The sequence below is a fragment of the Vibrio breoganii genome (genome assembly GCF_024346795.1).
GTDB lineage: Bacteria > Pseudomonadota > Gammaproteobacteria > Enterobacterales > Vibrionaceae > Vibrio > Vibrio breoganii.
The window spans coordinates 346,028-403,698 of the sequence record NZ_AP024864.1 but is presented as its reverse complement, the minus strand read 5'-3'; the positions used below and the strand labels follow the sequence as shown (position 1 = coordinate 403,698).

The following is a 57,671-nucleotide window of genomic DNA, read 5'->3' as shown; positions in this document are numbered from 1 at the left end:
GAGCTTATCTTAAAAAGGGCTTAATTGAATCAGGCTACACTGTAGATCTATCTACCGACGGTGTTGATGCTTTGTACTTAGCTACCACCAATGATTATGACCTGATAGTCTTAGACATTATGCTACCAAAGCTGAATGGGTGGCAGCTATTGCAAACGCTTCGTAGCAGTGACATTTCTACACCTGTCATCATTCTATCCGCTAAAGATCAGGTTGAAGATAGAGTGAAAGGGCTTGAGCTGGGAGCGAATGATTACCTTGTCAAACCTTTTGCCTTTGTCGAATTGCTTGCTAGAGTCAAAAATGCATTACGTCATAAAACTACCACAGTCAAAACTGAGTCTGTTCTATGTATTGCTGATTTGAGCCTCGACTTGCTTAAACGAAAGGCGACTCGCAACAATGACACGATCCCTCTGACAGCAAAAGAGTTTTCTTTGTTGGAATATCTATTTGCGAAAAGAGGTCAAGTCGTCACTCGCACTCAGATAGCGTCCGCTGTTTGGGATATGAACTTTGATAGTGATACGAATGTTATTGATGCGGCAGTGAAAAGATTGAGGTCGAAAATCGACAAGCCTTATCAAAACAAACTCATCCAGACCGTGCGAGGTATGGGGTACAAGCTTGATGACGGCGTAGAATGAAAAAATTACTAAATCAATCAATCGCACGCAAACTAGTGTTTATGTTTGTCACAGCCTCTTTTGTGGTTTTAGTCGTGTTTGCTTTAACGATCCAACACGCTATCAAGAACCACTTTCATGAACAGGACTATAGGCACCTAGAAACAAAACTCCGCCCTTTGATAGGCACTGTTGAGCGTGATTTGGGCTTGTTCCATTCTTGGGGTATTTCCGCTTGGGTCTTAAACAACAAACAGGTGGTGAAAACAAATAATGAAACTATTGACTTTCCATCTGAGCTGATAGGCAGCTCCTCATATGAATGGAGTGTAGGCAATAACCGTTTTCATGCTTTTAAGTTTGATTACCCAGAGATAGAAGGTGGTGCGGTTGTTCTTGCAATGGATGTGACTCACCATAAGGTGTTTTTCGACAAGCTAAATACTATTCTATTTTGGACATTAGTTTTGACACTGAGTTTGTCGGGTGCTTACGCATTAATTATTGTTAGAAATGGATTACAGCCATTGAAACAGTTAAAAGAGTATATCGCGCAAGTGAACACGAGCAACCTCAGTATGCGTATACCAAGTGACTCACTTCCAAAGGAGTTAAGCAGCTTAGTTATTTCTCAAAATGAAATGTTAGAGAGGCTGCAAGAAGGCTACCTCAGGTTGAGTGAGTTTTCATCCGATATTGCTCATGAGTTAAGAACACCGTTGAACAATATCATGACTCAGACTCAAGTGGCACTTGGTACAGAGCGCTCCATTGAAGAGTACCAAGATATTTTAGTATCGAATATCGAAGAACTAGAACGATTCAATAAGACCATTTCGGATACGCTGTACCTAGCTAAATCAGAGAACAAACTTCTGTATAAGACCGAATCAGAGCTTGAGTTGAAAGAGGTTATCACGCCCTTACTTGAGTACTATGAGGTGTTGGCGGAAGAGAAAAACGTTCGATTTACCCTAGATGGTTCGTCGACTCTGTTCGGTGACAAAGATATGCTTCAACGAGCATTTGGTAATGTGTTGTCTAATGCGTTGAGGCACTGCTTTCATAATACGGATATATCGGTAGTAATCTCCGAATCAGAAATGAGCAACAAAGTGACAATCAGCAATGTTGGTGAGCCTATTCCTTTGAGCTCTTTGCCCTATATATTTGATCGGTTCTATCGCTCCGATAAATCGCGTGTCCATAACGGAAGTGTTGGTGCTGGATTAGGGCTTCCTATAGCTAAGGCTATTATGAAAGCACACAATGGGGATATCTTAGTTAATGCGAAGGATGAGCGAAGTGAGTTCGTCTTTATTTTCAATAACCTTTAGTTCTAACAAGTTTTAAATATCACTATTGCCCATCAGTTCTTATACTGTATTATGAATGCAAAGTGAAAAGGTACCACATGACAAACTCTTTGAGACAAACAAGTATTTTGATTATCAGCATCTTAGCGATGTTGATGTCGAGCTACGTCTCAAGTATGCCAATGATGGATATGAGTCCAATATCGACCTCTTCAGTTCAACCTTCTAATCATGACTCGATGGAAATGTCTGAGACTACAGCAAGCCATCATGCGATGATAGGCTGCCCATCGATGGAGATGACAAAGAGCGATAGTTCTATTCATTGCGGTAGCTCATCTACCTCTGGTGGTGACTGCTGTGAAAGCGTGTGTACTAGCGTATTTTCCCCACTCTCATCTTCTCGCTTAATCAGTACATCTGAATCTGATTTAGCCCTGCGTCACCCAATCAAAATAGGCGTTACAGTAACTCGTATTCAGAGCTTACTGCGTCCACCCTCTGTTTAATTCAACAATCATAACTATTTAGCTCTCAATTCTTTCTGCTGGAAGGCAGAGGTTGAGGTATGTCCATATCGTTTTATCGTGGATAAACAACAATGAGTATTGAATTAAACGGCTTCAGGGCATTTAAACCCCTGAGTCTTGGGGTTGCAATTGCACTTTATGCAATGCCTGCCCTGTCACATGCGGGGTCGAACGCGACTCCACAAACTATCGCGGCTTCGACGCAGCAGTTGAACGCCCTAATTGAAGCGGCTCTAGCAAATGATACGAGTCGCTCTCAATATGCTGCGCAGTCACAGGCGATGCGTGAAACGAGCGTTGCAAGCTCGACTCTCATGGATCCAAAACTTAAGGTGGGCTTTGGCGGTTTACCTGTGGATTCATTTAAGTTTGACGAAGATCCTATGACGAACATTTCTGTTGGATTAATGCAACAGTTTGAACGAGGTGCAACGTTAGATCTTAACCAACGTAAAGCGAATCAACAGGCCGATGGTATGGCGTATCAGGTTCAAGTTCGTGAACGTGAAGTGGCGAATAGTATTACTCAACTATGGTTGGAGCTGGGCTACCTTCAATACGCAGAAACGTTGATTGAATCTAATCAACGTCTCATGGTAGAGATGGAGCAGTATATTCAAACCAATTACTCAATTGGTAAGAGCGAAGCGCAAGATCTGCTTAACACCCAACTTAAAGTCAATAAGCTCGACGAAAAGCTGCAATCGAATCAACAAATGCAAAATCGAGCCGTAGCTCAGTTATCAGAATGGCTAGGCTCAGAGTGGTTAAATCATCGTTCCATTGATTCGAATCAGGCAGGCTATCAATTAGACTGGCCGCGTTTGAATACGCTTTTAGAGCAGCAAACCAGCAACACTCAGTACTACTCACTGCTTAACCAACATCCTATGGCGCAAATGGCTGACGCCAACATTTCTGCTAATCGCACCCAAGTTGAGGTTGCTGAACAATCTTATACACCACAATTTGGTGTCGAAGTGATGTATGCCTACCGTCAATCTGACAACATGAAAGGTGAACCAGCTTCAGATTTGCTGAGTGCCTATCTTACTATGGATATCCCTTTGTTCACTGGTAACCGCCAAGATAAAAATGTAACGGCCGCTCAATACCAAGTGGGCGCAGCGCAATATCAAAAAGATACGCTGCTCGCTCAAATGAACGCCCAAGTAAACGCATTAATGACGGACAGAATGAATCTCATTGAACGCATTCAGCGCTACCAAGAGCACTTATTACCTCAGTCCAAAGCCCGCATTGAAGCGATAGAGCGCGGTTATCAGAACAATACTGCTCAGTTTGGTGATGTCATTACTGCATCAACCGATGAATTGGCTCTTCAAATGGAGCTTGCTCGCCTAATAACCGATATGAACCAGGTCAATAGCAAGTTATCCATGTTACTTGGTGGTTTCGAATATCAAGTTTCTGCGCCAAATACTCAGTACAAAGAACAATAATAAAGGAATCAAGATGAGTACATTTAAAGTTGCAAGCCTAGCGTTACTAATCGGCAGCGCATTGGGTTATGGAGCGAATATTTACCTTTCAGGCATGAACTATAACATGGTTGGAATGACAGTTTCTGAGTCTAAATCAAGTGATGAACCACTGTATTGGGTCGCACCGATGGACCCAAACTATCAGCGAGATAAACCGGGAAAGTCGCCTATGGGGATGGATCTTATTCCTGTGTATGCTGATGACCTCAATGGTAGTAACGACAAGCCTGGAACAGTAAAAATCGATCCTGCGGTTGAAAATAACCTCGGTGTAAAAACAGATACCGTAAAGCAAGAGGTCCTTGCACCACGCATCGAAACTGTCGGTTATGTCGCCTTTGATGAGAGTCAACTTTGGCAGACCAATGTTCGAGTATCGGGTTGGGTTGAAAAGCTTTATATCAATGCCGTTGGTGAAAAAGTGAATCAAGGTGACACGCTGTTCACTCTGTATTCCCCAGAGCTTGTAAAAGCACAAGAAGAACTGATCAGTGCCTATAAGACCCAACGTAAAGGAATGATACAAGGTGCTACCGATCGTTTGATCAGTTTGGGGGTTGACCGCAATCAAATTAAATCCATCGCCCGTCGAGGTAAAGCGTCACAAACCATTGAAATTAAAGCACCGGCAGACGGCGTTATTGCAAGCCTCAATATTCGTGAAGGTGGCTACCTTTCTCCAGCTCAAGCGGTGATCAGCGCAGGTCCTTTGAATCAAGTATGGGTAGATGCAGAAGTCTTTGAACGTCAATCCCATTGGATTAAACAAGGCAGTCAAGCATCTATGACATTGGATGCCTTACCAGGTGGAGAATGGAATGGTGAAGTGGATTATGTCTATCCCATTCTTGACCCTAGTACGCGTACATTGCGTGTCCGCCTTCGATTCGATAATCCACAAGGTGAACTTAAGCCGAATATGTTCGCTAACGTCGCGCTAAAACCGGTATCAAGTGATGAAGTGTTAACCATTCCACGTTCCTCAGTCATCCGCTCTGGCGGTATGACTCGCGTGGTTCTGGCTGAGGGGGAAGGAAAATATCGCTCTGCCAGAATTGAAGTTGGTCGTGAGTCCGCTGACAAGATTGAGGTCATAAAGGGAATGCAACGAGGAGATCGTGTTGTTACGTCCGCGCACTTCATGTTGGACTCTGAATCAAGTCAGTCTGCCGATCTATCCAGAATCAATGGTGTTGAGCCAACTGCCGAAACGGCGTGGGCAACAGGTGAAATTACCGATGTAATGGTTGGACATAGGATGCTAACGATTAATCATAAGCCTGTTCCAGAGTGGGATTGGCCCGGGATGACCATGAACTTTATGGTGTCAGAGCTCGTTGAAATGGAACCACTTTCAAAGGGGAAAATGATCGACTTTGAAATGAAAAAATCTGAATCGGGTCAATATGAAATCGTTGATTACAAAGTAAGTGAGCTGAGCATAAATACAGAAGTATGGATAGACGGTGATGTCTCTATGTTAATGGCGGACTTTGGTATGGTGACACTAAATCATGCCCCTGTGGCTGATTGGTCCTGGGATGCAGGTGAGCTCAACTTTTCAGTCGGTGGTGACTTTGAACTCTCAGGTTTTCAGGAGGGTGACAAAGTTCGGTTTCTAGTTGAGAAACAAGGATCCGATTATCTTCTCAAAGAGTTAGTTAAAAGTGAGGATAAGTAATGATAGGTGCCATTATTCGCTGGTCTATCAACAATCGCTTCTTAGTGTTGGTAGCCACTTTTGCCCTCGTATTTGGTGGGCTTTATAGCGTAAAAAACACTCCTGTAGATGCCTTACCTGATTTATCAGACGTACAAGTTATCATAAAAACAAGTTACCCGGGTCAGGCACCCCAAGTGGTGGAAGACCAAGTTACGTATCCTCTGACAACGGCGATGCTTGCGGTTCCTGGCGCTGAAACTGTTCGTGGATATTCGTTCTTTGGTGATTCCTATGTGTATATCATCTTCAATGACAAAACAGACATGTATTGGGCACGTTCGCGAGTGCTCGAATATTTAAGTCAAGTTGCGCCAAACCTTCCCCCAAGCGCTAAGCCAACACTGGGTCCAGATGCGACAGGTGTGGGCTGGATTTATAATTATGTATTGCAAGATAAAACTGGAAAGCATGACCTTTCTGAACTGCGTAGCTTACAAGATTGGTTCTTGAAATATGAGCTGCAAACTGTTGATGGGGTGTCTGAGGTTGCAACTGTTGGCGGTATGGTTAAACAGTACCAAGTACAAATTGATCCAGCTAAATTACGCGCATATGACCTTACCTTACAACAAGTCAATATGGCTATTCAAAATGGTAACCAAGAAAGTGGCGCGTCTGTAGTAGAAGTTGCTGAAGCTGAGCACATGGTTCGAACCACTGGTTACTTGTCTAGTATTGATGACATTAAAGCGCTTCCACTCAAGGTAAGCAAAAAAGGAACCCCCCTATTATTAGGTGACGTTGCTGATATTGACCTCGGACCACAGATGAGACGAGGAATCTCTGAATTAAATGGAGAGGGCGAAGCCGTAGGTGGCGTAATTGTCATGCGTTTTGGAGAAAACGCGAGCGAAGTGATCAATAATGTTAAGGAAAAGCTAAACGAGCTTCAGGGTAGCTTGCCTGATGGTGTTGAGATAGTGGCTACTTACGATCGTTCTACGTTAATCAATGCAGCGGTTGAGAACCTTTGGAAAAAGCTTGCAGAAGAGTTCATTGTTGTCGCTATTGTATGTGCGTTGTTCCTATTCCATATTCGGTCTTCGCTCGTTATCGCATTGAGTCTCCCTGTCGGTATTTTAGGGGCCTTTATTGTCATGCATTGGCAAGGCATCAACGCCAACATTATGTCGTTAGGTGGTATCGCGATCGCAATCGGTGCGATGGTAGACGGTGCGATTGTTATGATAGAAAACGTACATAAGCACATTGAACGGACTCCATTGACTGACAAAAACCGATGGCAAGTGATTGGTGATGCGGCGCAAGAGGTTGGTGCACCGCTGTTCTTCTCGCTACTGATCATCACGCTAAGTTTTGTTCCTGTATTCGCATTGGAAGGTCAAGAAGGCAAGATGTTCTCGCCACTCGCCTTTACTAAAACTTATGCAATGGCGGCAGCAGCAGGCCTTGCTATTACGTTAGTGCCGGTGCTCATGGGATATCTTGTTCGCGGTAAAATATTACCAGAGAACAAGAACCCTATTAATAAAGGTCTAATTGCCCTTTACAAGCCCTTACTGAATATTAGTCTCAAGCACCCGAAAAGCATGATTGTATTGGCTATTGCTCTTATGGGGTCTGCTTATTATCCAACAACGAAGCTCGGTAGTGAGTTCATTCCTCCTCTTGATGAGGGTGACTTGATGTATATGCCAACCACCTATCCAGGTATTTCTATTGGTAAAGCGCGAGAGTTGCTTCAGCAGACAAACAAGCTAATTAAGACGGTACCCGAAGTACAGACAACATGGGGTAAAGTCGGTCGTGCTGACACTGCGACAGACCCTGCTCCCTTAACTATGATTGAAACCGTTATTCAGCTTAAACCGCGTGATCAATGGCGTGAGGGCGTGACAACTGAGTCGCTACGAAAAGAGTTTGATGACTTGATTCAATTTCCTGGTTTAACTAACGCATGGGTGATGCCTATAAAAACACGCATCGACATGTTGGCAACGGGTATCAAAACACCAATTGGAATCAAGATCGCAGGGAGTGATTTGGGCGAAATTGAGAAGATAGGTGCTCAACTAGAACCTATTCTTAACAATATTGCCGGCACGGCTTCTGTATACGCAGAGCGTGTTGCCGGTGGTCGCTATGTCACTATTGACATCAATCGAACAGCGGCAGCTCGGTACGGTCTTAACATCAAAGAGGTACAACAGGTAGTTTCTACCGCTGTCGGTGGTATGAACGTTGGAGAAACCATTGAGGGTCTTGAGCGTTATCCAATTAATGTCCGTTATCCACAAGATTACCGTGACTCAGTCGTTAAGCTAAAGCAACTGCCATTAGTTACCCCTAGTGGCGCTAGAATTGCCTTAGCTGATGTGGCTGATGTGCGCTATGAAGATGGACCACCAATGATTAAAACAGAGAATGCTCGTCCAAATGGTTGGGTGTTTGTTGATATCGATGGTCGAGATTTAGGCTCTTACGTTGAGGAAGCAAAACAGGCGGTTGCAGAGCAACTTGATATGCCTGCAGGTTATTCAATTGCATGGTCAGGTCAATATGAATACATGGAGCGTGCGAAAGAGCGCTTGGGTGTCGTCGTGCCAATTACGATTGCCATCATCATGCTGTTGCTTTACTTCAGCTTCCGACGTGTTGGTGAGGTGATGATCATCATGCTGACTCTGCCGTTAGCCATGGTAGGTGGCTTGTGGCTCATGCATTACCTTGGTTACAACTTCTCAATTGCGGTAGGCGTTGGTTTTATTGCTCTAGCTGGAGTTGCTGTTGAGATCGGGGTCATCATGTTGGTGTACCTCAACCAAGCATGGCACTACACCAAATTGGATGCCAAAGAGCAGGGCAAATCACTGAATGAAGAGGATTTAAGTAACTCGATTCAAGAAGGCGCTGGCTTGCGCGTTCGCCCGGTAATGATGACGGTACTTACTGTGATTATCGGTTTGATCCCAATCATGTACGGTGAGGGGACAGGCTCTGAGGTAATGCAGCGTATCGCTGCTCCAATGATTGGTGGCATGGCATCGGCTCTGCTACTCACACTTCTTGTTCTTCCAGCGATTTTCAAGCTTTGGAAAACACGCGAACTGAAACACGACTAAACACACATTCGGGCTAAGAACGAACTTAGCCCGTAAACTTATTAATGAAATAGTAAGGAATATAACCATGAAAAAGACACTACTAGCCGTATTACTTTCAATGACAGCAGCGTCAGCTATGGCAGAGATGGATCATTCAAAGATGGACCACGGTTCTATGAACCATGAGAGCATGGACCACAGTAATATGAATCATGGCGATATGGACCATAACAAAATGGATCATTCAATGATGTCGATGGAAGGCATGTCTGATGTTGGCATGCCAGCAACAGGTGCAAAGCCAGATAAAGTCGTCCATGTTGTGTTGGCAGATGACATGACAATCAAGTTCAAAAAAGAAGTACAAATAGAACCGAATGATGTCGTTCAATTTGTGGTTATGAATGTTGGTAAGATTGATCATGAATTCACTATTGGCTCAGCGAAAGAGCAACTTGAACATCGAGAAATGATGAAGAAAATGCCTCATCATATGCATGATTCTGGGAATGCAGTTACAGTAAAACCGGGTAAAGCTAAGCAGTTGTTTTGGCACTTCCACGGGGATAGCAAGGTTGAATTTGCATGCAATATTCCAGGGCATGCAGAAGCAGGCATGATTAAAAAAGTGAGTTTATAGGCGCTATAAAGGAATCTGATGATGTTAAAGCGTTCATTCATGCTAGTGGGGATGTTTAGTGTGAGCTTATTCTCCTATGCGTCGGAAGGCTCAATTTCAGCCGGTGAGTCGACTTTTCGTACTGTAGGGGGATATGGATGTATTGCGTGTCATGGGCTTTATGGTCAAGGGGGAGGTAACGTTGGTGGGAACATCAGAGGTAACTCCTTAAATGACCTGAAATACAGCCTAGAGCATGAACAAACAATGAAGCTTTTAGGCGACGCACTAAGTGAACAAGATAAGATAAATCTAGCAGACTACATGGAGTATCTTGGAACGTTTCAATTAGTGGATTGGATGTATGAAGGTACCAAGGGGGCGCTACTCTCAGTTTCTATAGATAGCGGCAAGAAGAGTCAGTTGGTGGTACTAAATAAAACGTTTGAGTCGATGTCAATTGATCTCTCCCCTTTGGCTGGTAAACATTTAACACTGCGTGTAGAGCCGTATGAAACTCAGTACTTTGAGTGGCTTCCTGAAAAGGGAGTATATGAGCTGAGCTATGGCGATGAAGCCGTCAGTATTAACGTAAAATAGATTTTAGTTAGGTAACTTTATGAGTAAAAAATTGAGACTTATTGCACTTTCATCTTTGATTTTGAGTTTTAACGTCTTTGCTAAGCCTGTTATTGAGCTTTATAAATCGCCTACTTGTGGTTGCTGCAAGGAATGGGCTGCAATTATGGAGAAGAAAGGCTATGAAGTGAATGTTAACCATGCTCGTGATTGGAGTGATGTCAAACAAGAGTTTGGTATGCCTAATCAACTGATGTCCTGCCATACAGCTGTCATTGATGGCTATATGATTGAAGGGCATGTTCCTGAGTCTGATATCAAACGTTTGCTTGAGGAGAGACCTGAAAATATTTCAGGAATTGCCGCTCCTGGTATGCCGCAGCATTCGCCGGGAATGGCACGACCAGGGCAAGAGTACAAAGGCTTTAATGTGGTGTCTTTTGACAAGACAGGTCACATGAAGCTGTACAATAAGTACTAAAAGTCGATTAAGCATTTTGGGCTCTTGAGGTAAGAGAGGAGCTCTTTTATTTAATTAAAAGCAGCACTTACACTAACTGAAACGAGCCCCCATCATTCCGCTTTATCCAAAAGTTTGTTAAGCGAGACTCGGGTTGACCAACCACTAAATGACTAGAAAGGACTGTCTCTTGTAACGCTCAAAAAGTTTCAAACTTTACTGTCATAATTCTGTTGTACAGAAGGTTATTGATCAATTTAGTTTCAAACTTTATTGTCACTTTTTGTATCTAGAGCTACTTGGTATTAAACCTTACAGGATAGAAAAGTTTCAAACTTTAATGTCCTTCGACAAAAGGGGCCTTTGGCCCCTTTTTTATTTCCGTCGATATTGGTCTAGCAAAAAGGATGAAACACAAAAACGAATCTTGTGGTGCAAGTACACTAATCAACAAAATTATAGTCACATGATTGCATATGATAGTCTAACATTTAACCATCAGAATATTGACTGGATGAATTGATATGCAAATCGAAGAAACACAAAACTTCATCCAACCACTAAAAGATACCTTAGCCGACTTCTTCTTTTATCTTGCTATCATTTGGGGCGTAGTAATGATCCTAGGGTATGCTCTATTGATCCTAAAGCGCCACTTAGAAGTAATTAAAGAGCAAAAAATCATGCATAATAGGCATGATACCTCTCATCATAAATAACCATTAATATTGATCTAGACAACAATATTGATAAGCATTCCTTTTATTTTTATATTTAAATATTGTTATGATTTAGTTGATTGTTTGCTCTGTTAAAGTGATCACCACAATAAAACTATTACAATAAAAATCTAAAGACAAATTCTCGTAATTACATTTCGTTCATTATGTTTTTTCGTATCACGTTTATTATATTCACCGAATGAGTTTAAGATCACAACATCGTATTGACTCAGTGTATGAGTTTGCACTCTACTGGTAGACTCATGCGACTTTGTTTTGACTCTATGGCTTATTGTTTTTATGGATAGGAAATATCGAATAAACTTGCTATTCAATGCAAATAAGGTTTATGACCGACAAGTAATTGAAGGCATTGGCGAATACTTACAAGCAACTCAGTGTGACTGGGATATTTTTCTTGAGGAAGACTTTACGACTCACTTGGAGAATGTTCAAGCTTGGCAAGGCGATGGCATCATTGCAGATTTTGACAATCCGGAGATAGAGCGCTTACTTTCAAACTCAAACATTCCTGTGGTCGGCGTGGGTGGCTCTTACCAGTCTGAAAATGATTACCCCGACGTCCCCTATGTGGCTACAGATAACCAAGCCTTAGTGGAAATGGCATTCCAACACCTAAAAGGCAAAGGGCTACAAAATTTTGCTTTTTATGGCATCCCTGATGCGCCTTGTCGCCGCTGGGCCAGCGAAAGAGAAAAGGCATTCAAAAACATCGTCGCTCGCGAGGGCTATGCTAGCGCAGTGTTTCGTGGCAATGAGACCTCATCAGGCAGTTGGCAATATGATATGAACCGCCTTGCTGATTGGCTACAAAGGCTTCCAACCCCCACAGGGATTATTGCAGTAACAGACTCAAGAGCTCGACATCTGTTGCAGGTATGCAGCCATTTAAACATCATGGTCCCTGACAAAGTTGCTGTGATTGGCATCGACAATGAAGAGGTAACTCGATACCTCACAAGAGTATCCCTGAGCTCTGTGGCTCAAGGTAGTAAGGAAATGGGTTATCGCGCGGCTAAGATGCTCCACAACATCTTAGATACCCAAGCTAACTCTGAAAATGCAGCCTTAGTTCCTACAGCAAGACCTAGAGTCATGATTCCACCATCAATGGTGTATGAGCGTCAAAGCACTGACTACCAGGCCTTAAACGATCCTTATGTGATTCAGGCGATGCACTTTATTCGTCACAATGCCTGCAAAGGAATCAAGGTCGATCAGGTACTCAGCTATGTGGGTATCTCTCGTTCAAACATGGAAGTGCGATTTAAAGAGGCCAGAGGACACTCTATCCATCAAGAGATTCATAACTCAAAATTGAAGAGAGCTTGCAACCTACTCACCAGCACCTCACTCTCGATCAATGATATCGCAGAGGTCTGTGGCTACCCATCGTTACAATACATGTATACGGTATTTAAAAAGAACTTTGAAATGACACCTAAAGACTTTAGAGAAAAGTCAGCTTAGAGAAGTAAAAACTCTTTCATATTAAAAAGCCCCGTTATAAATACGGGGCTTTATTAATTAAAGCTCTGTTTGGGGGTGAGCTTATTATAAATAATCAATCAGTAATTATTATATCAATCAATTTAAATAGTAATACCTAGGCGATTGATTGAAATTACTGTTATTAGCAACTTAATTATGCAATCTGGTTTATGTGATAAACATCTAAAAACTGATAAGGCTTGCTCAATAATCCATCACAAATAATTCGAGAAACGTTTTTCAGTTCCTGAATGAGACTTGTCGCACAAATAACAAATACATGAATTTTAGTACTAAAAATCGTAATTGAAGGAATGAGATAAAAAGTAAATTATGACTATCGAAGCCTGTTACTCATTTTGGATATTACGATTATGACCGAATTCTTTAAAAACATTAATAAAATTAAATTTGAAGGCACCGAGTCTTCAAACCCTCTTGCTTTCCGCCACTACGACGCCGACAAAATGGTACTGGGCAAAAGCATGAAAGAGCACCTGCGCTTTGCTGCATGCTACTGGCACAACTTCTGCTGGGCTGGCTCTGACGTATTTGGCGCTGGCACTTACGACCGTCCGTGGCTAAAAAGCAACGACCCAATGGAAGTGGCTCGTATGAAAGCCGACCACGCCTTCGATTTCTTCTCAAAGCTAACCGTGCCTTACTACTGTTTCCACGACACCGATGTGGCTCCTGAAGGCAACTCTATCAAAGAGTACATCAACAACTTCCAAACTATGGTTGACGTACTAGAGCAGAAACAAGCCGAAACCGGCACCAAACTACTTTGGGGTACAGCCAACGCCTTCTCTAATCCTCGCTACATGTCAGGTGCAGGCACTAACCCTGACCCGAAAGTGTTTGCGTATGCGGCAACTCAAATTTTCAACGCTATGGGCGCAACTAAGCGTCTAGGTGGTGAGAACTACGTGCTTTGGGGTGGTCGTGAAGGCTACGAAACACTGCTTAACACTGACCTTCGCCAAGAGCGCGAGCAATTAGGCCGCCTAATGCAGATGGTGGTTGAGCACAAACATAAGATTGGCTTTAACGGCACTATCTTGATTGAGCCTAAGCCACAAGAGCCGACTAAGCACCAATACGACTACGATACAGCGACTGTATATGGCTTCTTGAAGCAATACGGCCTTGAAGATGAAATCAAGGTCAACATCGAAGCAAACCACGCTACTCTTGCAGGGCACAGCTTCCACCATGAAGTGGCAACTGCGACCTCTCTAGGCCTATTCGGCTCTATTGATGCAAACCGTGGTGATGCTCAGCTAGGTTGGGATACTGACCAGTTCCCTAACAGCGTTGAAGAAAACACATTAGTGATGTACGAAATCCTGAAAGCCGGCGGTTTTACTACTGGTGGTTTTAACTTTGATGCTCGTCTTCGTCGCCCATCTATCGACGCTGAAGACCTATTCCACGGCCATATTGGCGGCATGGATGTGATGGCGAAATCTCTAGAAAATGCAGCCGCAATGCTAGAAAACGACGTGCTAGGTAAGCTGACTTCTGAGCGCTACGCAGGCTGGAATGACGACCTAGGTAAGAAAATCCTAAGCGGTGAAATGAACCTTGAACAAGTGGCTAAGTTTGCTCAAGAGAAAAACATTGCACCTAAGATGGTATCGGGTCGTCAAGAGCACCTAGAAAACATCGTTAACAACTTTATTTTTAAATAACAAAGCGATACGTTAACCAATCAAGCCCGAGCACCATATACATTAAGGTTCTCGGGCTTTTTAATAAACAAATTCGCAGTGAACTACAAGAATAAGAAATGACAATGACACATGTAATCCAAAACCCAATACTTAAAGGCTTTAACCCCGATCCTTCCATAGTTCGAGTGGGCGATGATTATTACATTGCCACTTCAACGTTCGAGTGGTTTCCTGGCATTCAGATCCACCATTCTAAAGACCTAGTCAACTGGCGTCTCGCCGGGCATGTTCTTACTCGCACCTCACAACTGGACATGAAAGGCATGGATAACTCTGAAGGTGTCTACGCCCCTACTCTTACTTATGCTGACGGTAAGTTCTGGGTTTGTTTTTCCAACGTACACTCATGTCGAGGTGGCAACTGGATGGCAACCCCATGTTTTGTTGTGACCGCAGAGAACATCGAAGGTCCATGGAGTGAGCCAGTTTCCATAGGAAACTATGGCTTTGATCCTTCACTGTTTCATGACGACGACGGCAAGAAATACATGGTCAATATGGTGTGGGATGGTAGACAAAAAACCAATTTCTTTGGTGGCATTGTAGTTCAAGAATTTGACGTCGAAAGACAGTCTCTGGTTGGAAAGCCGTACAATGTGTTCAAAGGCACCCAACTTGGTTGTACCGAAGGACCACAGATCCTCAAGAAAGACGGTTACTACTACCTAATTACTGCAGAAGGTGGCACTGAGCGTAATCATGCTGTCACTGTATGTCGTTCTAAGAATATATTGGGGCCTTATGAGGTTCATCCTGAAAACCCAATCCTAACTACGCGCTTTCAAGAAAATGCGCCTCTTGAGCGTGCTGGGCACGGCTTCTTTGTTGAGACCCAAAATGGTGAGTGGTATCTAAGCCATCTATGTAGCAGACGCATTCCAAATCCAGAGGGCTATCAATTTATACCCGATTATGACAATGGCTACTCGATTCTTGGGCGTGAATCGGCGATTCAAAAAGCGCACTGGCAAGAGGGTTGGCCTTATGTCACTTCAGGTCGTATACCTGCCCTCGAAGTAGAGGCTCCAGATCTTCAGCCTCATCCTTGGCCAAGTAAACCAAGTCGTGACAACTTCGAATCCACAACCCTTGCAGTTGATTATCAAACACTAAGAGAGCCCGCTGACGAGTCTTGGTTATCTCTAACTGAGCGCCCAGGGTATTTGAGACTAAAGGGCCGCCACTATCTCTCGTCAAGGTACGATCAAAGCATGTTGGCTCGCCGCTTTCAGGCTTTCTATTGCACCGTAGAAACCAAGCTAGAGTTTGCACCTGAAACGCCTTATGAGATGGCCGGTTTGTGCGCCTACTACTCGCGCAATGGCCACTATTTCTTAAAGATGAGCGCCGATGATGAAGGAAACAGACTGCTACAAATAGTTGGAAATATAAACGATGTCTACGGGGAGTATTCTGAGGAGGTGTTTATTGGTGATACCGACGCTGTCTTTATGCGTCTCGAGCTCGATTGCCAGTGGTATCGCTTTAGTTATTCATTAGACGGACAGACTTGGCAACAGATAGGCCCTTCTCTAAACAGTACGCCACTGTCCGATGAAGGTGGCCCAGATATCTTCCGTTTCACCGGCAGTTTTGCAGCGTTATTTTCCGCCGACATTCGCGGACAAAAGCGAGCTGCTGACTTTGAGTATTTCGACTACATCGAACATCAAGACAAGCAATAAAACCCAACAAAAAGCGCATTGCCCAATCAGGTAGTGTGCTGTTAAAAGATTAAATGACTATTTGAGTGAGAATATTATGAATGACACGACGGCAACAGCAAGCGAACTGAGTGATGCAGAGAAGGTAACGGCGCGCGATCTTGAGCGTGCTAGCTCACTAAAGCCGATCTCTTCGCCTTTGGTTACCCACATGTATACAGCGGATCCCTCCGCACATGTTTTTAATGGCAAGATCTACATCTATCCTTCTCATGATATCGAAACGGATCAGCCTCTAAACGACAACGGTGATCACTTTGATATGCGTGATTACCATGTCATCTCTCTTGACCAACCTTTTGGCAAGGCAACAGATCACGGCAATGCACTAGACGTTAAAGACGTGAAATGGGCAGAGCGTCAAATGTGGGCGCCAGATGCTGCTGAGAAAGACGGTAAATATTATCTGTATTTCCCTGCTAAAAATGCCGAGGGCATCTTTCATATAGGCGTGGCAGTCGCAGACCAACCAGAAGGTCCGTTTACCCCAGAAGAAACTCACATCCAAGGTACCTACAGTATTGACCCTGCGGTATTCCAAGATGAGGATAACCAATACTACCTATACATTGGTGGCCTATGGGGCGGTCAACTGCAAAATTGGCGTGATAACCAATATGGTGAAGAGATATTCCCACAAGATCACGAACTAGCCCTTTTACCAAAAGTGGCCAAACTCGCAGACAACATGGTTGATCTTGCCGAAACACCTCGTGACATCGAGATCCTTGATGAGAATGGAGACCTGCTTCTAGCAGGAGATACCGACCGTCGTTACTTTGAGGGCCCATGGCTACACAAACACAACGATACTTACTACTTCTCATACTCTACCGGTGATACCCATAAAATAGTGTATGCCACCAGCGAGTCACCGTATGGTCCGTTTACTTATCAAGGCGTTATTTTAGAGCCCGTTTTAGGCTGGACAACTCACCACTCAATTGCTGAGTTTGAAGGCAAATGGTTCTTGTTCTACCATGACAGCACCTTATCCGGAGGTCAGACACACCTTCGCAATATCAAGATGACAGAGCTGATTCATAACGAAGATGGCAGTATTCAAACCATTACTCCTTATCTCGATATCTAAAATTAAGACACCAATTCCCCTTCAAGCGCACACCAAAACGGTGTGCGTTTTTTATGGTTTCTGTTAATTATCTAGGCACAAAAAAAGAGGTGACCTAAGCCACCTCTATTTCAATTTACTCAATAATCTAACGCAAGGTTATCCTAGTTAACTCTTCACCAAGATAAGACATATTGCTCCCCGGTACTGGGTAAAGTTGATATTTACGTCCCTCTCCGTCGTTGTCTGACAGGGCAATATTCCACTGAATGCTTTCGCCATCTTTTAGCTCTGAATCAAGTTCAATAGCAAACATTAACTGTGTGCCCTCCTCGTTCCATTGCGCTTCATAGCCAAGTGCATAGTTGGTCGGCTCAAAACCTTTCCCAACCACAGTTCTAAACTGCGTCATATCCTTGTCGCCCTGCTGAACAAACACCTCAACGTTATCGTTTTCATAGCTTTGTTCAGCGCCAGTAAAGGTCACATCATCTTGTCTTTCTACAACACCGTACAACCATTTACCGTGAACACCAACCTGCCACGAGCCCGATACATCCGTATCATCAAAACTCATATCCCTCTGATTTAGCTGATTAAAAGCAAACGAGTAACGATAGGCATTTTCCCAAACACTATCATCAGCACTGCTTGGTGCCTTGCTTAATTGACTCATAGAAAACGTCGGTGGTGTAGAGATTGGATTCGGTGACACAACAGCATTCTGTCCATTCATGAACAGCTCGCCAAACTCTTCTCCCTGCCAACCCACGTTGTTACCCGTCAGCGGATAAAGCTGAGCTTTGCGGTTGCCATCGTCGGTGTCGTTATCATTATCCGATAGCGCAATATTAAAGCCTAACGTCTCACCCACTAGGTCTTCAAAACCGTCAAATTCAATGACAAAATCAAACACCTTACCGTCTTCACTCCATGTTCCCGAGGCTTTTCCAGGGAAACCTAACGGAGCAAAGTCTTGGCCTACGATTGAACGGAACTGCCAGTATTGTTCACCAAGTCGAATGAACACCTCAACATTGTCATTCTCATGCACAAGGCTATGGTTGGTCACCGTTGTCTCGTCTGAGCGAATCACTTGGCCTATAAGTTTGTTCTTGTAGTAACCCATGCCCCATTTGCCGCTCACCGTCTCTGAGTTAGGCAGTCTTTGGTCTTTGCCATTAAGTTGGTTGTAGACAAATGGGTAATAAACCACAGCTTCAGCATTCAATGATTCTGACGACAAAGGCTTGGCATTGAATGGGCTGACATGGCGTTTTGCATTACTTAGGTCGGTAATGGGTTCATAGCCAAAGTTTCCGGTTACCGCATCCACCAATACATCTTGCACCGCCAAATAGGCCGGTTTTGCGCGGTAGTCTTTATCCAGCATCAAGGCTCTGCCGTAACCCTCAAACCAAGACGGAACCCAAGAGTATTTGTCACTCAATCCCCAGGTGGTATACATGTCAACTTCAGGATAATAGGCCGCAAGCTTCATTAAGGTCTCATAGTGCTTTGCTTGGTCATTGAGCCCCGCCTGACCTTCACTGTCTCGCATACGCACATCTATCTCAGTGAAGTGCGTATCCAGTCCAATCTCAGAGAATCGTTCAATATTGCGCGCAATAGACGCCTCACCAATAGGGTATTCACTCATCAGATGTAACTGTGTGCCAACGCCATGAATTGGCACACCTTTTTCTAGCAATGCCTTTAAGTGACGATACACCGCATTAGATTTTGGCCCCATGGCTTCTGTGGAGTAATCATTGTAAAACAGCACAGCATCGGGATCCGCTTCATGCGCCCATCGAAAAGCCATCTCGATATATTCTTCACCTAAGACTTGATACCACAGTGTTTCTCTAAAGGTGCCGTTGTCATTAAAGGCTTCGTTGACCACATCCCAGTAAGCTACCCGACCTTTATAATGGCCGACCACTGTCTTGATGTGCTGCTCTAGAACCTCACTCAGCTCTTCTTTAGTCCACTTGGTCTCTTCTAGCCATTTAGGGTTTTGGATGTGCCAAACGAGGGCGTGTCCTTTGACAACCATGTCATGCTCTTCAGCAAACTCAACGAGTTGATCTGCTTTACTAAAATCGAACTGACCACGCTCGGGCTGAACATAGCTAAACTTCATTTCATTCTCTGGCGTGATTTGCGAAAAGTCGCGGATCAATACCTGACGAAATAGAGGGTCTTCTAAGTGTCGAGTCTCTACCGCAGCACCTATCGCAAGGTTGATTTGATCAGCCAGAGATTTAAGAGGCATACCCGGAAGTTCGCCCGGTTTAGCCATAGCGGGTGTGGTTTCTTGAGTGGGCTGATTGGATTGTTCGGCGGAGCAAGCTGAGAGTAATGCGAGACAGAGCGAAGGGAAAAGTAACTTTCTCATCTTTATTTCCTTTTCTAGATGCAATTACACAACTGGATGCCTTAGTAGCATCCAGTATGTGGTTGTCATCAAATAGTGAGTAGGTGAAGGTTTATCCTTTAACAGCACCAGAGGTAAGTCCGTCGATGAGTCGACGTGATGCCAGTATAAATAGAATAAGTAGTGGCAATACTGCGATGGCAGCACCGATAGAGACGGCGCCCCAAGGCACTTGTCCCGTTCCCTGCAGGGCACGAAGAGCCAGCGGCACTGTAAACATCTTCATGTCGTTCATTACCACCAAAGGTCCCATGAAGTTGTTCCATGTTCCGATAAAGGTAATCAAACCTAAAGTACCGAATGCAGGCGTAATTAGAGGCACGATAACTCGGTAGTAGATCTTAAACTCACCACAGCCATCCATTCGCGCCGCTTCAACCAGCTCTTTAGGAATAGAGCTTGCAATGAACTGTCGCATCATGAAGATCCCCATCGCTCCACAAGCCGCAGGGATGATCAGTGCCTTAGGATCGTTCATCCAACCGATAGTAGACATAATCATTGCCGTTGGGATCATTCCTAGGAATGGAGGTAGCAACATGGTCGCCATAATGCCAACAAAAAGCGCGTTCTTGAACTTAAAGTCAAACATAGCGAAGGCGTAGCCAGCCAGTGAACAGAACAATAGGTTCAAGAAGGTCACCACAATGGCAACATATAAACTCAAGCCAAGGTTGTGCCAAAAGTAAGGTAGAAACTCCAATAAGGTATTAAAGTTTTCTACTAAGTAATCACCCAACCCAATCGGTGGCGGTACAGACAAGATGCCCGCATTCGAATGAGAGGAGAATATAAACATGAAGTAGAACGGAGCAATCATGATTACTGCTCCAACGGCTACAAAACCGTAGGCAATGAGCTTATCTTTTTCTATTACTTTTCTCATTGGTTGTTCCCACCTAAAAGCTTGTTATTTATTAGCGTCAATCCGGCAATAATCATGAATAGAATCCAAGAGATTGCTGACGCTGTACCAAAGTCACTTTCAACGAATGCTGTGATGTACATGTGCATCGCGGCTGTCTTACCCGCTTGCTCTAAGCCACCAGTACCGCCAGTGATGATGAAGGGTTCTTCAAACAACTGCAGGTTACCGATGATGGTGAGTGTTACTGCAAAGAAGGCCATCGGTTTTAGCAATGGCAAAGTGATATGCAGGAACTGCTGATAACGGTTGGCACCATCGATGATGGCTGCTTCATAGATATCTTTTGGAATAGTCTGCAGTGCTGACAAGTACAACACGGTGTTCCAGCCAACAAATCGCCAGAAGACCACAAATGAGATCATATCTTTGGTATAGGCAGGTTTAGCCCAATCAATGTTCTCTGTAGGGAATAGCCACGACAGAACCTTGATATCAGCAATAGTGAAGTTACCCAGAGAGGTAAGCACCTGGTTGATCATGCCGAAATCGCGTGAGAATAAGGTAGTGAATACCAAGGAGATCGCGACCGTAGACGTAATGTAAGGAACAAAGTAAATACCAATTACGGTATTTCGCATTCTCATAAAGCTAGTATGAATGAAAAATGCTAACGGCAGAGCAACAGCGTGTTGCGGAATACCCGACTTAAGGGCAATAACAAAGGTGTTATATATTGAGGTTTGGAACCATTCATCTTGCAGGGCGAATGTATAGTTCTCAATACCTACCCACTCCATTGCAGCGAGACCCGCTGCAGGCTCCCAATAATGGAATGACAAATACAAAGAAAATAAAAGTGGAAATAATCCGAAGATGCCAAATATTACGAAGAATGGCAGCACAAAAATATAAGGGGCAACTTTGTTGCCTTTGCGCAGCCAAAAACGACTCTTTTGTGGCGAAGTAGGACTGGTAGCTAATAAAGAACTCATAATCTTATCCCAACTAAAAAACAGCGGGTTAGGGTCACTGCCCTAACCCGGGCGTTACTTAACGACGACGTGCACGACGTTTGATTTGCTTCTCAGCATTCGCTAGTACCTGATCGATATCAGCGTCTTTTTCTAGCACTTGCTCAAGTGCATCATTGATAACTTGGCGAGCGACTTCGTCATAGCGGTCAGCAACACGTGCTGGTACTTTCTCTGATGCGGCACGCCAAACTAAGCGAGCTTGTTGTCCACCTAGGTAAGGCACTTCTTCGTTGAAGAACTCAGCTGAATGAACTGATTGCAGTGCAGGGAATGCGTTGATCTCTACGAAACCTAGCATTTGTACTTCAGGGTTCGTTGCCATGAACTCGATGAACTTCCATGCCGCTTCTTTGTTTTTCGCTTTCTTAGGGATGCCGTAGAAAGATCCACCCCAGCTTGCATATGCCTCAGCAGGAAGTTGAGCCGTACGCCACTTACCTACTTCTTCAGGAGCAATCCAGTCTTGTAAGTGACCGCCTAACCAAGCACCCATCATTTGCGATGCAATCGTTCCGCGACGCAGACCTTCTGTCCACTCATTTGACCAAGCACCTACTTCAGCATCAATGCCAGCATCACGCGCTTTTTTCGCTAAACGGAAGGCTTCTTTAAAGCGTGGAGAGTTAACCAAGATGTTATGTTCACTATCGAAGTAAACACCCTCGCCATCTTTTAAATTGGCACGAATGTAAATGTCTTTGATATCAACCGCATTTGCTAGCAAGTAGCTGCCTGTTGTCTCCTTAACCTTGATACCAGCCTCAATGAATGAGTCCCAATCCTTAATCAGTTCTTCTTCAGTCACACCCGCTTTATCAAGTATGTCTTTACGATAGAACGTCGCACCAGGACCGATGTCAGCCGGGACACCAGACAATACGCCTTTTGAGTTTGTGCCTTGAGCTACAGCATAAGGTACAAGCTGATCGGTAAATTGAGTGGCGTTGTATGGTGCTGCACCTAGGTCTTCTAAGCCGCCCCCTTCAATGAATCGACCAACATAGCCATACTCAATGCCCATCACGTCAGGCACATTGGCACCAGTCGCAAGCGCTGTTGTCATCGCATTATGGTGATCGCCGTAAGCTAGAGTGACAACTTTGACCTTAATGTCTGGGTATTGCTTCTCAAATAAAGGAACTGCAGCTTCTGCTACCTGGTTAAAGTTGGGAAAAGAGGCAACGCTAAGCTCCACTGTCTCTGCCTGAGCATAGCCAGCAACGGCGGATGCTATCGCAAGAGACATTACCTTGAGATTTAACTTTTTCATTATTCTTCCTTTTTATAGTAGGGTAATGCTTTGATTTTCATCGAAATAGTGAACATTTCGAGAGTCAAAATACACGTTAATACGATCGTCTAGATCTTCTTCTTGGTATGGGGTTTCGATGGTGATTCGCTTTGAACCAAGCAAACCATTCACATGAATAACGGAGCCCAAGACTTCATGCCCAATAACATCGACCTTGGCAGAACAACGGTGAGTCGCATCGACATCGTTCTCAGTTAAGGTGAAGTCCTGTGGACGAATACCAATGGACTCAACCGTATTGATATCGATGGAATGCGGCAGGCAACTGACGAAGTCTTGTTCAGTAGAAGGCATGATGTTGATTTCAGGACTACCGATGAATTTGGCGACAAACTTAGTGCGAGGCTTTTCGAATATCTCTTTTGGCGTTCCCACCTGTTCAATAACACCGTTATTCAGAATCACAATTCGATCCGCTAGCGTCATCGCTTCAACTTGGTCATGGGTAACGTAGATAACCGTGGTTTGAACACGCTTGTGTAAGGCTTTTATTTCTTTGCGCATTGCTCCGCGCAGCTTCGCATCCAAGTTAGATAGGGGTTCATCAAATAGGAATACCTCGGGGGTACGAACCATTGCACGTCCCATCGCGACACGCTGTCTTTGACCACCCGATAGATCTTTAGGCTTTCTATCAAGTAGAGGCGTCAGCTCCAAAACCTCTGCCACTTCAGCAACCATCTCTTTACGCTTAATCTTATCCACCTTCATGTTCTCTAGCGCAAAGCCGATATTTTGTTCTACTGTCATATGCGGGTAGAGAGCATAGCTTTGAAATACCATTGCGATATTTCGCTCAATTGGGTGCAGGTCGTTTACAAGTAGGTCATCAATGTAGATTTCGCCGTCACTGATGTCTTCTAGGCCCGCTAGCATTCTTAAGGTGGTGGATTTACCGCAGCCAGAAGGTCCTAACAGAACCACAAACTCACCATGTTTTATGTCTAGGTCAACGCCTTTTACTACTTCCGTATCGCCGTAGGATTTTTTTAAGTTGTTAAATTTTACAGATGCCATTTACATCACCTAAGAGTAATAAACCTTCAAAATTTTCTGTCATTCATACTGTGAAATAATAAGCTCATCAGCAATTGTGAAATTTCATATCAAATTTATTCTTTTTATTTGTCAGCGAGGTTTATCTCAATAATTAGCTATTGCTCACATTTATAATTCCTTTACAGCACATGGCATTGACAGGTTGAGTTTATTTATCAAGATTCCCAAATCAATTAATAGAGATGAGCTAAATAGAGCTAAGCCAAAACCTAATTCCTTCTACTTTTATATGTGAACTCGGTCACTTATTTTATTATTTTTGATGCTAAATAACTTAGAGATGTGATCATTCGCAAATTAGTCAAATAACTTAAAGTCAGTAATAAATTTCATAATTGAGGAAATAGCTAAAACTAATTCATGATAAGGCAAATGATTCATCCTTTTGGACTTAGGTAGAGACGATGGCAACTGTAGAGTTTAGAGGCGTAGACAAGATTTACTCCGGAGATACGCACGTAGTAAAGGACTTCAATCTTAAGATTGAGGATGGCGAATTTGTAGTACTGCTAGGTCCCTCTGGCTGCGGTAAATCCACCACCCTTAGAATGTTGGCTGGCCTAGAAGACATCAGCAACGGTGAAGTTGTCATTGATGATCTGGTCGTCAATGACCTGAATCCAAAGGATAGAAATATCGCAATGGTATTTCAAAGCTATGCCCTATACCCACATATGACGGTGGCAGAAAACATAGGTTTTTCCCTTAAGATGGCAGGGGTAGATAAGAAAGAAGTTGAGCAACAAGTTCGCCGTGTTTCTGACATGTTGCAACTGACACCACTACTAAATAGAAAACCAAGAGCCTTGTCTGGGGGACAACGTCAGCGTGTCGCTATGGGTCGTGCAATGGTTCGTACACCCGAGGTATTCTTGTTTGATGAACCCCTATCAAACCTAGATGCTAAGCTGCGTAATACCATGCGCACTGAACTAAAAGAACTGCATAGAAAACACAACAAAACCACCGTTTATGTCACCCACGATCAAATAGAAGCAATGACCCTTGCAGACAAGGTAGTTATATTACGTGATGGTTTAATAGAGCAAGTTGGAACGCCAAAAGAGATATTCCATAAGCCGGTAAACCAGTTTGTTGCGACCTTTATCGGTAGTCCAACTATGAATATGTTGCCTGTGAATATTCATAAAAAGGCTGAACTATGGGAGCTTAGAGTAGAAGATACAAACTACCTTCTTTCTGAGGCCTATCACAATTCAAGTATCCAAGAAGGCCCGGCAACCTTAGGTATCAGACCATCGGATATCAGCAGTGAAGAAAGTGACAACTCGATCCCTATCGAATTGTTTGTTGAAACAACTGAGCTACTGGGTGCAACGGTGCAAATCAATGGCATTTACCAAGATGTAAATGTAGTGATTGAAGTTGATTCTGATAAAAGTGTGTCTGCCAATAAAATGCATCGCTTCTATATCGATAGAAATAGAATGCATGTTTTTGATAGTGCAGGTAAGGCTTTAATTTAGTTCTTATATAGAATTATTAAAAATAACCGCAGTGATCATTAATTCACTGTGGTTATTTTGCTGTCATAAATAAACTCAAATCAATAATAAATTACCTAAACAACAAATAAAATTTCATAATTGTAATTAAAACGCTGAACATTGATCATTGAATTCGAAGATTAATCCTACTAACTGGGTACAAAAATTATGTCCGAATTCTTTAAAAACATCGATACTATTAAGTTTGAAGGTTCTAACTCTTCAAACCCTCTTGCTTTCCGCCACTACGACGCCGACAAAATGGTACTGGGCAAAAGCATGAAAGAGCACCTGCGCTTTGCTGCATGCTACTGGCACAACTTCTGCTGGGCTGGCTCTGACGTATTTGGCGCTGGCACTTACGACCGTCCGTGGTTAAAAAGCAACGACCCAATGGAAGTGGCTCGTATGAAAGCCGACCACGCCTTCGATTTCTTCTCAAAGCTAACCGTGCCTTACTACTGTTTCCACGACACCGATGTGGCTCCTGAAGGCAACTCTATCAAAGAGTACATCAACAACTTCCAAACTATGGTTGACGTACTAGAGCAGAAACAAGCCGAAACCGGCACCAAACTACTTTGGGGTACAGCCAACGCCTTCTCTAATCCTCGCTACATGTCAGGTGCAGGCACTAACCCTGACCCGAAAGTGTTTGCGTATGCGGCAACTCAAATTTTCAACGCTATGGGCGCAACTAAGCGTCTAGGTGGTGAGAACTACGTGCTTTGGGGTGGCCGTGAAGGCTACGAAACACTGCTTAACACTGACCTTCGCCAAGAGCGTGAACAACTAGGTCGCCTAATGCAGATGGTGGTTGAGCACAAACACAAGATTGGCTTTAACGGCACTATCTTGATTGAGCCTAAGCCACAAGAGCCGACTAAGCACCAATACGACTACGATACAGCGACTGTATATGGCTTCTTGAAGCAATACGGCCTAGAAGATGAAATCAAGGTCAACATCGAAGCAAACCACGCTACTCTTGCAGGACACAGCTTCCACCATGAGGTGGCAACTGCGACTTCTCTAGGTCTGTTTGGTTCTATTGATGCAAACCGTGGTGATGCTCAGCTAGGTTGGGATACTGACCAGTTCCCTAACAGCGTTGAAGAAAACACATTAGTGATGTACGAAATCCTGAAAGCCGGCGGTTTTACTACTGGTGGTTTTAACTTTGATGCTCGTCTTCGTCGCCCATCTATCGACGCTGAAGACCTATTCCACGGCCATATTGGCGGCATGGATGTGATGGCGAAATCTCTAGAAAATGCAGCTGCAATGCTAGAAAACGACGTGCTAGGTAAGCTGACTTCTGAGCGCTACGCAGGCTGGAATGACGACCTAGGTAAGAAAATCCTAAGCGGTGAAATGAACCTTGAGCAAGTGGCTAAATTTGCTCAAGAGAAAAACATTGCACCTAAGATGGCATCGGGTCGTCAAGAACATCTAGAAAACATCGTTAACAACTTTATCTACAAATAACGTCTAAAGGTGTCAGTGCTTGCTCACTGGCACCTCCCCTCATTATCACTTTCTCCTAACACCATAGGATTAACAAACATGAACAATGCACTGCAACAGCTAAGAAAATTCACCACTGTCGTTGCCGATACTGGCGAAATAGATGCCATTAGAAAATACGCACCTCAAGATGCAACCACCAACCCATCATTGATCTTAAAAGCAGCGCAAGTGCCAGAATACGCGCCCTTGATCGATGAAGCGATTATCTATGCAAAATCGCAAAGCAATAATAAAGCGACGCAAATTCAAGATACCTGTGACCGACTTGCTGTAAACATAGGTAAAGAGATCCTCACCACGATTCCAGGCCGTATTTCAACAGAAGTAGATGCGAGATTATCCTATGACACAGACGCGAGTGTCAGTAAGGCTCGCCAATTGATCAAGATGTACAACGATGCAGGCATTAGCAATGACAGGATCCTGATCAAACTCGCCTCTACCTGGGAGGGGATCCGCGCCGCAGAGATCTTAGAAAATGAAGGGATCAACTGTAACCTAACACTGTTATTTTCTTTTGCTCAAGCTCGTGCCTGTGCGGAGGCGGGGGTATTTTTGATCTCGCCATTCGTGGGCAGAATCATGGATTGGTACAAGGCCAAGCAAGGCCAAGAGTTCGAAGCGTCAGAAGATCCTGGCGTGCTGTCTGTTACTACGATCTACAACTACTACAAGCAGCATGATTACAACACTATAGTGATGGGTGCCAGTTTCCGAAATATTGGCGAGATCATCGAACTTGCGGGCTGCGATCGCCTCACCATTAGCCCTAATTTACTTCAAGAGCTCGAAGAAACTGAGCTTGAGATCAGCGAAAAGCTACATGCCAATCAGTCGGTGCAACATCGCCCAGAGCCATTAACTCATGCCGAGTTTCTGTGGCAGCACAACCAAGATCCAATGGCCATAGAAAAGCTTGCGGAAGGCATTCGTAACTTTGCTGTCGACCAAGGCAAACTTGAAACGATGATCGCTGAAAAGCTTTAAACCATTTTCTTGTATCTAATCAGAGCGTTTGTAGCCGTAAGCTCACTCGTAAACAAATGCTCTGTTAGATAAGCCAACCACTTTCCTTTTATCTATAGAGACATTCACATATGGACCGTAAACTCCTCGCCAACGCGATCCGTGCATTGAGCATGGATGGTGTGCAGCAAGCCAATTCTGGACACCCAGGTGCACCAATGGGCATGGCTGACATTGCCGAAGTACTTTGGCGTACACATCTAAACCATAACCCGACCAATCCTGACTGGGTAGACCGTGACCGATTCGTGCTATCAAATGGTCATGGCTCAATGCTTATCTATTCTTTGCTCCACCTCAGTGGCTACGACTTATCTATTGATGACTTAAAGCAATTTCGACAACTGCACTCTAAAACACCAGGTCATCCTGAATATGGCTATGCCCCAGGCATAGAGACGACCACAGGCCCGTTGGGACAAGGGATCACTAACGCTGTAGGTATGGCCATTGCAGAGAAAACCCTAGCGGCGCAGTTCAACCGTGACAATTTTGATATCGTTGATCACCACACCTACGCGTTTATTGGCGATGGCTGCCTAATGGAAGGCATCTCCCATGAGGCTTGCTCTTTGGCTGGAACCTTGGGCCTAGGCAAGCTTGTCGCTTTCTGGGATGACAATGGCATCTCCATTGATGGTGAGGTTGAAGGCTGGTTCTCCGATGATACTCCTAAGCGATTTGAGGCCTACGGTTGGCAGGTAATTGCGGACGTTGATGGTCATGATCCTATTGCCATCAATACTGCAATTGAACAAGCGAAGGCAGACTGCTCACGCCCTACCCTAATCTGTACCAAAACCATTATTGGTTTCGGCTCTCCAAACAAGTCGGGTTCTCATGATTGCCACGGTGCACCATTGGGAGCTGAGGAAATTCTTGCAACACGAAAACAACTAGGTTGGAACTATGGCCCGTTTGAGATTCCATCGGAAATCTACGCACAGTGGAACGCGGCTGAGGCAGGCTCAGCTAAGGAAGCAGCGTGGAACCAGAAGCTTGCTGATTATGAAAAGGCACACCCTGAACTCGCCAGCGAATTCAAACGCAGAACTCATGGTGAACTCCCAGAGCAATGGCAAGAGCTAAGCCAAAAGGTCATCGATGATCTACAAGCAAACCCTGCGGATATTGCCTCTCGAAAAGCATCGCAAAACGCCCTTGAGGCCTTTGGTAAGATCTTGCCTGAATTCTTAGGAGGATCAGCTGATCTTGCCCCATCTAACCTCACTATGTGGTCAGGATCTAGGGCGATCTCTGCGGAAGATGCCACAGGCAACTACATGCATTACGGGGTTCGTGAGTTTGGTATGACCGCTATCATGAACGGCATCACCTTACATGGCGGCTTTGTTCCCTACGGCGCTACCTTCTTAATGTTCATGGAATATGCGCGCAACGCCATGCGCATGGCCGCATTGATGAAGATCCAAAACATTCAGGTGTACACCCACGACTCAATCGGCCTTGGTGAAGACGGACCCACCCACCAGCCAGTTGAACAGATAGCATCATTGCGCTTAACGCCAAACATGAGTACTTGGCGTCCTTGTGATCAGGTGGAATCAGCTGTAGCTTGGAAGCTGGCTATAGAACGTAAAGATGCGCCAAGCGCATTGATATTCTCTCGCCAAAACCTTACTCAGCAACCAAGAAACCAGCAGCAACTCGCAGACATTACAAGAGGCGGATACATCCTGAAAGATTGTTCTGCCAAACCTGAGCTTATCCTGATTGCGACGGGCTCTGAAATGGAGTTAGCCGTTAATGCGGCGGCAGAACTAACCGCACAAGGCAAGCAAGTGCGCGTAGTCTCTATGCCATCAACAGACACATTTGATAAGCAGAGCGCGGAATATAGAGAGTCTGTATTGCCATCTGCGGTTACCAAGCGTATTGCTATTGAGGCCGGTATTGCTGATTACTGGTACAAATACGTAGGCTTTGATGGCGCTATCGTCGGCATGACCACATTTGGTGAATCCGCTCCAGCGGGTGAGCTATTTAAAATGTTTGGTTTTACCGTCGATAACATTGTTGGCAAAGCAGCTGAACTACTGAAATAACACACCAAAAAGCGAGTACTGAGGCGCTTAGTCTTCAGTGCTCGCTTTTTATGCTTTCCGTAAGATAAAACCTACCCTCGATTTCAAAAACAAAAAAAGGCCAGCCTTATAGGCTGACCTCAAATAATCAAATCAACAATGCTTAGAACAATCCCTTAAGCTGGGAATATAGCGCCTGATAAGTTCCGCGTTTACTCGCGTACAGCTCTGTAACAGCTAAGTCTGGCATATGTACTTGCATTACCGGAGGCACAGGGCATACATCAGTTATAGTCGCACCTTCTTCAACGCCTAATCGTGCCAGCCTTGCAGCGCCTAGAGCCGGGCCTACATCACCACCTTCTCTGAACACCACCTTCATACCAAAGATATTGGACAGCATTTGACGCCAGTACGCACTGCGCGCACCACCACCAATCAATGAGATTTCTTCTGGTACTAGTTTTGTTTCGTGTAAGGCATCAAGGCCATCTGCAAACGCAAAACCAACCCCCTCAAGCACAGCCTGAACGAGGTCATATTTAGTCGTAGAGTGCGTCATTCCAAAGAACACGCCCTTGGCAGTAGGGTCATTGTGTGGCGTTCTTTCACCAGAAAGATAAGGCAAGAAATAAACCGTTGATTCTTGATTTGCCTTAGCTTCAGTTTCCGCCAGCATCTGACCAACATCTTCAAAATCACTCAGCTGCGCAACCCAATCTAGACATGAAGCCGCACTCAAGATCACTGACATTGCATGCCAAGTACCTGGCAGCGCATGACAAAAGCTGTGCAGCGCCGATTCAGGGTTAGAGATATAGCCGTCACTCACTGCGAAATACACACCCGAAGTACCAAGAGACAGCATCGCTTGGCCGGGCTCGGTAATACCAACACCGACAGCGCCCGCAGCATTATCACCACCACCAGCAATAATCGGCACCTCTTTCATTCCCCAGCGGGCAGCAAGCTCAGAGTTGAGATGACCTGTCACCTCACTACCCTCAAACAATTCTGGCATTTGCTGACGAGTCAGTCCGGTTGCTTTGAGTAACTCTTCGCTCCAATCTCTCTTAGCGATATCAAGCCACATTGTACCGGCAGAATCAGACATGTCTGATGCGTAGTCACCACTGAGTTTAAAGCGCAGGTAATCCTTAGGAAGTAGCACCATATCGACCTTAGCAAACACTTCTGGCTCATGGTTGGCTACCCACTTCAGCTTAGGGGCAGTAAAGCCTGGCATCATCAAGTTGCCGACAATATCGCGGCTGTTAGGCACGTCATTTTCAAGCTCAATACACTCGGCAGCACAGCGTCCATCATTCCACAAAATAGCCGCTCTTAGCACTTCACCTTGGCTATCCAATAAGGTTGCACCGTGCATCTGTCCAGATAGACCTATCGCTGTAACCGCTGACATATCTATCTGCTCAGCAAGGCTATCAATAGCCGTTTGTGTTGCCTCCCACCAAGCATGAGGGTCTTGCTCTGACCAAAGAGGTTGTGGTCTCTGTACCGTCAACGACTGCGTAGCTTGTGCGACGATTTTATCCTGATTATCCAGTGCGATAACCTTCACACCAGATGTGCCTAAATCTACTCCAATATACATACCGATTACCTGCTCATTGAAAACTAATGTCATCGCGTATTGTTCAATACCACGAATTGCTTGATATCGATAATGAGCGCTCCAAGGCACACCCTCAATTACGTTTTTTGTTTCTTAAATTCAGGGATTTCACGACTGGGGGGTGGATCACATTGAAATGCTTGTTCATGCTGAGATGATGTATGGCTCTCACAATTAGAGCCCTTTATTCAGACTCACTTATAACTACTTCATATCAAATACGCCTTCTCAAGACAGGTATTCTATAGAAAGTAATTATGTACATATAAATATACTTATTGTGTCGATAAAACTTCATTATCAAGCTATAAAAAAACACACACAAACAACATAAGGCATTGAATTATAATGATTTAAATAAAGGCAATCAAAGCAGGAGTTATTGGTGGGGAATTTTTTAATTCTCTAGATTTCAAATAGCATCACACATTTAAATTATAATACTACAAATAATAAAAACAGCGGATATTATCAGCTCGTTTTTTAATGAATGTGAGAATACCAAAGTGGAACTCAATACTCTTATTGTTGGCGTCTATTTCCTATTTCTAATTGCGATAGGTTGGATGTTCCGTAGTTTTACCAGCACAACCAGTGATTACTTCCGTGGGGGCGGTAATATGTTGTGGTGGATGGTGGGTGCAACTGCGTTTATGACTCAGTTCAGTGCTTGGACATTTACCGGTGCCGCAGGTAAGGCGTATTCAGATGGTTTTGCTGTCGCTATGATCTTTGTAGCCAATGCATTTGGCTATCTGATGAACTACCTATACTTTGCGCCAAAGTTCCGTCAATTACGTGTGGTTACACCTATTGATGCTATTCGCATGCGCTTCGGCTCCAAGAACGAGCAAGTGTTCACTTGGTCTTCAATGCCAAACAGCGTCATTTCTGCAGGTATCTGGTTAAATGGTCTCGCTATCATTGCTTCCGGTATCTTCGGCTTCGATATGGAGACCACGATCTGGTTAACAGGCCTAGTGGTGCTGGTTATGTCGGTGAGCGGCGGCTCTTGGGCCGTTATTGCCTCTGACTTCATGCAAATGGTCATCATCATGGCCGTAACCATTACCTGTGCTGTGATTGCCGTAGTAGATGGCGGTGGTGTTTCGAATATCATCAACAACTTCCCTGTTGAAGAAGGTGCCTCTTTTGTTTCAGGTAATAACCTAAACTACGTAAGCATTTTTGGTATTTGGGCATTCTGTATCTTCATGAAGCAGTTCAGCATCACCAACAACATGCTTAACTCTTATCGCTACTTGGCCGCAAAAGACTCTAAGAATGCCAAAAAGGCAGCGTTACTAGCCTGTGTTCTGATGACCATTGGTCCGGTAATCTGGTTCTTACCTTCTTGGTTTGTTGCTTCTCAAGGCATTGACCTTGCAGCCCAGTATCCAGATGCAGGTAATAAAGCGGGTGACTTCGCGTACCTATACTTCGTCGAGAAATACATGCCGGCGGGTATGGTTGGATTACTGATTTCAGCCATGTTTGCAGCAACAATGTCATCTATGGATTCTGGGTTGAACCGTAACTCAGGCATCTTTGTGATGAATTTTTATCAACCAATTCTTCGTTCTGAAGCCTCAGAAAAAGAACTGATGGTTGTTTCAAAACTAACCTCAGCATTCTTTGGCTTTGCGATCATCTTCATCGCACTGTTCATCAACTCTCTAAAAGGGCTAAGCCTTTTCGATACCATGATGTACGTGGGTGCGCTGATTAGCTTCCCTATGACTATCCCAGCATTCTGTGGCTTCTTTATTAAGAAAACACCGGACTGGGCCGGTTGGGGGACACTAGTGGTCGGCGGCATCGTCTCTTACATCGTTGGCTTCATCATCACTGCAGATCACATCGAGTCATGGTTCGGCCTTAATGAGCTAACCAAGCGAGAGTGGGCAGATGTGAAGGTTGCTGTAGGTCTAGTTGGACACATGGTAATTACCGCAGGATTCTTCTGTGCCACAACCTTGTTCTACAAGCCTCTTGAAGAAAAGCGTCAAAAAGATGTAGACCTATTCTTTGATAACCTAGCAACACCACTTGTGAATGACTCGACGGATCAGAAGAAACTGGATAATAAGCAAAGAAAGATGCTGGGGACTCTCATCGCAATTTCCGGCGTTGGTGTAATGGCAATGTTCGCACTACCAAACCCACTATGGGGAAGAATGACCTTCGTTCTATGTGGCGTCATAGTACTAGGCGTTGGCCTATTGCTTGTTAAAGCTGTGGACGATTCGGTTGAGAATATAGCTGAAGAAGCTAGTGCGAATTAACCCACAACCTTGGTTATGATTTCATCAAGCCTTAGCGATTTCGTTAGGGCTTTTTTGTATGCAGGCACTTATAAGTTTCCGATTGGAAATAAGCATTGCACCAATTTCCCCCAAACCGATCAAAGATCGCTATGGATACAACATCACTATGATGATTGTGCTTCACATACGAAAAAGCCCCAGTCTTTCGACTAGGGCTTTCTCTAAATATGGTACCGGTGGGCGGACTTGAACCGCCACGCCCGAAGGCAACGGATTTTGAATCCGTCGTGTATACCAATTTCACCACACCGGCTTTGTGTACCTTTAAGGTACGTTTTGCATTATACGTAAGCCGAAGGGGCACGCAAGGGCAAATATTGTAATTATGATTCGTTCGCATGTTTTTTAGACATGGATGCCACTTTTTTACACTGAATCTCTTTGCAGTCAGGCAACAAATGGCTATTCTGAGCCACAAAATACAATGATTAGAACTTCAAAACGAATGAATTCACAAAACTCTCTACCTAAAGCAGGCTTAATGCGCCGTCTTGGTGCTTGGCTTTATGACGCACTAATTGTAATTGCGATTGAGATGATGGCAGCAGGTGTCGTCGTTGCAATCTTTGAAGCATTAGTTGCCGCCGGTCTAATGGACTATGGTCAATACATTGATGTCAGTGACTACCTTACTCAGCACCCGCTATGGAGTGTTCTATTCACTTCCTACCTAGCCATTATCTGGATTGGATTCTTTGTGTATTTCTGGACTAAAGCAGGACAAACACTAGGAATGCGAGCTTGGAAGCTAAGAGTACAAAATAAGGATGGCTCACTCATTAGTGTGACCCAAGCCTGTATCCGCATTGCAACCTCAGCCTTCGGTTTGAGTAACTTAGCGGTTCCAGTGGATACTGAAAAACGCGGTTTCCACGATATCTGGGCAAAAACTGAAGTGGTCGTGTTACCGAAGGCTATCTAAAAAAAGTGGCCCATAAAAAAGGATGGCAAATTTGCCATCCTTTTTTGTTTGTTTCGTTTAAAGCTTACGCCTCAACAGCATAATGGCCACCAGCATAAAGGCGACGCTCGGAGCTAGAGCTCCCCACATGGGTGGGATTTGATAAACAACACTCAAAGGCCCAAAAAACTCTGACGAGATATAGAACGAGAATCCCGCAATAACCCCAGAAAGTATCCTTGCCCCCATAGTCACACTACGCAGCGGGCCAAATACAAAAGACAGCGCCAACATCATCATTACCGCAATGGATAAGGGCTGAGTTATCTTCCGCCAGAAGGCCAGTTCATATCGAGAGGCATCCTGTTCTGAGTCTTTCAGGTAGGTGACATAACTGTAAAGCCCCGATAAAGACAACTCTTCAGGCTTAACCGTTACAATCTCAAGCCTCTCTGGCGCTAGCGTGCTCTGCCACTCCAGCTTACTTTGCTTGCTTTTATCAATCTCTGTTTCATTGGTATACAAGGTTGTAGTGACGTTATTCAAGGTCCAAACATTGTCACCCTTATAATCGGCACTTTTCGCAAACAAGCTGCGCATCAGGTCTTTGTTTTCGTCATATTCCCAGATGTTTACGGCGGTTAGCTCTTCGCCATTCACTCGGCCAATATAGATAAAGTCATTGGCATCTTTAGCCCAAACACCCGCTCGTGTTGATACCATTTGGCCACCAGAGACTGAAATGGTTCTTAGGTCACGCGCCATTTTCTGCGCTTGCGGAGCACCCCACTCACCTAACAGCATAACCATCATCATTAGCGGCAGTGCTGTTTTCAGCACTGACATGCCGATGTTAACTTTGGAATAACCCGAAGCCTGCATTACCGTTAACTCTGAGCTTGTCGCCAAGGTTCCCAACGCAATCAATGCACCTAGTAAGGCTGCCATAGGGAAAAACAGCTCGATATCGCGAGGCACACTCAACATTACAAAGTAGAGTGCATGCAACAAGTCATAAGTACCACGTCCAACTTTACGCAATTGCTCAACGTATTTGATGATGCCTGACAAGCCCACCAAGGTGACCAAACAGATAGTGGTGGTACCGATAATGGTTCTGCCAATGTATAAATCTAGAATCTTAAACATCTAGGCAGCCCTCTTTTGGCGAATCTTATCTTTCCAGCGTCGTACCGGTAAACTATCCATTGAATTAAGCGCTAACCCCACTACCAATAAACCAATATTCATCGGCCACATCCCTAGTACTTCGGAGATTTTTCCATCTTCAATCGCTGACTTTGCCGCACTGATAGACATAAAGTACGCCAAATAAAACAAAATAGCGGGTCCCATTTTAGCAAAGCGGCCTTGTCGAGGGTTTACCGCAGAAAGCGGGATAACCACAAGGGTGAGCAGCGGAATACAAATAATCAAACTAAGACGCCAATGAAGCTCAGCCTTTGCTCGCTTATCCGGATTGTTCCACAGTTGAATCGTTGGTAGCGCCTCAAAGTCTCGCCCCTTAGGCTTGACCTCACGCTGACCGATTAACGCATCGTACTCATCAAAATCCGTTCTCATATAGTCAAGCTGAGTGGGTATCCCCTCCCAGCGCGTACCATTGAACAGAGTTAAGATCTGGCGACCGTCAGACAACTCTTGCGCTAGCCCTGAATCTGCAAATGCAACACTTGGGCGAATCGAACCTTCACCCACAGTTTGTGCAATAAAGACGTTAGTCAGTCGTTTATCTTTCAACTCATCGATAAAGACTACAGCAGTGCCATCAGGCGTTCGCTGGAACTGACCTTTCTGCAATAGCTCAACGCTCGTGTCAGCAGCCAAATCCTCCATTATCTGTGCTTCTTTATCTTGAGCCCAAGGCGAGAAGTACAAAGAGTTAAACGCTGCCACACCAGAAGTAATAAGTGCCAGATACAAAGCCGCCTGAATCAAGAACTTGTTCCCGATCCCTGTTGCATTCATAACGGTTATCTCACTTTCAGCGTACAAGCGGCCAAAAGTAAGCAAAATACCAATGTATAAACTCAGCGGTAGCATTAACAAGCCCATAGCGGGCATGTTTAAACCAACCACTGTCATGATAAGTCTGGCGGGAATATCGCCATTTGAGGCTTCGGCCAACACACTGATAAACCTTTGGCTTAAAAAGATTAAAAACAGTACGAAAAAGATGGCCAGCTGGCTCTTGATTGTCTCGCGGATCAAATATCTAACAATAATCACGCTAAAGTCCCTATAAGCTCGGATGCAAAACTTGTATTTTTACAGGAATCGCTATAATTTCTGATTGAACCTTTTATTTTTCAATTTTTCTGACTAATCGATAATCAATTAACTTGCTTACGCTCATTGAGTAAACATAGCTCTTGACCAAGATTCAACAAGTTAAGCAGTTATTATCTAACATTTATTGTGGTTTGTCTTCAGGATGTAGGAGTAGGCATGGAGTTCAGTGTAAAAAGTGGTAGCCCAGAGAAACAACGTAGCGCATGCATCGTTGTTGGGGTGTTCGAACCACGACGCCTTTCACCAGTTGCAGAACAACTGGATAAAATCAGTGATGGATACCTAAGTTCACTGCTACGCAGAGGCGATCTAGAGGGTAAACCCGGTCAAATGCTGTTATTGCATCAAGTACCAGGTGTGTTATCCGAACGTGTTCTGTTAGTAGGTTGTGGTAAAGAGCGTGAGCTTGGCGAGCGCCAGTACAAAGAAATTATTCAAAAAACCATCAGCACGCTAAACGAAACAGGTTCAATGGAAGCAGTTTGTTTCCTAACTGAGCTTCACGTTAAGGGACGCGATACCTACTGGAAAGTACGCCAAGCAGTAGAAGCAACACATGATGGTCTTTACACTTTCGATCAGTTTAAGAGCAACAAGCCAGAGACACGTCGTCCACTGCGTAAGCTAGTGTTCAATGTGCCAACACGCCGTGAACTCAATATCGGCGAGCGCGCGATTAGCCACGGTCTAGCAATAGCATCGGGTGTTGCTGCTTCTAAAGACCTAGGCAATATGCCACCAAACGTGGCAAACCCAGCTTACCTAGCCTCACAAGCGCGCCGTTTAGCGGATGACTATGAAACGGTCACCACTAAGATTATTGGCGAGCAAGAGATGGAAAAACTGGGCATGACCTCTTACCTAGCGGTAGGTCGTGGCTCACACAACGAATCTATGATGTCTGTCATGGAGTACAAGGGTAACCCTGAATCAACTGCTAAGCCTATCGTGCTTATTGGTAAAGGTTTGACCTTTGACTCAGGCGGTATCTCTCTTAAGCCGGGTGACGGCATGGATGAGATGAAGTATGACATGTGTGGCGCAGCGAGTGTCTTCGGTACAATGAAGGCCCTTGCTCAGCTTAACCTACCCATCAATGTGGTAGGTGTACTTGCTGGCTGTGAAAACATGCCGGGAAGCAACGCATATCGCCCTGGTGACATCCTAACAACTATGTCAGGTCAAACAGTCGAGGTGCTAAACACCGATGCTGAGGGCCGCCTAGTATTATGTGATGCTCTAACCTATGCCGAGCGCTTTGAACCGGATTGTGTGGTTGATGTCGCAACCCTAACCGGAGCTTGTGTGATTGCCCTTGGCCATCACATCAGTGGTGTTATCTCAAACCATAACCCGCTATCTCACGAACTCGTGAATGCATCAGAGCAATCCGGTGACCGTGCGTGGCGTTTACCTATGGCTGACGAATACCAAGAGCAGATTGCTAGTCCGTTTGCTGACATGGCAAACATCGGTGGTCGCCCTGCCGGTACTATCACTGCGGGTTGCTTCCTTTCTCGCTTCACCAAGAAGTACAACTGGGCTCACCTGGATATCGCAGGTACCGCTTGGAAGTCTGGTCAAGCAAAAGGCTCAACGGGCCGCCCTGTATCACTATTGGTTCAGTTCCTACTAAACCGTAGCGGACAAGAAACCGAAGAGTAATAGCCTCAATACTGTGTGCTAACCTAAATTAAGTAACGCCTCCTCCGGGAGGCGCTTTTTATTGAGAAAGAGCATGTCTATAGCCACCTTCTACTTGATTGAACCCAACAGTGTTGCCGACTCAGAGCAAGGCTTTCGTGATTATGTCTGCTACCTAGTGAGACACTTTACCAAGCAAGGGGCACGCATCTACCTGAATACCAAAGATAAACAACATTCAGACATCTGGGATGACTATCTATTTCAGCTTGATGGTGCAGACTTTATTGCCCACAACCTAACCGGAGAAGGTCCCCGGCAAGGTACTCCAGTCGAGATTGGCAGTGGTTCAACTCAACTTAATCGCAGCCGTAATATTGTCATTAATCTGGCTGAAGATAATACAAACTTTGCGGGAATAGTGTCTCAAGTGGTAGACTTCGTGCCTTGCGATGAAAAAGCGAAGCATATCGCCCGAGAAAGGTATAAAATTTACCGTCAGGCTGGCTATCAAATGCAGACGATATCCATTGCAGAACTGAACAAATAGACCAAACTTCATAGCTAAAGCATTTATCAACTGGCGGTTGATAAACCCTTAATTTATGCAGTTTGCCATCAACCAATTATCCATGTAAGAGCATTATGGAAAAGACATATAACCCACAATCTATCGAACAAGATCTGTATCAGACTTGGGAAGAAAAAGGCTACTTCAAGCCACACGGTGACACCTCGAAAGAATCATACTCAATCATGATCCCACCGCCGAATGTCACAGGTAGCTTGCACATGGGACATGCATTCCAAGACACCATCATGGATACGCTAATCCGTGCTGAGCGAATGAAGGGCAAAAACACCCTTTGGCAAGTGGGTACCGACCACGCAGGTATTGCCACTCAAATGGTTGTTGAGCGCAAGATTGCGGCAGAAGAAAACAAGACTAAACACGACTACGGCCGTGAAGCTTTCATTGACAAGATCTGGGAATGGAAAGCGGAATCTGGCGGTACCATCACCAAGCAGCTTCGCCGCCTTGGCGCTTCTGTAGACTGGGATCGTGAGCGATTCACTATGGATGACGGCCTATCAGCGGCAACTCAAGAAGTCTTCGTTCGTCTATACGAAGACGACCTTATCTACCGTGGTAAGCGCCTAGTTAACTGGGATCCAAAACTGCACACTGCAATTTCAGATCTTGAAGTTGAGAACAAAGACAAAAAAGGCTTCATGTGGCACTTCCGCTACCCGCTAGCAAATGGTGCTACGACGGCAGACGGTAAAGACTACATCGTTGTTGCGACCACTCGTCCAGAAACCATGCTGGGAGATACTGGTGTTGCTGTAAACCCGGAAGATCCTCGTTATAAAGATCTTATTGGTCAGCACATTGAACTGCCAATCGTAGGTCGTCTAATTCCAATCGTAGGCGATGAGCATGCGGACATGGAAAAAGGCACTGGTTGTGTGAAAATCACTCCTGCTCACGACTTTAACGATTATGAAGTTGGCAAGCGCAACAGCCTTCCAATGATCAACATCCTAACGTTCAACGCTGATATTCGTGATGCTGCTGAAGTATTCAATACCAACGGTGAAGAAAGTGATGAATACAGCACTGACCTTCCTGCTAAATACCATGGCATGGAGCGTTTCGCTGCTCGTAAGGCTATCGTTGCTGAATTTGAAGAGCTTGGCCTTCTTGATGAGATCAAAGATCACGACCTAACCGTTCCTTACGGTGACCGTGGTGGTGTGGTTATTGAACCAATGCTAACGGACCAATGGTACGTACGCACCGCTCCTCTAGCGGAACCAGCTGTAAAAGCGGTTGAAGACGGTCAGATTCAATTTGTACCTAAGCAGTATGAAAACATGTACTTTGCGTGGATGCGTGATGTACAAGACTGGTGTATCTCTCGTCAACTTTGGTGGGGCCATAGAATCCCAGCATGGTACGACAATGACGGCAAAGTCTACGTAGGTCGCACTGAAGAAGAAGTTCGCGAGAAGAACAACCTAGCGCCAATTGTAGTACTACGCCAAGACGATGACGTTCTCGATACCTGGTTCTCTTCTGCACTTTGGACATTCGGCACGCAAGGCTGGCCTGAAGATACTGATGCACTGAAAACATTCCACCCATCTGAAGTTCTAGTATCAGGCTTTGATATTATCTTCTTCTGGGTTGCTCGTATGATCATGATGACCATGCACTTCGTGAAAGACGAAGACGGCAAACCTCAAGTACCGTTCAAAACCGTGTACATGACGGGTCTTATCCGTGATGAAAACGGCGACAAGATGTCTAAGTCGAAGGGTAACGTACTTGACCCTATCGATATGATTGATGGTATTGGTCTTGAAGAACTTGTTGAAAAGCGTTGTGGCAACATGATGCAGCCACAACTAGCGAAGAAGATCGAAAATAACACTCGTAAGACCTTCGAAGACGGCATTGAACCTTACGGTACTGATGCACTGCGCTTTACTCTAGCAGCAATGGCCTCAACGGGTCGTGACATCAACTGGGACATGAAGCGCCTAGAGGGTTACCGTAACTTCTGTAACAAGCTGTGGAACGCAAGTCGCTATGTTCTCATGAACACAGAAGACCAGGACTGCGGTTTTGCATCAGATGCAGAACTAGAGTACTCAATCGCAGACAAGTGGATTGAATCTCAGTTTGAACTTACTGCGAAAGAGTTTAACGCTCACCTAGACAACTACCGTCTAGACATGGCTGCGAACACGCTTTATGAGTTCATCTGGAACCAATTCTGTGACTGGTACCTAGAGCTAACTAAACCTGTTCTTTGGAAGGGTACAGAGACTCAGCAACGCGCAACGCGTCGCACGCTAATCACGGTTCTTGAGAAGACTCTGCGTCTTGCTCACCCTGTTCTTCCTTACATCACAGAAACAATCTGGCAGAGCGTGAAGCCACTTGTTGACGGTGTAGAGGGCGATACCATTATGACTCAAGCTCTGCCTCAGTATGACGCAGCTAACTTCAACCAAGAAGCGCTTGATGATATTGAATGGGTTAAAGCCTTCATTACTAGCATCCGTAACCTGCGTGCAGAATACGACATTGCTCCAAGCAAGCCACTAGACGTAATGCTGAAAGCCTCTGATGCAACCGACGTAACTCGCCTAGAAGCAAACAAGGCCGTGCTTATGTCTCTAGCCAAGCTTGAGAACATAACTGTTCTAGAAGATGGCGCTGAGACTCCTGCATGTGCGACTTCTCTAGTTGGCAAGTCTGAGCTAATGATCCCAATGGCTGGCTTGATTGACAAAGACGCTGAACTTAACCGTCTAGCGGGCGAAATCAAGAAGACTGAAGGCGAGATCAAGCGCATCGAAGGCAAGCTAAACAACCAAGGCTTCGTTGCGAAAGCACCTGAAGCGGTTGTTGCTAAAGAGCGTGAAAAGCTTGATGGTTACAAAGATACACTGACTAAACTCGCTGAGCAGCAAGCAACCATCGCTGCGCTGTAATAGTAAGTAGTTGAATAGAAAGGGTTGACGAGAGTCAGCCCTTTTTTTGTGTCTGTTGTTCCTTGTTGTTGCTTGTATCTAGTATGAAATGAATCATTTATCCAAAGAGGCTTTCGTACTTTCTAAGGTTCTGGATCAAGTCCAGAATGACGACTAGTTGGAGAAAGGCGCTACGATCCGACAATCCGTCATACTGGCGAACGCTGGAATGACGGCTCATATAACTGAACTCGTACACTTCCCCCAACCTCACCAGAGTCGTCATTCCGGCCAACGAGCCGGAGTCTTGGGTTGCACAGAGTAAGTCCTTCGTACTCACCAAGGTTCTGGATCAAGTCCAGAATGACGGGCTCATATAACTGAACTCGTACACTTCCCCCAACCTCACCAGAGTCGTCATTCCGGCCAACAAGCCGGAATCTTGGGTTGCACAGAGTAAGTCTTTCGTACTCACCAAGGTTCTGGATCAAGTCCAAAATGACGGGCTCACATAACTGAACTCGTACACTTCCCCCAACCTCACCAGAGTCGTCATTTCGGCCAACGAGCCGGAATCTTGGGTTGCACAGAGTAAGTCCTTCGTACTCACTAAGGTTCTGGATTAAGTCCAAAATGACGGGCTCACATAACTGAACTCGTACACTTCCCCCAACCTCACCAGAGTCGTCATTCCGGCCAAAGAGCCGGAATCTTGAGTTGCACAGAGTAAGTCCTTCGTACTCACCAAGGTTCTGGATCAAGTCCAGAATGACGGGCTCACATAACTGAACTCGTACACTTCCCCCAACCTCACCAGAGTCGTCATTCCGGCCAACGAGCCGGAATCTTGGGTTGCACGGAGTAAGTCCTTCGTACTCACCAAGGTTCTGGATTAAGTCCAAAATAACGGACTAAATACCTTCATCGCTTTTCCCTATCAAACTAATCATAAAATAACCATTGACCAAATGAGAATAATTATCAATACTATTCACAACAAAGAAAAACACTATAGGCTCAACAATGAAAAAGACACTTAGCTTTGCAGTATTACACTTCTCAATTGCGTTCACCGTAGCTTACGTTCTTACGGGTGATGTGATCCTAGGTAGTCTAATTGCAATGATTGAGCCTAGCGTTAACACTGTGGCATTTTACTTTCATGAAAAAGTTTGGAACTCAGTGCCTTACCTAAAAGCAAAGCAGGCGTTCTCACAGATCAAAACCACCAGCTTTGCCATTGTTCATTTTAGTGTTGCGTTTACTGTGGTGTACCTAATCTCTGGAGATGCTTTGGCGGGTGGTTTGTTGGCTTTAGTCGAACCCAGCATTAATACTGGAGCTTACTACTTTCATGAACGTGTATGGCGTAAATACTTCACTCAGCCAACACTTAGCCACGCTTAATAGCAACTAGAAGTACTTTCCTATAGACACAAAAAAGCTCGCTAAATAGCGAGCTTTTTCAATTAGAAAAACAAATAACGATTACTCGTCTTCATCATCTTCTTCGTCATAAACAAGTGCGTCTTCGCCCTCGTAGTATGTGCCCCAGCCGTCATAAATAATGTCGTATTTTTCAGCTAGGTTAATCAGCTTCTCAACTTGCTGATCGATCAGCTCAGGGTCTAAAGTACAAGTCATTGTAGCATCACAGCACAATAGCTTTTTGCCATCTTCGTCTTCAGTTTCTTCTGCTTCTAGAACCTCAAAACCCATCTTGAAGGCTTCAACAACCGCTTTTTCTAAAGTCTCAAAGTCTTCAGCAAAAAGATGATGTTCAATTTCATACAAAGCATCAGGTTCACTACCGTCTTCAAGCAAAGCGGCGATAATGTCGCGCGTCTCTTCTTTCTGAAATTCGATAAGTTCTTCGACTGATAGATACTCTTCCACTTGTGACATGGGTGTGCTCCCGAACAGGTAAAAATAATAGATTTATATACCGACGAAATATGGCACGGTTCGACACGAAATACCATATCTAGGCTCGATCTAGGGGGAGATTTCTCAATTATCTCCCTTGCTTACCTCTGTAACTTGCAACTTCACTCCATCCTTGTCATAAAGGGTGGGTCATAATGAGAAAGGATGCATAATGAGTAAGCTGTACGTCGGTTCAGAAGTGGGACAACTGCGCCGTGTTTTACTTAATCGCCCAGAAAGGGCACTCACCCACTTAACACCGTCAAACTGCCAGGATTTACTGTTCGACGATGTACTGGCGGTGGAAGCCGCTGGTGAAGAACATGATGTTTTTGCCCAGGCACTGCGTGACCAAGATGTCGATGTACTCCTGCTGCACGATCTTCTCGCCGAAACACTCGCGATTCCCGAAGCCAAGCAATGGCTACTGCAAAATCAAATCTCAGATTATCGATACGGCCCCACTTTTGCCAATGAGCTCCGTGAGCACCTAGCAGAAATGGACAACGATCATCTCGCCACCGTACTCACTGGCGGTCTTGCCTATTCAGAGCTGTCCATAACTTCGACGTCAATGCTGCCGAAGATGCACAAGGCACTGGATTTTGTTATTGACCCACTGCCCAACCATTTATTCACTCGCGATACCTCCTGTTGGATCTATGGCGGTGTCTCGCTAAACCCAATGATGAAGAAGGCCAGAAAGAGAGAAACCAACCATCTTCGAGCTATTTATCGTTGGCACCCGACCTTCGCCAAGCAAAGTTTTGAAAACTATCTCGGAAATGAAAATGAGCACTACGACAACACCAATATCGAAGGCGGTGATGTACTAGTAATTGGCCGAGGTAGCGTGTTGATCGGTATGTCTGAACGCACGACTCCACAGGGTGTGGAAAACTTAGCCCATCGACTCTTTGAGACAGGACAAGCGACGCAGGTCATCGCATTGAGGTTACCTAAAACACGTTCATGCATGCACCTAGATACGGTAATGACCCAGCTCAATGTGGATACCTTTTCTATCTACCCAGAAGTCATTAATTCCTCTTTAGAGACTTGGGTTCTCACCCCGTCAGATAAAGGCCGTGTGCACGCAGTTCAAGCTGACTCATACGCTAGCGCCATAAAAGATGCCCTTGGTTTACAAGAACTGAAGATAGTCACCACGGGAGGCAACAGCTATGAAGCAGAGCGCGAGCAATGGAATGATGCCAATAACGTTTTAACCGTCAAGCCTGGCGTAGTGATTGGTTACGAGCGCAATGTCTATACCAATGAAAAATACGAACAAGCCGGCATCAAGGTGATATCCATTCCTGGAAACGAACTCGGTAGAGGACGTGGTGGCGCTCGTTGTATGAGTTGCCCTATTGAAAGGGATGCGATCTAAATGAATTTATATTTGATTTAAAAGAATTTATATGCAATAAATCATAAATGACACCGAATGAGAGAACCCGTATGGCCTACAACCTAAGAAACCGTAACTTTCTAAAACTTTTAGATTTTACTCAAAAAGAAATTCAGTTCTTATTAGACCTATCTGCAGACCTGAAAAAGGCTAAGTATGCAGGTACAGAACAAAAGCGATTACAGGGAAAAAACATCGCTCTAATTTTTGAGAAGTCTTCTACAAGAACACGCTGTGCATTTGAGGTAGCGGCCTTTGATCAGGGCGCTCAGGTTTCTTATTTAGGTCCATCAGGTTCTCAAATTGGCCATAAAGAGTCGATGAAAGATACCGCTCGCGTCCTTGGACGCATGTATGACGGCATCGAGTATCGCGGTTTCGGACAAGCTATTGTCGAAGAACTGGGCGAGTACGCTGGCGTGCCTGTTTGGAACGGTCTAACGGACGAGTTCCATCCAACACAAATCTTGGCAGATTTCCTAACCATGCAGGAGCATGCACGCGGCAAGCAGCTTCATCAAATCAGCTTTGCTTATCTTGGTGATGCGCGCAACAACATGGGTAATTCGTTACTGGTGGGCGCTGCCAAGATGGGTATGGATATTCGCTTAGTTGCGCCAAAAGCCTATTGGCCAGAAGAAGAGCTCGTCGCGCAATGTCAGGAAATCGCTCAAAGTAGCGGCGCGACCATCACCCTCTCTGAGGATGTCGCCTCTGGCGTAGAGGGCTGTGATTTCTTGTACACTGACGTTTGGGTCTCTATGGGTGAGCCAGCTGAAGCTTGGGAAGAGCGCATTGCCGTAATGAAGCCTTATCAAGTGAATATGGATGCCATTAAGGCAACCGGCAATCCACACGTTAAGTTCATGCATTGCCTACCGGCTTTCCACGATGACCAAACCACTGTGGGTAAAGAAATAGCCGCCAAATATGGCATGCAAGGTCTTGAGGTTACCGATGAAGTCTTTGAGTCTGAGCACTCAATTGTCTTTGATGAAGCGGAAAATCGCATGCACACCATCAAGGCAGTAATGGTTGCCACCTTAGGTCAATAATTCTGACGCAAACGCTTGCGATTGCATACTTAGCGCGTATAATCCCAGACGATAAATAGGAGGGTTGTATGCTACACCGTGGCAATCAAAACGTGACTAAGAAACACTGCCAACGCCGTGTTCCACTCCTATTCATTCAGAATTGATTCTAGCCTCCCTTTTTAGGGGGGCTTTTTTATGTGCGTACTATCAGGGGAAGAAACCATGCAAAACACGCTTTTCAATAAGCACATCATCTCCATTCCAGAGCTAAACCGCGAAGAGCTTGAGCTTATTGTGCAAACGGCAGGAAAACTCAAATCAGAGCCAATGCCTACACTGCTAAAGAACAAGGTTGTCGCTAGTTGCTTTTTTGAGCCTTCTACGCGCACACGCCTATCATTTGAAACCGCTATTCAACGCGTTGGCGGTAGTGTCATTGGTTTCGACAACGGCGGAAATACCTCACTGGCTAAGAAAGGTGAGACCCTAGCGGACTCAGTACAGGTCATCTCCACCTACGTTGACGCATTTGTAATGCGCCACCCTCAAGAAGGTGCAGCGCGACTAGCATCTGAGTTTTCCAACGGCGTTCCAGTGATCAATGCCGGTGATGGTTCAAACCAACACCCTACGCAAACCTTACTCGACCTGTTCTCAATCTACGAAACTCAAGGCCGTCTAGACAACCTTAATGTAGCCTTTGTTGGCGACCTTAAATACGGTCGTACTGTTCACTCTCTTACTCAAGCATTGGCGAAGTTTAACAACGTTCGCTTCTACTTTATTGCACCAGAAGCGTTAGCCATGCCAGATTACATCTGCGAAGAGCTAGATGAATCAGGCATTCAATATAGCCTGCATACGGATATGGAAAGCGTCATTCCTGAGCTAGATATTCTGTACATGACTCGCGTTCAAAAAGAACGTTTTGACGAGTCTGAGTATGCGCACATCAAATCGGCTTACATTCTCACAGCAGCACAGCTAACAGAAGCACGTTACAACCTAAAGGTGTTACACCCGCTACCACGCGTTGATGAAATCACCGTTGATGTCGATAAAACACCGCATGCCTACTACTTTACGCAGGCTGAAAATGGTGTGTATGCACGTGAAGCCCTGTTAGCGCTTGTTCTTAACCAAACCCTGTAATAGAGGAGATTTAACCATGACTAAACCAACTCAATTACAAGTTGAAGCCATTAAAGACGGTACTGTAATCGACCATATCCCTGCACATGTGGGTATCAAGGTACTGAAGCTCTTCTCAATGCAAAAATCGAACGAGCGTGTCACCGTTGGCTTAAACCTGCCTTCATCGGCACTGGGCGCGAAGGATATCCTTAAGATTGAAAACGTGTTCATCAACGAAGAGCAAGCGAGCAAGTTAGCCCTTTACGCTCCTTATGCGACAGTCAATCAGATTGAAGACTACAAGGTGGTAAGGAAGCTTGAGCTTGAACTGCCAAGCCAAGTTCGTGGTGTGTTTGCTTGCCCGAACAGCAACTGTATCACCCACGGCGAACCAGTAGAAAGCCAATTCAATGTGGTGGAAAAGAAAGACAGCATTCGTTTGAAATGCAAATACTGTGAAAAAGTGTATTCACGTGAAGTGGTCACTGAGTTATAACTAGTATTCGCTAAAACAAAATAGAAATGGAATGAAAATGACGAAAGTACTGCACACTGACAATGCTCCAGCAGCAATCGGCCCTTACGTTCAAGGTGTTGACCTAGGCGGCATGGTAATGACTTCAGGTCAGATCCCTGTAAACCCAGAGACAGGCGAAGTGTCTTCTGATATTGCAGAGCAAGCGAGACAGTCTCTAGAGAACGTTAAAGCTGTGGTTGAATCATCAGGTCTAACTGTTACTGACATCGTTAAGATGACGGTATTCGTTAAAGACCTAAATGACTTCGGTACAGTCAACGAGGTATACGGTAAGTTCTTCGACGAGCATAACGTAGCAAACTACCCTGCTCGCTCTTGTGTAGAGGTTGCGCGTCTTCCTAAAGATGTAGGCATCGAAATCGAAGCGATTGCAGTTCGTAAATAAGACGATTTGCTTTTGCTAATGACTAAAAAGGGAGCCGAGGCTCCCTTTTTTCTTGTTTAGTTTTTCACGCCGTCAGCGGCATTTCTTGCGTCGACTTCTTCATCCAAGTCTTTCAGCTTCGCTTCCATCTGACTACGACAAAGCTCTGCAAGCTCACGCACATTAGACTTACTGTATTGTGATGTATCCACTGGTGGTAGCATCTCAATAATAACGTGACCGTTATTCCAACGATTCAGTTTTACCTTATCTTGAGTCGTGCTACATACAATAGGAATGATGGGTGTCTCAGCGCCAATCGCGGCATGAAAAGCACCGGTCTTAAATGGCAGTAAACCACGTCCGCGTGAACGCGTCCCTTCAGGGAACATCCATACTGACAAGCGAGTTTGCTTCATCTTATCGACCACCTGATCAATCGTGCCCATGGCTTTTGAGCGGTTAGCTCGGTCAATCAAGATATTACCCGTTAGCCAATAAAGCTGACCAAACAGTGGTAACCAAAGCAGACTTTTCTTACCTACTGTTACTACGTTTGGGGTCACCGCAGAAGATACAGTAAACAGATCCCATGAGTTCTGGTGATTAGCAATATAGGTTGCCTGACCACGCTTATAAGCATCTTCCGGAAGACGCAATTCCAACTTGATACCGAATACGCGGTGCATTGCGCCAAAGTAGCGACCAAATCTAAATACGTGTTTTGGGTTTCTAGGGCTAAATAGGCAGTAGCCACAGCCAAACACAAACATCAGTACAGCAAAAATTGCGACCATAAATATGCGCAGTAAAGCAATCATTGTTTCATTCCTAGCGATATCCTTCGCAGTTATATGGTTATACCCGACATATCCAAATCTCGGGGACATTATTCTTTAAGAAGGTTGCGGCCCATGTTGACCTAGGGCTAATTGCATAAGCCCGCAGACAATAGCGGTATTTAGCCCTACAAGTCTACCAAATAAAAAAGCCGAAACCATATGGTTTCGGCCTGAAATAGCATCTAAATAACCTAATTAGTCACTAAACCTTTCGATATTGGCACCCAGCAAGCTGAGCTTATGTTCAATGCGATCATAACCACGATCAATGTGGTAAATACGATCGACGATTGTTTCGCCCTTAGCGATGCAACCTGCAATCACCAAACTCGCTGATGCACGAAGGTCTGTTGCCATAACCTGAGTACCACTTAGCTCATCACTATCACCACAGATCACTGTGTGGCCTTCGATTTCTGCTTTTGCGCCCATACGCTGCAGTTCAGGCACATGCATGAAGCGGTTCTCAAAGATGGTTTCAGTAATGACACCGCCACCTTTAGCCATCATGTTAAGCAGAGTAAACTGCGCTTGCATGTCGGTCGGGAAACCTGGGTGTGGGGCTGTACGAACAGTGATAGCCTTAAGCTCACGACCTGTCATATCAGCAGAGATCCAATCTTCTCCGGTTTCAACCTTAGCGCCCGCCTCTTCTAGCTTCGCTAAAACGGCTTCGAGCAAAGATGCACGAGTATTGCGGCACACAACCTTGCCACCTGACACAGCAGCAGCCACAAGGAAGGTACCGGTTTCGATGCGATCAGGAACAACGGTATGCTCACCACCACCAAGACGCTCTACACCCTCGATAGTAATCGTATCCGTGCCTGCACCCGAGATTTTTGCACCCAAAGTATTTAAAAACTCAGCGGTATCGACAATCTCAGGCTCACGAGCCGCGTTGTCCAGAACCGTAGTGCCTTCTGCTAGTGTTGCTGCGCTCATAATGGTGATAGTAGCGCCTACGCTCACTTTATCCATTACGATGTGTGAGCCCTTTAAGCGCCCATCAACCTTAGCTTTCACATAGCCATCTTCTAGAGTGATTTCTGCGCCAAGATGCTCAAGACCCTGAATGTGTAAATCCACAGGGCGTGCGCCGATAGCACAGCCACCCGGCAGACTCACTTGGCCTTCGCCAAATCTTGCCACTAGTGGACCCAACGCCCAAATTGAAGCACGCATGGTTTTTACTAGCTCATAAGGAGCACAGAATTCGTTGATGCCCGATGAATCTACCTGCAAAGTGGTGGTATCGCCATCGCGTGAGGCTTTTGCACCCAACTGCTGCAGCAGTGCCATGCTTGTATCGATGTCACGCAGTTTAGGTACGTTGTGCAGCGATACAGGCTCTTCTGCTAAGATCGCAGAGAATAAAATAGGTAAAGCCGCATTTTTAGCGCCAGAAATCGAAACCTCACCACTGAGTGGTGCCGACGATCCAGTTACTCGAAATTTTTCCATTACTTATCCTTAAAGCGACATAAGTTTTTTATCGCGCTGCCACTCATCAGGAGTAAAAGCTTTGATTGATACCGCGTGGATATCATTGCGTTGGATGTATTCCATCAAAGGTGCATAGATAAGCTGTTGCTTCTTAACACGACTCATACCGTCAAAAGATTCGTCAACGGCAATGACCTCATAGTGGCTACCTTCGCCTTTCACATGAATTTCTGCTAGCTGCAACGCGTCGTCGAGCAATTTCTTAACTTGTGTACTATCCACTTTTACCCTCAATCTCGATTTCTATATGCCCCGCCAGTAACGGCATTGCATTACTTACTTCAAATAGTGTAAGCAGTTTATTTGGTACAGATCGCAACATTATATGGCAGTTACAATTTTTTGCATGTTCAATTAAGTGCAGAATGAGTGCCATTGCCGCAGAATCGGAATTTAGCACCTCATTTAGGTTGATTTCTAGCCGCTCTGCACTTGGGGACCATTGCAATATCTGCTGCCAAAGCTGCGGAACACTGTTTCTATTTAACACACCACTAATCTCGGCATGCTGTTCATCAATGACGATCCAAGACGCTGTAGTGCTCATTATTTTGCAGGCTCATAGCGAATTGGAGTCTTAGCAAGCCTTGCTAGCTCTTCTGTTACCGCAGGAAGGCCATCACTACGGATCTTTCCGCCCCACTCGGATTGCTTACTGGATATCAGACTGACACCTTCAGCCACCATATCAAAGGCTTGCCACTCGCCGGTTTTCTTATCTTTACGCCACTTAAATTCAATCTTAATCGGTGGGCGATCACCTTGCACAATTTCAACCGGAATAGACACGATACGTTGGTCATCTCTTATAGGTTTAGATTTTGAGTAATTAATCTGTTGGTCTTTGTATTGGGTAAGCACCTGTGCGTATGAGGTGACCAAATACTCACGAAAGGCCACCAAGAAGTCAGCCACTTCGGCTTTATCAGCTTTTTTCAGGTAACTCCCTAATACTTTTAAGCCTGCATAACGGTCATTAACGTACGGCATTAGCTCTTCTTCTACGACAACTTTAAGTTGGTCTGGAGATTCTCTTAATTGCGCCTGTTCATTTTTGAGTCTGTCAAACGTATTGCTCCCAACTTGCTCCATCATCTGATACGGCTGAGTTTTATCAATAGTTGCGCCCCAGACAATCGGCGAACAAAGCATTAAAATCAATGAGATAAATCTAAGAATGCATTTCATACTTATTCTCCTGAGCCATCACCAACGCTATATAAGAACTGTCCAATCAAATCCTCAAGCACCAGTGCCGATTTAGTATCCTCTATCAGGTCACCATCTGCGAGTAAGTCTACATCCTCGTCAATAAAGCCAGGTATCAAGCTAATGTATTGCTCCCCTATTAGGCCTGAGGTCAAGATATGTGCACTTGAGGTATCAGGAAAATGACCATAGTTTTCGCCAATCGAAAGGGTCACTATGGGAGTATAGTACTCGGTATCTAAGCTAATATCCGATACTCGCCCTACCACTACCCCACCGACCTTGACCGGGGAGCGCACCTTAAGGCTACCTATATTGTCGAAATAAGCTCTTAACTTATAGCTGTCTTGGCTTCCTATTGACTTTACATCAGCAACCTTCAGCACCATAAATAGCACCGCTATGATGCCAAGGATCATAAAACTACCGACCCAAAACTCTAACTTCCTTGATTGACTCATACTTAACTTCCAAACATTAATGCGGTAAGCACAAAATCTAGCCCCAATACGGCTAGAGAGGAATGCACTACTGTGCGAGTAGTTGCTTGACTGATGCCCTCTGAAGTCGGCACTGCGTCATAGCCATTAAACAAAGCAATCCAAACCACGGTAATAGCAAATACCAAAGACTTAATGAGGCTGTTGCCAATATCTCTGCCTAATTCCACTGAAGACTGCATTGCTGACCAAAAACTTCCGTGATCAATTCCCTTCCAATCAACACCCACAAACTGGCCACCTAAGATACCAATGGCAATAAAAATCATAGTAAGTAGTGGCATCGATATCACACCGGCCCAAAATCTTGGATTAATGATGCGTTTTAGTGGATCGACAGCCATCATCTCTAGGCTTGATAACTGTTCTGTTGCCTTCATTAAACCTATTTCAGCGGTCAACGCTGAGCCCGCACGCCCAGCAAACAGTAGAGCAGTGACCACAGGACCCAACTCTCGCAATAGCGAAAAGGCGACCATCTGCCCCAAGCTGCCTTCTGCACCATAATCGACGAGCACGACATAACCTTGAAGGCTCAATACCATGCCAATAAACAGCCCTGACACCATAATGATGGCCAAGGATTGCACACCAACCGAGTGAAGCTGCTTAATGAGTAAAGGGAAACTTTTCAACGGTTCAGGCTTGCTAAACAAAGCACCGAGCATCATAAAGGTCGCTCTGCCAAAAGAACGGCTTAGCCTTACTCCCGAAGCGCCAAAATCAGCCACCTTGTTAACCACTTTAGACATCATCGCAGAAACAAGTCCTTCTCTAATTGCTGTGACGGAAACGCAAAGGGCACCGCACCATCCGCATTGCCTTGCAAAAACTGCTGAACCCTTGGATCGGCGCTTTGCTCAATCTCTAACGGGTTTCCTTTGGCAATGATCTTCTTATCCGCCATCAAGTACACATAATCCGCGATACTCATTACCTCAGGTACATCATGCGAGACCACGATAGAGGTAATGCCCAAGGCTTGGTTGAGCTTTTGAATCAACTCCACCAGCACCCCCATAGTAATAGGGTCTTGCCCCACAAAAGGTTCATCGTACATGACCACTTCAGGGTCCAGCGCTATTGCTCGAGCTAGAGCCACTCTTCGCGTCATACCTCCAGACAGTTCGCTAGGCATTAAGTCTGCAGCACCTCTCAAACCAACCGCTTCCAACTTCAAAAGTACTATGGTGTGAATGAGCGACTCGGGCAAAGTCGTATGCTCACGAATAGGAAAGGCGACGTTGTCAAAAACGGTCAGGTCGGTAAACAGTGCCCCCGACTGAAACAGCATGCTCATTTTCTTTCGGGTTTGGTATAGCAACCCTCGGCTCAGCGCTGGAATATTACGGTCTTCAAACCATATCTCTCCGCTATCGGGCTGAATCTGCCCACCAATGAGCTTCAATAGTGTGGTTTTACCAATGCCCGACGGACCCATAATTGCCGTGATCTTCCCTTCTGGAATCGACAAACTGATGTCATCAAAAATCACCCTATTGCCACGCGAGAAGGTGACATTATTGAGAATGATTTTGGGATTTGGTTCAGCCATCGACACTCCTTGTCCAGACTCTGTACGCGCAAAATATTAAAAAGGTTGAATAAATCAGTTAGTTGCTCGACTTAATCATAGGAATTTTATTAGACTTATGTGTAAATAATTTGTCTAAAATCTTCCCTTTTTGACAGCTTAACGTCAAAATCACTGTTTAACTCGCATCAATTAATAAAGAGTCCACTAATGATCGTAGCGATTTGTCTTCTTGTCGTCGGCTTAATCATGCTGGTATGGAGTGCCGATAGACTGGTATTCGGTTCCGCAGCCCTGGCCAGAAACTTCGGAATTTCTCCCCTAGTCATCGGTATGACCATTCTTGCCATGGGCTCTTCTGCTCCTGAAATGATGGTATCTGCAACGGCGGCTCTAGAAGGTAAAACCGATACTGCGGTAGGTAACGTGCTGGGCTCTAATATCGCAAACATCGCCCTTATTCTCGGTATCACTGCGCTAGTTAAACCACTTTCAGTCAGTTCTGGCGTATTGCGTCGCGAACTGCCTCTAATGATAGGCGTGACCTTGGTTGCCGGCGGCATCATGTGGAACCACTACCTAGGCTTTATGGAAGGTGTATTACTGGTCGTGTTGTTTGCCGCATTCATCATCACCATGCTACGTATCTCGCGCGCAGAGAAGCTCAAGGGCGATACCATGATCAGCGAGCAAGAGTCTGAAGTCCCTGATGGCGTAGAAAATAAAAAAGCCATTTTTTGGGTCGTTGTGGGTCTTATCGTTTTGCCTATTTCAGCAGATCTACTGGTCAACAATGCTGTCATCATTGCCAAGTACTTTGGCATGAGTGATTTGGTTATCGGCCTGACGATTATCGCAGTGGGTACCAGCCTTCCTGAGCTAGCGGCTTCTCTTGCCGGTGTCATGAAAGGTGAAGATGACATGGCAGTGGGTAATATCATCGGTTCCAATGTATTTAATATTCTTGCTGTAATGGGTATTCCAGGCCTTCTTAATCCATCATTCCTCAACGAAGACGCGATGAACCGTGATTTTTGGGTGATGCTAGGCGTTTCTTTGCTATTAGTGGTGATGGCGCTCGGTAAGTCCAGAAGCATCAACCGAATCGAAGGTAGTATCCTGTTTCTGTTATTCATCGCCTACCAAGGCTACTTGATCATGAACGTGTAGAATTGACCATCAAAGGAATCAAACGTGTCTTCAAAATTTGACTATCAAAAAGCTGCACAAGAAGTTCTGGATATAGAAATTGCCGGACTGACTCAGCTATCTCAATATTTTAATGCCGATTTTAATCGCGCCTGTGATGCCATTTTAGAGAACAAATACGGCAAGGTTGTGGTAATGGGCATGGGCAAGTCTGGCCATATTGGTAACAAGATTGCAGCCACATTGGCAAGTACGGGCACCTCAGCCTTTTTTGTTCATCCTGGGGAGGCCGCGCATGGCGACTTGGGCATGATTGCTCAAGGGGATATCGTTATCGCTATCTCCAATTCTGGTGAGTCCTCTGAGATTTTATCGCTGTTTCCAGTATTGAAGCGTCTGAACATCCAGATCATCAGCATGACAGGTAAGCCAAACTCAAACATGGCTAAACTGGGTGATATTCACCTGTGTATTGCCGTTCCCCAAGAAGCTTGTCCTAGAGAGTTAGCACCGACTAGCAGCACAACCGCTACCTTGGTGATGGGCGATGCGTTAGCTATGGCTCTGATGCAGGCGAGAGGCTTTACCGCTGAGGACTTTGCACTGTCTCATCCGGGTGGTGCACTGGGTCGCAAGTTGTTATTAAAATTAGAAAACATTATGCACACTGGCTCAGCAGTTCCTAAAGTTAAAGCAGACGCTTTGATTAAGGATGCCCTGATTGAAATCAGCCAAAAAGGCTTAGGCATGACGGCCATTGTTGATGAACAGGACAAAATCCAAGGCATATTCACCGATGGTGATTTACGACGCCTTTTAGATAAGCGTATTGACATTCACAGCACTAAGATTGGTGATGTAATGTCAAAGAATCCAAGCTTTGCCTCGCCATCTCTATTGGCGGTTGAAGGGTTGAATATGATGCAAGAACGCAGCATCACAGCCTTATTACTATGTGAAGACGACAAACTGGTTGGTGCTCTCAATATGCACGACCTTCTTAAAGCCGGAGTAATGTAATTCATGACTGAAGTGGTCAACTCTCTATACGGTCCAGTTTCAACATCTGTTTTTGCCATAGCAAAAGAGATAAAACTACTCATCTGTGATGTGGATGGCGTCTTTTCTGACGGCCTTGTTTACATGGGCAATGATGGCGAAGAATTAAAAACCTTTCACACCCGAGATGGCTATGGTGTGAAATCGCTGATGAACGCGGGAATTGAAGTCGCCATCGTTACTGGTCGCAAATCGCAAATCGTTGAAAACCGTATGCGCGCTTTAGGTATATCTCTTATCTATCAGGGCCAAGATGACAAAATCAAAGCCTACAACGACATCGTAGATAAGTTAGGCATCCAACCAGAACACACCGGATACATTGGTGATGACCTGATTGACTGGCCTGTAATGGATAAGGTTGCTCTCAAGGTATGCGTCAATGATGGACACCCATTGTTGGTTCAGCGTGCCAACTACGTCACCAAGATTAAAGGCGGACACGGCGCAGTGCGCGAAGTCTGCGACCTCATCCTAGAAGCTAGGGGTGAACTTGAGCAGCACAAAGGCTTGAGCATATGACGGGTTCTCGCATTTTTCAGATAGTGCTAATCGGAGTCATCTGTTTTTCCGGTTACTACTTACTGACAAATCAAGAACAAGTGGTCATTCAAGTGGAGCCTAGTGCCGAACTGCCTATGTTTACTGGGCGATTAGTGACGAATACCAACTATGACCTAGAGGGTATTCGTAATTACAAGATCACCTCAGAGAAGCTCGACCATTATGCCGACAGTGGCGATACCTTATTTGATAACCTCGTGATGTATGTGTATCGTGAGGGGATTGTCGAAGAGTGGCAAGTAGTTTCAGATAAAGCCGTTTTAGATAAAAATCATCACCTGACGCTGGAAGGTAATGTCATTGCGACCAACTTACTGCCCGACGCCAGCTTTGAAACATTAACTACAGACAAAATGACGATTGAACTGGACACCAAAGACTTCAACTCTGACGTTCAGGTTACTCTAGAAGGGCCACAATTTGTGAATATTGGCCAAGCACTAGAGGGCAACCTGGATGACAATGAAGCGGTGCTGTTCAATAGTGTACAAGGGATCTATGAAAACTCTCAGCCTTAGTCTTTTACTAGGAATATTGCTGTCTCCTGCTGCTCTCGCGCTATCAACAGATTCAGAGC

Annotated in this window: 51 protein-coding genes and 1 tRNA gene (2 of these 52 running past the window's edge); 34 read left to right on the top strand and 18 right to left on the bottom strand. The window is 45.0% G+C overall.

Features of this window, described 5'->3' with window-relative positions; genetic code table 11:
- The 14 genes from OCU35_RS01920 to OCU35_RS01855 form a co-directional block, all read left to right on the top strand.
- Positions 1 to 647, top strand: the 3' portion of a protein-coding gene (locus OCU35_RS01920; protein WP_077460046.1) for a heavy metal response regulator transcription factor. 37 nt of this gene lie to the left of the window's left edge; only the last 647 of its 684 coding nucleotides appear in the window; the start codon falls outside the window, past its left edge; its stop codon occupies positions 645 to 647.
- Positions 644 to 1,963: a heavy metal sensor histidine kinase gene (locus OCU35_RS01915; RefSeq protein ID WP_261825563.1), complete on the top strand. Its 1,320-nt coding sequence runs from the start codon at positions 644 to 646 to the stop codon at positions 1,961 to 1,963. The genes OCU35_RS01920 and OCU35_RS01915 overlap by 4 nt, the downstream gene beginning before the upstream one ends.
- Positions 1,964 to 2,040: 77 nt before the next feature.
- Entirely contained in the window at positions 2,041 to 2,451 is a 411-nt protein-coding gene (locus OCU35_RS01910; RefSeq protein ID WP_261825562.1) for a hypothetical protein, read from the top strand.
- 98 nt (positions 2,452 to 2,549) lie between these two features.
- Complete coding sequence (locus OCU35_RS01905; protein ID WP_390208408.1) at positions 2,550 to 3,935, top strand: TolC family protein; 1,386 nt, start codon at positions 2,550 to 2,552, stop codon at positions 3,933 to 3,935.
- Positions 3,936 to 3,948: 13 nt separating this feature from the next.
- Positions 3,949 to 5,658, top strand: a complete 1,710-nt coding sequence (locus OCU35_RS01900) for an efflux RND transporter periplasmic adaptor subunit (RefSeq protein WP_250617722.1) — start codon at positions 3,949 to 3,951, stop codon at positions 5,656 to 5,658.
- Positions 5,658 to 8,783 (top strand): efflux RND transporter permease subunit, encoded by a 3,126-nt coding sequence (locus OCU35_RS01895; protein ID WP_261825561.1) that lies wholly within the window; start codon positions 5,658 to 5,660, stop codon positions 8,781 to 8,783. Before OCU35_RS01900 ends, OCU35_RS01895 begins: the two co-directional genes overlap by 1 nt.
- A 67-nt stretch (positions 8,784 to 8,850) precedes the next feature.
- A complete protein-coding gene (gene copI / locus OCU35_RS01890) occupies positions 8,851 to 9,405 on the top strand; it encodes a copper-resistant cuproprotein CopI (RefSeq protein ID WP_261825560.1) in 555 nt (184 codons plus the stop codon).
- Positions 9,406 to 9,423: 18 nt separating this feature from the next.
- Complete coding sequence (locus tag OCU35_RS01885) at positions 9,424 to 9,984, top strand: hypothetical protein (RefSeq protein WP_261825559.1); 561 nt, start codon at positions 9,424 to 9,426, stop codon at positions 9,982 to 9,984.
- 19 nt (positions 9,985 to 10,003) lie between these two features.
- Positions 10,004 to 10,444, top strand: coding sequence for a DUF411 domain-containing protein (locus tag OCU35_RS01880; protein ID WP_261825558.1), 441 nt, complete (start codon positions 10,004 to 10,006; stop codon positions 10,442 to 10,444).
- Positions 10,445 to 10,947: 503 nt separating this feature from the next.
- Positions 10,948 to 11,142 carry a hypothetical protein gene (locus OCU35_RS01875; protein WP_102334597.1) on the top strand — a complete coding sequence of 65 codons (195 nt, stop codon included), beginning with the start codon at positions 10,948 to 10,950 and terminating at the stop codon, positions 11,140 to 11,142.
- Positions 11,143 to 11,445: 303 nt separating this feature from the next.
- Positions 11,446 to 12,636 (top strand): XylR family transcriptional regulator, encoded by a 1,191-nt coding sequence (locus OCU35_RS01870; RefSeq protein WP_038132521.1) that lies wholly within the window; start codon positions 11,446 to 11,448, stop codon positions 12,634 to 12,636.
- 395 nt (positions 12,637 to 13,031) lie between these two features.
- Complete coding sequence (gene xylA, locus OCU35_RS01865) at positions 13,032 to 14,351, top strand: xylose isomerase (RefSeq protein WP_065210238.1); 1,320 nt, start codon at positions 13,032 to 13,034, stop codon at positions 14,349 to 14,351.
- A gap of 104 nt (positions 14,352 to 14,455) precedes the next feature.
- Positions 14,456 to 16,078: a glycoside hydrolase family 43 protein gene (locus OCU35_RS01860; RefSeq protein WP_261825557.1), complete on the top strand. Its 1,623-nt coding sequence runs from the start codon at positions 14,456 to 14,458 to the stop codon at positions 16,076 to 16,078.
- Positions 16,079 to 16,154: 76 nt separating this feature from the next.
- Complete coding sequence (locus OCU35_RS01855) at positions 16,155 to 17,210, top strand: glycoside hydrolase family 43 protein (protein ID WP_261825556.1); 1,056 nt, start codon at positions 16,155 to 16,157, stop codon at positions 17,208 to 17,210.
- A gap of 127 nt (positions 17,211 to 17,337) precedes the next feature.
- Here the strand turns inward: OCU35_RS01855 and OCU35_RS01850 are convergent, their stop codons facing one another.
- The 5 genes from OCU35_RS01850 to OCU35_RS01830 all read right to left on the bottom strand — a co-directional run bounded on the left by OCU35_RS01850 (position 17,338) and on the right by OCU35_RS01830 (position 23,860).
- Complete coding sequence (locus tag OCU35_RS01850; RefSeq protein WP_261825555.1) at positions 17,338 to 19,590, bottom strand: endo-1,4-beta-xylanase; 2,253 nt, start codon at positions 19,588 to 19,590, stop codon at positions 17,338 to 17,340.
- Between the two features lie 91 nt (positions 19,591 to 19,681).
- The gene (locus tag OCU35_RS01845) at positions 19,682 to 20,515 is read right to left on the bottom strand and encodes a carbohydrate ABC transporter permease (protein WP_017026786.1); all 834 of its coding nucleotides are present in this window, start codon (positions 20,513 to 20,515) and stop codon (positions 19,682 to 19,684) included.
- Positions 20,512 to 21,489 carry a carbohydrate ABC transporter permease gene (locus OCU35_RS01840; RefSeq protein WP_261825554.1) on the bottom strand — a complete coding sequence of 326 codons (978 nt, stop codon included), beginning with the start codon at positions 21,487 to 21,489 and terminating at the stop codon, positions 20,512 to 20,514. Before OCU35_RS01840 ends, OCU35_RS01845 begins: the two co-directional genes overlap by 4 nt.
- A gap of 58 nt (positions 21,490 to 21,547) precedes the next feature.
- Positions 21,548 to 22,801 carry an ABC transporter substrate-binding protein gene (locus OCU35_RS01835; protein ID WP_017026784.1) on the bottom strand — a complete coding sequence of 418 codons (1,254 nt, stop codon included), beginning with the start codon at positions 22,799 to 22,801 and terminating at the stop codon, positions 21,548 to 21,550.
- Between the two features lie 12 nt (positions 22,802 to 22,813).
- Positions 22,814 to 23,860, bottom strand: a complete 1,047-nt coding sequence (locus OCU35_RS01830; RefSeq protein ID WP_017026783.1) for an ABC transporter ATP-binding protein — start codon at positions 23,858 to 23,860, stop codon at positions 22,814 to 22,816.
- Between the two features lie 446 nt (positions 23,861 to 24,306).
- Between OCU35_RS01830 and OCU35_RS01825 the strand changes: the two genes are divergently transcribed.
- The 4 genes from OCU35_RS01825 (at position 24,307) to tkt (ending at position 30,032) form a co-directional block, all read left to right on the top strand.
- On the top strand, positions 24,307 to 25,389 hold the full coding sequence (locus OCU35_RS01825) for an ABC transporter ATP-binding protein (RefSeq protein WP_017026782.1): 1,083 nt from the start codon (positions 24,307 to 24,309) through the stop codon (positions 25,387 to 25,389).
- A gap of 189 nt (positions 25,390 to 25,578) precedes the next feature.
- Positions 25,579 to 26,898 (top strand): xylose isomerase, encoded by a 1,320-nt coding sequence (gene xylA, locus OCU35_RS01820; RefSeq protein WP_261825553.1) that lies wholly within the window; start codon positions 25,579 to 25,581, stop codon positions 26,896 to 26,898.
- A gap of 78 nt (positions 26,899 to 26,976) precedes the next feature.
- Positions 26,977 to 27,927, top strand: coding sequence for a transaldolase (gene tal, locus OCU35_RS01815; protein ID WP_261825552.1), 951 nt, complete (start codon positions 26,977 to 26,979; stop codon positions 27,925 to 27,927).
- Positions 27,928 to 28,037: 110 nt separating this feature from the next.
- The gene (gene tkt / locus OCU35_RS01810) at positions 28,038 to 30,032 is read left to right on the top strand and encodes a transketolase (RefSeq protein ID WP_261825551.1); all 1,995 of its coding nucleotides are present in this window, start codon (positions 28,038 to 28,040) and stop codon (positions 30,030 to 30,032) included.
- Positions 30,033 to 30,174: 142 nt separating this feature from the next.
- Here the strand turns inward: tkt and xylB are convergent, their stop codons facing one another.
- Positions 30,175 to 31,659: a xylulokinase gene (gene xylB, locus OCU35_RS01805; protein WP_353958595.1), complete on the bottom strand. Its 1,485-nt coding sequence runs from the start codon at positions 31,657 to 31,659 to the stop codon at positions 30,175 to 30,177.
- A 494-nt stretch (positions 31,660 to 32,153) separates the two neighbouring features.
- Between xylB and OCU35_RS01800 the strand changes: the two genes are divergently transcribed.
- Entirely contained in the window at positions 32,154 to 33,932 is a 1,779-nt protein-coding gene (locus tag OCU35_RS01800; RefSeq protein WP_261825550.1) for a sodium:solute symporter family transporter, read from the top strand.
- Positions 33,933 to 34,142: 210 nt separating this feature from the next.
- Here OCU35_RS01800 and OCU35_RS01795 read toward each other — a convergent pair.
- Positions 34,143 to 34,227 (bottom strand) — tRNA-Leu (locus OCU35_RS01795).
- A gap of 192 nt (positions 34,228 to 34,419) precedes the next feature.
- Between OCU35_RS01795 and OCU35_RS01790 the strand changes: the two genes are divergently transcribed.
- Complete coding sequence (locus tag OCU35_RS01790) at positions 34,420 to 34,896, top strand: RDD family protein (protein WP_017030011.1); 477 nt, start codon at positions 34,420 to 34,422, stop codon at positions 34,894 to 34,896.
- A 57-nt stretch (positions 34,897 to 34,953) separates the two neighbouring features.
- Here the strand turns inward: OCU35_RS01790 and lptG are convergent, their stop codons facing one another.
- Both lptG and lptF read right to left on the bottom strand, forming a co-directional pair.
- Entirely contained in the window at positions 34,954 to 36,024 is a 1,071-nt protein-coding gene (lptG, locus tag OCU35_RS01785; RefSeq protein ID WP_261825549.1) for an LPS export ABC transporter permease LptG, read from the bottom strand.
- On the bottom strand, positions 36,025 to 37,125 hold the full coding sequence (lptF, locus tag OCU35_RS01780) for an LPS export ABC transporter permease LptF (protein ID WP_017030009.1): 1,101 nt from the start codon (positions 37,123 to 37,125) through the stop codon (positions 36,025 to 36,027).
- 219 nt (positions 37,126 to 37,344) lie between these two features.
- Between lptF and pepA the strand changes: the two genes are divergently transcribed.
- From pepA to OCU35_RS01760, 4 genes are all read left to right on the top strand, one after another.
- On the top strand, positions 37,345 to 38,853 hold the full coding sequence (gene pepA / locus OCU35_RS01775) for a leucyl aminopeptidase (protein ID WP_017032853.1): 1,509 nt from the start codon (positions 37,345 to 37,347) through the stop codon (positions 38,851 to 38,853).
- A 73-nt stretch (positions 38,854 to 38,926) separates the two neighbouring features.
- Positions 38,927 to 39,382 (top strand): DNA polymerase III subunit chi, encoded by a 456-nt coding sequence (locus OCU35_RS01770; RefSeq protein WP_017032854.1) that lies wholly within the window; start codon positions 38,927 to 38,929, stop codon positions 39,380 to 39,382.
- A gap of 95 nt (positions 39,383 to 39,477) precedes the next feature.
- On the top strand, positions 39,478 to 42,339 hold the full coding sequence (locus OCU35_RS01765; protein WP_261825548.1) for a valine--tRNA ligase: 2,862 nt from the start codon (positions 39,478 to 39,480) through the stop codon (positions 42,337 to 42,339).
- A gap of 1,002 nt (positions 42,340 to 43,341) precedes the next feature.
- Positions 43,342 to 43,725 carry a DUF2061 domain-containing protein gene (locus OCU35_RS01760; protein ID WP_261825547.1) on the top strand — a complete coding sequence of 128 codons (384 nt, stop codon included), beginning with the start codon at positions 43,342 to 43,344 and terminating at the stop codon, positions 43,723 to 43,725.
- Between the two features lie 81 nt (positions 43,726 to 43,806).
- On the opposite strand, the gene rraB is transcribed toward OCU35_RS01760, so the two are convergent.
- Positions 43,807 to 44,223, bottom strand: coding sequence for a ribonuclease E inhibitor RraB (gene rraB, locus OCU35_RS01755; protein WP_017032856.1), 417 nt, complete (start codon positions 44,221 to 44,223; stop codon positions 43,807 to 43,809).
- 193 nt (positions 44,224 to 44,416) lie between these two features.
- Here rraB and arcA point away from each other — a divergent pair, with 193 nt between their 5' ends.
- The 5 genes from arcA to OCU35_RS01730 all read left to right on the top strand — a co-directional run bounded on the left by arcA (position 44,417) and on the right by OCU35_RS01730 (position 48,752).
- Entirely contained in the window at positions 44,417 to 45,637 is a 1,221-nt protein-coding gene (gene arcA / locus OCU35_RS01750) for an arginine deiminase (RefSeq protein ID WP_261825546.1), read from the top strand.
- Between the two features lie 71 nt (positions 45,638 to 45,708).
- The gene (locus OCU35_RS01745; protein WP_065598653.1) at positions 45,709 to 46,713 is read left to right on the top strand and encodes an ornithine carbamoyltransferase; all 1,005 of its coding nucleotides are present in this window, start codon (positions 45,709 to 45,711) and stop codon (positions 46,711 to 46,713) included.
- A gap of 204 nt (positions 46,714 to 46,917) precedes the next feature.
- Complete coding sequence (pyrB, locus tag OCU35_RS01740; RefSeq protein ID WP_261825545.1) at positions 46,918 to 47,847, top strand: aspartate carbamoyltransferase; 930 nt, start codon at positions 46,918 to 46,920, stop codon at positions 47,845 to 47,847.
- Positions 47,848 to 47,863: 16 nt separating this feature from the next.
- Positions 47,864 to 48,325, top strand: a complete 462-nt coding sequence (pyrI, locus tag OCU35_RS01735; protein ID WP_017028810.1) for an aspartate carbamoyltransferase regulatory subunit — start codon at positions 47,864 to 47,866, stop codon at positions 48,323 to 48,325.
- A gap of 37 nt (positions 48,326 to 48,362) precedes the next feature.
- Positions 48,363 to 48,752 (top strand): RidA family protein, encoded by a 390-nt coding sequence (locus OCU35_RS01730; protein ID WP_017028811.1) that lies wholly within the window; start codon positions 48,363 to 48,365, stop codon positions 48,750 to 48,752.
- A 56-nt stretch (positions 48,753 to 48,808) separates the two neighbouring features.
- Here the strand turns inward: OCU35_RS01730 and OCU35_RS01725 are convergent, their stop codons facing one another.
- From OCU35_RS01725 to mlaF, 8 genes are all read right to left on the bottom strand, one after another.
- Entirely contained in the window at positions 48,809 to 49,552 is a 744-nt protein-coding gene (locus OCU35_RS01725; RefSeq protein WP_017243824.1) for a 1-acylglycerol-3-phosphate O-acyltransferase, read from the bottom strand.
- Between the two features lie 216 nt (positions 49,553 to 49,768).
- On the bottom strand, positions 49,769 to 51,037 hold the full coding sequence (gene murA / locus OCU35_RS01720; RefSeq protein WP_017243823.1) for a UDP-N-acetylglucosamine 1-carboxyvinyltransferase: 1,269 nt from the start codon (positions 51,035 to 51,037) through the stop codon (positions 49,769 to 49,771).
- 9 nt (positions 51,038 to 51,046) lie between these two features.
- Positions 51,047 to 51,301, bottom strand: a complete 255-nt coding sequence (gene ibaG, locus OCU35_RS01715; RefSeq protein WP_017028814.1) for a BolA family iron metabolism protein IbaG — start codon at positions 51,299 to 51,301, stop codon at positions 51,047 to 51,049.
- A complete protein-coding gene (locus OCU35_RS01710; protein ID WP_017028816.1) occupies positions 51,294 to 51,626 on the bottom strand; it encodes an STAS domain-containing protein in 333 nt (110 codons plus the stop codon). The genes ibaG and OCU35_RS01710 overlap by 8 nt, the downstream gene beginning before the upstream one ends.
- Entirely contained in the window at positions 51,626 to 52,267 is a 642-nt protein-coding gene (gene mlaC / locus OCU35_RS01705) for a phospholipid-binding protein MlaC (RefSeq protein ID WP_017028817.1), read from the bottom strand. Before mlaC ends, OCU35_RS01710 begins: the two co-directional genes overlap by 1 nt.
- 2 nt (positions 52,268 to 52,269) lie before the next feature.
- Complete coding sequence (gene mlaD / locus OCU35_RS01700) at positions 52,270 to 52,749, bottom strand: outer membrane lipid asymmetry maintenance protein MlaD (protein WP_017028818.1); 480 nt, start codon at positions 52,747 to 52,749, stop codon at positions 52,270 to 52,272.
- Positions 52,750 to 52,751: 2 nt separating this feature from the next.
- The gene (mlaE, locus tag OCU35_RS01695; RefSeq protein ID WP_261825893.1) at positions 52,752 to 53,540 is read right to left on the bottom strand and encodes a lipid asymmetry maintenance ABC transporter permease subunit MlaE; all 789 of its coding nucleotides are present in this window, start codon (positions 53,538 to 53,540) and stop codon (positions 52,752 to 52,754) included.
- Positions 53,540 to 54,343, bottom strand: coding sequence for a phospholipid ABC transporter ATP-binding protein MlaF (gene mlaF / locus OCU35_RS01690; RefSeq protein WP_017028820.1), 804 nt, complete (start codon positions 54,341 to 54,343; stop codon positions 53,540 to 53,542). The genes mlaE and mlaF overlap by 1 nt, the downstream gene beginning before the upstream one ends.
- Positions 54,344 to 54,532: 189 nt before the next feature.
- Between mlaF and OCU35_RS01685 the strand changes: the two genes are divergently transcribed.
- The 5 genes in view from OCU35_RS01685 to lptA are tightly spaced (at most 24 nt apart) and all read left to right on the top strand, a layout consistent with a single transcriptional unit that may run on beyond the window.
- Positions 54,533 to 55,492 (top strand): calcium/sodium antiporter, encoded by a 960-nt coding sequence (locus OCU35_RS01685; RefSeq protein ID WP_017243819.1) that lies wholly within the window; start codon positions 54,533 to 54,535, stop codon positions 55,490 to 55,492.
- Positions 55,493 to 55,516: 24 nt separating this feature from the next.
- The gene (gene kdsD, locus OCU35_RS01680) at positions 55,517 to 56,491 is read left to right on the top strand and encodes an arabinose-5-phosphate isomerase KdsD (RefSeq protein ID WP_261825544.1); all 975 of its coding nucleotides are present in this window, start codon (positions 55,517 to 55,519) and stop codon (positions 56,489 to 56,491) included.
- A 3-nt stretch (positions 56,492 to 56,494) separates the two neighbouring features.
- Positions 56,495 to 57,052, top strand: coding sequence for a 3-deoxy-manno-octulosonate-8-phosphatase KdsC (gene kdsC / locus OCU35_RS01675; protein WP_065598655.1), 558 nt, complete (start codon positions 56,495 to 56,497; stop codon positions 57,050 to 57,052).
- Positions 57,049 to 57,612: an LPS export ABC transporter periplasmic protein LptC gene (gene lptC, locus OCU35_RS01670; RefSeq protein WP_017243818.1), complete on the top strand. Its 564-nt coding sequence runs from the start codon at positions 57,049 to 57,051 to the stop codon at positions 57,610 to 57,612. The genes kdsC and lptC overlap by 4 nt, the downstream gene beginning before the upstream one ends.
- On the top strand, positions 57,593 to 57,671 hold the 5' portion of the coding sequence (lptA, locus tag OCU35_RS01665; RefSeq protein WP_017028825.1) for a lipopolysaccharide transport periplasmic protein LptA. 419 nt of this gene lie beyond the right edge of the window; 79 of the gene's 498 nt are visible here — the first part of the coding sequence; it begins with the start codon at positions 57,593 to 57,595; its stop codon lies off the right edge, out of view. The genes lptC and lptA overlap by 20 nt, the downstream gene beginning before the upstream one ends.

Bases quoted from the DNA above. Each gene is read 5' to 3' on its own strand.
- OCU35_RS01915 (WP_261825563.1), top strand. From the start codon at position 644: ATGAAAAAATTACTAAATCAATCAATCGCACGCAAACTAGTGTTTATG.
- OCU35_RS01910 (WP_261825562.1), top strand. From the start codon at position 2,041: ATGACAAACTCTTTGAGACAAACAAGTATTTTGATTATCAGCATCTTA.
- OCU35_RS01900 (WP_250617722.1), top strand. From the start codon at position 3,949: ATGAGTACATTTAAAGTTGCAAGCCTAGCGTTACTAATCGGCAGCGCA.
- OCU35_RS01895 (WP_261825561.1), top strand. From the start codon at position 5,658: ATGATAGGTGCCATTATTCGCTGGTCTATCAACAATCGCTTCTTAGTG.
- copI (WP_261825560.1), top strand. From the start codon at position 8,851: ATGAAAAAGACACTACTAGCCGTATTACTTTCAATGACAGCAGCGTCA.
- OCU35_RS01885 (WP_261825559.1), top strand. From the start codon at position 9,424: ATGATGTTAAAGCGTTCATTCATGCTAGTGGGGATGTTTAGTGTGAGC.
- OCU35_RS01880 (WP_261825558.1), top strand. From the start codon at position 10,004: ATGAGTAAAAAATTGAGACTTATTGCACTTTCATCTTTGATTTTGAGT.
- OCU35_RS01875 (WP_102334597.1), top strand. From the start codon at position 10,948: ATGCAAATCGAAGAAACACAAAACTTCATCCAACCACTAAAAGATACC.
- OCU35_RS01870 (WP_038132521.1), top strand. From the start codon at position 11,446: ATGGATAGGAAATATCGAATAAACTTGCTATTCAATGCAAATAAGGTT.
- xylA (WP_065210238.1), top strand. From the start codon at position 13,032: ATGACCGAATTCTTTAAAAACATTAATAAAATTAAATTTGAAGGCACC.
- OCU35_RS01860 (WP_261825557.1), top strand. From the start codon at position 14,456: ATGACACATGTAATCCAAAACCCAATACTTAAAGGCTTTAACCCCGAT.
- OCU35_RS01855 (WP_261825556.1), top strand. From the start codon at position 16,155: ATGAATGACACGACGGCAACAGCAAGCGAACTGAGTGATGCAGAGAAG.
- OCU35_RS01850 (WP_261825555.1), bottom strand. From the start codon at position 19,590: ATGAGAAAGTTACTTTTCCCTTCGCTCTGTCTCGCATTACTCTCAGCT.
- OCU35_RS01845 (WP_017026786.1), bottom strand. From the start codon at position 20,515: ATGAGAAAAGTAATAGAAAAAGATAAGCTCATTGCCTACGGTTTTGTA.
- OCU35_RS01840 (WP_261825554.1), bottom strand. From the start codon at position 21,489: ATGAGTTCTTTATTAGCTACCAGTCCTACTTCGCCACAAAAGAGTCGT.
- OCU35_RS01835 (WP_017026784.1), bottom strand. From the start codon at position 22,801: ATGAAAAAGTTAAATCTCAAGGTAATGTCTCTTGCGATAGCATCCGCC.
- OCU35_RS01830 (WP_017026783.1), bottom strand. From the start codon at position 23,860: ATGGCATCTGTAAAATTTAACAACTTAAAAAAATCCTACGGCGATACG.
- OCU35_RS01825 (WP_017026782.1), top strand. From the start codon at position 24,307: ATGGCAACTGTAGAGTTTAGAGGCGTAGACAAGATTTACTCCGGAGAT.
- xylA (WP_261825553.1), top strand. From the start codon at position 25,579: ATGTCCGAATTCTTTAAAAACATCGATACTATTAAGTTTGAAGGTTCT.
- tal (WP_261825552.1), top strand. From the start codon at position 26,977: ATGAACAATGCACTGCAACAGCTAAGAAAATTCACCACTGTCGTTGCC.
- tkt (WP_261825551.1), top strand. From the start codon at position 28,038: ATGGACCGTAAACTCCTCGCCAACGCGATCCGTGCATTGAGCATGGAT.
- xylB (WP_353958595.1), bottom strand. From the start codon at position 31,659: ATGACATTAGTTTTCAATGAGCAGGTAATCGGTATGTATATTGGAGTA.
- OCU35_RS01790 (WP_017030011.1), top strand. From the start codon at position 34,420: ATGAATTCACAAAACTCTCTACCTAAAGCAGGCTTAATGCGCCGTCTT.
- lptG (WP_261825549.1), bottom strand. From the start codon at position 36,024: ATGTTTAAGATTCTAGATTTATACATTGGCAGAACCATTATCGGTACC.
- pepA (WP_017032853.1), top strand. From the start codon at position 37,345: ATGGAGTTCAGTGTAAAAAGTGGTAGCCCAGAGAAACAACGTAGCGCA.
- OCU35_RS01770 (WP_017032854.1), top strand. From the start codon at position 38,927: ATGTCTATAGCCACCTTCTACTTGATTGAACCCAACAGTGTTGCCGAC.
- OCU35_RS01765 (WP_261825548.1), top strand. From the start codon at position 39,478: ATGGAAAAGACATATAACCCACAATCTATCGAACAAGATCTGTATCAG.
- OCU35_RS01760 (WP_261825547.1), top strand. From the start codon at position 43,342: ATGAAAAAGACACTTAGCTTTGCAGTATTACACTTCTCAATTGCGTTC.
- rraB (WP_017032856.1), bottom strand. From the start codon at position 44,223: ATGTCACAAGTGGAAGAGTATCTATCAGTCGAAGAACTTATCGAATTT.
- arcA (WP_261825546.1), top strand. From the start codon at position 44,417: ATGAGTAAGCTGTACGTCGGTTCAGAAGTGGGACAACTGCGCCGTGTT.
- OCU35_RS01745 (WP_065598653.1), top strand. From the start codon at position 45,709: ATGGCCTACAACCTAAGAAACCGTAACTTTCTAAAACTTTTAGATTTT.
- pyrB (WP_261825545.1), top strand. From the start codon at position 46,918: ATGCAAAACACGCTTTTCAATAAGCACATCATCTCCATTCCAGAGCTA.
- pyrI (WP_017028810.1), top strand. From the start codon at position 47,864: ATGACTAAACCAACTCAATTACAAGTTGAAGCCATTAAAGACGGTACT.
- OCU35_RS01730 (WP_017028811.1), top strand. From the start codon at position 48,363: ATGACGAAAGTACTGCACACTGACAATGCTCCAGCAGCAATCGGCCCT.
- OCU35_RS01725 (WP_017243824.1), bottom strand. From the start codon at position 49,552: ATGATTGCTTTACTGCGCATATTTATGGTCGCAATTTTTGCTGTACTG.
- murA (WP_017243823.1), bottom strand. From the start codon at position 51,037: ATGGAAAAATTTCGAGTAACTGGATCGTCGGCACCACTCAGTGGTGAG.
- OCU35_RS01710 (WP_017028816.1), bottom strand. From the start codon at position 51,626: ATGAGCACTACAGCGTCTTGGATCGTCATTGATGAACAGCATGCCGAG.
- mlaC (WP_017028817.1), bottom strand. From the start codon at position 52,267: ATGAAATGCATTCTTAGATTTATCTCATTGATTTTAATGCTTTGTTCG.
- mlaD (WP_017028818.1), bottom strand. From the start codon at position 52,749: ATGAGTCAATCAAGGAAGTTAGAGTTTTGGGTCGGTAGTTTTATGATC.
- mlaE (WP_261825893.1), bottom strand. From the start codon at position 53,540: ATGTCTAAAGTGGTTAACAAGGTGGCTGATTTTGGCGCTTCGGGAGTA.
- mlaF (WP_017028820.1), bottom strand. From the start codon at position 54,343: ATGGCTGAACCAAATCCCAAAATCATTCTCAATAATGTCACCTTCTCG.
- OCU35_RS01685 (WP_017243819.1), top strand. From the start codon at position 54,533: ATGATCGTAGCGATTTGTCTTCTTGTCGTCGGCTTAATCATGCTGGTA.
- kdsC (WP_065598655.1), top strand. From the start codon at position 56,495: ATGACTGAAGTGGTCAACTCTCTATACGGTCCAGTTTCAACATCTGTT.
- lptC (WP_017243818.1), top strand. From the start codon at position 57,049: ATGACGGGTTCTCGCATTTTTCAGATAGTGCTAATCGGAGTCATCTGT.